The organism is Nonomuraea sp. NPDC003201 (genome assembly GCF_053590415.1).
Genome location: NZ_JBSFTC010000017.1, coordinates 1 through 56,956 on the forward strand (window position 1 = coordinate 1; position 56,956 = coordinate 56,956).

Consider the following 56,956-nt stretch of genomic DNA (forward strand, 5'->3'; position numbering starts at 1 on the left):
GACGGCGAGACGGCCACGCACTCGCGCCCGCGGTACGCCCACCGCGACACCGGCCCCTCCAGGAACCGGCCGAGCGCGGCCAGCCACCACGGCAGGTGCACGTCGAACTGCCGGTCGTGCACGTGGTGCACCACGCACAACACCCTGGTACGCCGCCCCACGACCAGCGGCGTGAAGAACGGGATGCCGTTCTGGCAGTCGAGGACCACGTCGAAGCGGTTGCGCCGGACCGACATCCAGAGCAGCACCAGGGGGTAGACCGTGAACGGCCCGCCCATGCGGACCAGCCGCACTCCTTCGACGGTCTCCTCGCGGGCCTGCCCGGGGGCTCGGGCCGTGACGAACCACACCCGGTCCCCGTCGGCCGCGAAGCGCCGGGCCAGCTCCCAGGCGTAGACCTCGGCGCCCCCCGCGGCGGGATGCCACGGGTCGCGCCAGTTGACGATGGCGATGTTCACGGATATCCGAGGGAGTCCAGCGGTTGCTTCACCCTGAGCGCGCCGCGCGACTCCGCGCGCAGCCGCGCCCAGATCCGGCAGAGCTCCAGCACTATGCCCAGGCTGTGCCGGGCCGGGGAGAACCGCGAGCCCGGCACGTCATGCCACGTCACCGGGATCTCCAGGACCGAGGCGCCGTCCGCGACGCAGCGCGCGAGCAGCTCGACGTCGAAGGCGAAGCCGTCGGTACGCAGCCGGGCCGCCATCTCGCGGGCGAGCAGCCCGTCGAAGAACTTGAACCCGCACTGGGTGTCGCTCACCCCGGGCACGAGCACTCTGGCCAGCGCGCGGAATCCGAACGCGCCCAGCTCGCGGATCGGGCTGTGCCGGTGCTCCACCTCGGCCAGGGGATGCGCGCGCGAGCCGATGACGATGCGCTCGCCGGAGAGCAGCAGCCCGAAGGCGCGCTCGACGGCCCGCAGGTCGGTGGCCATGTCGGCGTCACAGAAGCCGACGAAGGGCGCGGTGGTCTCCAGCAGCCCGGCGCGCACCGCCGCGCCCTTGCCGGGCGTGGGGCACTGCGCGAGGCGTACCGGGACCGGCTCCTGCGGCCAGGTACTGACGATCTCCGCGGTGCGGTCGGTGCTGGCGTTGTCCACGACGATGACGGCTGTCGGGAACGGAAGGCGGGCAAGCTTCGCGCACAGCTGCAGGAGCCCCCCAGGAAGTCGCCGTTCCTCGTTGTACGCGGGAACGATGATCTCAAGCAGTGTCGGTCGGCTCGTCCTCTCGTTCCCTTGACGGGAGGGCGGCATGGCCCGTGTTACCGGTCGCCGTAGTTGTAGAGCGGCCGGTTGACCGGTGTCGCCGTGGCACCGGTGAGTGACACGGTCGTGACGGTCGCCACCAGTGCGGCCAGGGCGACGCCAATGATCGCTGCTAAGAGGATCTTTATCACCGGGAATTCCTCCTTTGAGGCGGCAATGACCCGGGCGCACCCAACTTAGAACCAATTCTCCTTACTCGCTAGTAGCCAGACTGAATTTTCACAAAGTCGCCGATCAAGTAGGGTGATCGTTCCCGGCAGGCGCTTGAATTCTGTACAACCGCAGCTCAGGCCGATCGACGACCAGGGTGGCCCCCTCGGCCCACCGGGCGAACCCGGCACGCTCCTCGACCGTCCCCGCATCCACCACGACGTACCGGAAGCCCGCTGCGGCCAGGTCCGGTGAAGATCCATCTAGTACGCGTTCCACCTCGCGCACCCGGCGGTCCTCGGCCGCGACGACCATGCTGCCGACCCGCACGGAGTCGTTGGCCACCACGTCGCGCCCCGGCGCGGCGAAGAAGCGCTGGGCCGGGTCGAGCACCGCCCGCCCGCCGTTCCAGGGGAACCGGCGATAAGACTCGAACGGTAGCACCAGGACGTCCCCCCGTGCTCCGTCCGCCAGGATCGCCGCCCTGGCCTCGTACCAGCCGCGCGGATACTCCACCGCCTCCAGCCGGCCGAACGCCCCCCAGGCCAGCGTCGGCAGCACCGCCACCGGCGCCAGCACCAGGAGCGACACCGCGTACGGCACCAGGCGCCCGCCCTCGGCGGCGGCCCGCGCGGCGAGCAGGCCGAGCCCCACGGCGGCCAGCAGCGCGAGCGGCGCCAGGAACTGCTGCGCGTCACGCAGCACCCCGAACCCGCCCCACAGCTCCACCAGCCACCTGAGCGCCGCCCGGCCGGCGGCGGTGACGCCGAGGCAGGCGATCGCGAACCCGGCGGCCGACGCCACGGCGAGCCCCGCCCGGCCGGGCAGGTCCCGGACGCGCGCCACCGCCGCGATCCCGGCGACCACCAGCACGAGCCTGGCCAGGGCGGCGACCGGTGCGTCGTACCCGGCGGGCACCGCGCCGGCGTTCCAGATCCCGCCGAGCGACAGCAGGCTCACCACCGCGCCGAAGGGGCCGTCCGCCCGGGCGGCGAACGCGTCCACGCCCACGCCGTCCCCGTTCAGCGCCTCCGGCCGGGCCAGCGCCGGCACCAGCCAGGGCAGGCTGAACGCCAGGACGAGGCTCGCCGCGAGCACGGTGTCCGCCACCCGGCGTCTGTGCTCGGCGGTCGCGCTCCGGGCGTACCAGGCCGAGGGGATGACGGTGATCGCGGTGACGGCCATCGCGGCGAACCCGCCCACCGCGGCCGGCACCATCGCCACGGCCACGCGGCGGCGCGCGCACGCCGCCCGCACCACCCACGGCAGGCCGGCGTACCCCAGCAGCAGCGCCCACTGCCCCATCAGCAGCCGCTCGGCGACGTACGGGTTCCAGACGTAGAACGCTCCCGCGACCAGCCGGGGCCCCAGCACGGCCGACGGGACGAGCAGCCCCGCCCCCGCGCAGCCCAGCGTGAACACCCCCAGCAGGACCGCCTTCTGCACCAGCTCCGCGGGAACCACCGAGGCCACCGCGGTCACGACGGCGTCGCTCGGCACGACCCGAGGCGCCCCGCCGGTCAGCCCGAAGGTGAAGCGCGAGAAACGCGGCTCCGGCACGAACACCATGTCCTGGACGAGGACGAACCCCCACCCCAGCCCGGGCCCCAGTGCGAGAGCTCCCAGGACGAGTCCGAGCAGCGCGCAGGCTGCTCCGGCCCTCCTGGTCTGCGGCATCCCGCTATGACATCACAACCCAGCCACAGACATTCCCGGCATGTCCCCCGATTGTTAGTCTTTCCGCAGATCCAGGTGCTCTCTCGGTGACACGACGCCGCGCAAGGGAGCGGCGCGGGACCGATCCACGCGAGCGACGGGGCCAGAGGGACCGGTGACGACGAGCGAGACGACGGCCGAGAGCCGCCCGCGGACGCGTGGCGCCGAAGGTCGCCCGTGGACGCGCGGCGACGCCGTGCTGGCCGCCGGGCTGGTCATGGTGGCCGTCCAGCTGGTCTGGAAGTTCGACCTGGTACGGCGCTCCTACTTCAGGCAGGACGACTTCACCTTCATCGCCCGCGGCCTGGAGCACGGCCTGACCTGGGACTACCTCATGCGGGTGGACTACGGCCACCTCGTGCCGGGGCCGTTCGCGATCCAGTGGGCGCTGGGCCGGCTGGGGGTCTACAACGACGTGCTGGCCCACGCCGTGGCGATGACGTTGCTCGGCGCCGCGGGGCTGGCGCTCCTCCGGCTGCTGCGGCTGCTGTTCGGGCCGCGCCCGGCCATCCTGGTGCCGCTCGCGTTCTACCTGCTGACCCCGATGACGATCTCGTCGCTGTCGTGGTGGGCGGTGCTGATCGAGACGCTGCCGTTCCAGATCGCGCTGCCGATGGCGCTGAGCTCGCACGTCCACTATGCGCGGACCGGCCGCTTCAGGCACGCGCTGGCCGCCGCGGCGTGGACGGCGGCCGGCATGGCCTTCTTCGTGAAGGCGCCGTTCATCCTGGTGCTCGCGCTCGCGCTGAGCGTGGGGTGGCTGCGCCGCCCCCGGCAGTGGCCCGCCTGGGTGCTGTACGCCGGGGTGGTCGCGGTCTACGCGGTGATCTTCTTCCGGCAGCTCTTCACCTCCGTGCAGCTCACGGACGACACCGTGCGGCCGAGCCTGCCGAGCCTGTCGGTCGCGGCCAGGTTCGCCTGGACGCTGCTGTGGGGCTCGCTGGCGCCCGGCGCGTTCGGCGGGCCGTGGAAGTGGCTGCCCATCGGGGACGACTACGCCATCGCCGCCACGCCGCCCGCTCTGGCCTGGGCCGCGCTCGGGCTGGCGGTCGTGGCCGTGGCGGTGTCGATCCGCTACCGCAGGCGGGCCTGGCTGGCCTGGCTGGTCCTGCTCGGCTACGTGCTGCTCGCCGACGTGGTGCCGGTGCTGATCGGCCGCATCGAGCAGCTCGGCCCCGACCTGGGCGGCTACGAGCTGCGCTACGTCTCCTCCACGTCCATGGTGCTGGCCCTGGTGATCGGCCTGGCGTTCATCCCGCTGCGGGACGAGGAGCGACCCTGGCTCCGCCCCGCGCCCCGGCTGAGGCTGGTGTGGGTGCCGCTGGCCGCCGTCGTCGCGGCGGGCTCGATCTGGTCGGTGACGGCCTACGGCCGCCTGCCCCTCGGGCAGCACGTCAAGAGCTACGTGGAGACGGCACGGGTGGCGCTCAAGCGCACGCCGCCCGGCGCCGTCATCGTGGACGCGTACGTGCCGCCGAAGGTGGTCGTGGCCACGTTCTTCTACCGGTACGCGCTGACGTCCAAGGTGCTCGGCCCCGTCGCCGCGCACCCGGTCACCTGGACCGGCCGGCTGAACGGGCCGGTCAGCGGCCCGCTCATGTTCGACGACCAGGGCCGCCTGCGCCCGGTGTCCATCGAGGGCGCCGTCGTCCCCGGGCGGTCCCCCTGCACGCGGGTGGGTCCCGCGGGGGTCCGCTTCCGCCTTCCCCTGTCCCTGCCCAAGGGCGCGTGGACGGCCCAGATCGGCTACCTGAACCCGGTGGAGACCACGCTGTCCGTGCGGCTCGGCGGGGCCGAGACGCGGGTGCCCGCGGGCAAGGACCTGGGCTCGACGTACGCGGCCGTCGAGGGCGGCGGGACCGACCTGGTCCTGCGCACCCTGGACGGCCGGTCCGCCTGCGTCGGCGAGATCAGGGTCGGCATCCCCAGACCGGCCGCGAACGCCACCGCCGTCCCCCCGCAGCCCGTGGGGGGTTGACGCTCACTTGCCGGGCTCGGGGTCCCTGGGCAGGCCCAGCATGCGCTCGCCGATGATGTTGAGCTGCACCTCCGTGGTGCCGCCGTAGATGGTCATCGCCCTGGTGGCGAGCACCGCGCGGTTCCAGTAGCCCGCGTCGCCGAGCTTCATGTCGGCCCCCACGACCGCCGCCGCACCCAGCAGGTCCACCGCCGTCTCTGAGACGTGCTGGGCGTGGGAGGTGGACAGCAGCTTGCGTACGGACGCGTCCGCGCCCGGCTCGGCCCCGGCGAGCTGCTTGAGCGTGACCCGCAGCGACAGCGCGTTGATCGAGTGGCCCTCGCAGACCACCGCGGCCACCTGCTGCGCCTCGGCCGGCGTCAGCTCGCGGCCGAGGCGGCCGATCAGGCCCAGCAGGTCGGGTACGGACGCGCCGGTGCCGCCGGAGCCGGACGACAGCGAGACGCGCTCGTTCGAGAGCGTGTTGCGGGCGACCTTCCAGCCGTCGCCGACCTCGCCCACGACCAGGTCGTCGGGGACGAAGACGTCGTCGAGGAAGACCTCGTTGAACAGGTTCTCGCCGGTCATCTCGGTCAGCGGCCGGACCGTGACCCCCGGGGCCTTCATGTCCACCAGGAAGTACGTGATCCCCTGGTGCTTGGAGCCCTCGCTGGAGTTGCGGGCGATGCAGATGCCCCACTCGGCCACGTGGGCGACGGAGGTCCAGATCTTCTGCCCGTTCAGCTTCCAGCCGCCCTCGACCTGCTCCGCCTTCATCTGCAGCGAGGCCAGGTCGGACCCGGCGCCGGGCTCGGAGAACAGCTGGCACCAGATCGTCTCGCCGCTGAGCGTCCTGGGCAGGAAGCGCTCCTGCTGCTCCCGGGTGCCGTACGCGGCGACGGACGGCACCACCCACGCGCCGATGATCATCGCGGGCAGCTTGACCTTGGCGGCCCTGAGCTCCTGGGCGATCAGCACCTGCTCCAGCGGCTTGGCGTCGCGGCCCCACGGCCGGGCCAGGTGCGGCATGACGAAGCCGCGGTCGGCCAGGGCCCGCTTCTGCTCCTTGCCCTCCAGCTGGGCGATCTCCGCGATCTCGGCCCGGATCGACTCGCGCAGCTCCTCGGCGTCCTCGGGCAGGTCGATCTGCATCTCGCGGGCGACGCCCTCCAGGGCCAGCCCGGTCACCTTGGCCGCCCACTCCGACGAGGAGCCGAGCAGGGCGCGCAGGGTGAGCGCGCGGCGGTAGTAGAGGTGGGCGTCGTGCTCGAAGGTGTAGCCGATGCCGCCGAAGGTCTGGATGGCGTCCTTGGCGCACTGGACGGCGGCGTCGGGGGCCATCACGCCCGCGATGGCGGCGGCGTACTCCAACTCCTTGCCGCCCGCCCTGGTCGCGTCCCAAACGGTCGCACGGGCCTGCTCCAGCGCGACCAGCATGCGGGAGAGCTTGTGCTTGATGCCCTGGAACTGGCCGATCGGGCGGCCGAACTGCACGCGTACCTTGGCGTATTCGGCGGCGGCGGTGACGCACCACGAGGCCAGGCCCGCGGCCTCGGCGCCGAGCAGGATCGCGGCGAGGTTCAGCACGTCGGGACGCTGGACGCCGCCCAGGATGCCCTCGGCGGGGACCACCAGCTCCGACAGCTCCACCTTGGCCACCGGCCTGGTCAGGTCCAGCGACTTGACCTCGGTGACGGTGACGGCGGAGGCGTCGACGAGGATCCACTCCTCGCCGTCGTCCGTGGCGACCGGCAGCACGAGCGCGTCGGCCAGCGAGCCGCCGAGCACGGGGTCGGCCGTGCCGGAGACGACCAGGGAGCCGTCCTCGGTGCGGGTGCCGGTCAGCGAGCCGCTCAGGGCGACGGCGCCGGTGAGGGTGCCGTCGGCGAACGACTCGAGGTGCTCGGGGCGCTTGGAGGCGTTGACTACGGCACTGGCCAGCACGGTCGGCAGGTAGGGCCCCGGGGCCATGCGCTCGGCCAGCGCCTCGACGGCCACGGCCGTCTCCAGCAGCCCGTAGCCGGAGCCGCCGTACTCCTCGGGCACGTGCAGGCCGAGCAGCCCCTGCTCGGCGAGGCCCGCCCAGAACGGCGGACGCCCCTCCGTCCCGGCACGCAGCAGCTCGGACGGGATGCTCCGCTCGGCCCAGCCGCTCACCGACTCACGGAGCGCCTCGTGCTCCTCGCTCAACCCGATCGCCATGCTCATCCTCCATGCCAGGTCCGACCCATACCTAGAACCATATTCTAGAGGATGCTTCTGGCCTAGAGCGGTCGAACCCGTTGGACGAGGGTGTTGATGTCCGCCCAGCGCTTCTTGTTCGGCTCGGGGATGGAGGCCAGGAGCATCGCGGGCTTGGTCTTGCCCACCTCGACGATCGTCACCATGGCCTGGGCGACCTGCTGCTTGCCGTTGAAGGTGTAGGTGACCTGGTAGCCGAGCGTCCAGCCCTTGCCGACCGGGACCTTCTGGGAGGCGGTCCAGGCGAGCGTGGCGCCCGCGGGGTACTGCGTGCGGAGCGACCAGCGGGCGGCCTGGGTGGCCAGCTCGCGGTAGTCGGCGTCCTTGGAGGGCTTCGTCGTGGGCGAGTCACCCGGGAACATGGCCGAGGCGACCACCGTGTGCGGGACGGCCACCTTGCCGATGCGCTGCGCGATGGAGAACGGCGGGAACGACTTGGCCTTCCACGGCGTGGCCAGCCTGGGGTAGCTGATCCCGGCGTTCTTGTCGCTGATGATGCCGGTGACCACGGCCGCGGTGCCCGCCAGGGTCGGGTACGCCTTGCTCTTCGGCACCGGCGGCAGCACGATCGGGCTCTCGGTGGCGGTCGGGGCGGCCGACGCCGAAGGGGCGCCGGAGCTCGGCACGGGGGCGACGGAGGCCACCGGCTCGGCCGACTTGTTGGTGGGCACGTCGCCGGAGAAGACCACGAAGATCAGGAACACGGCGAGGACGGTGACAAGGATCGCACCGAGGAGATAGACGACCTTGATCGGAATGTCGCCGATGCCGCGCCTCGGCGGCTTGGGGATGGGCAGGGGCGGGGACGGGGGCGGATACAGCGACTGCTGCTGCACCGGAGGCTGCGGGAGCGGGCCTGGGAGCGGGCCGGGACCGCCTCGCTGGGCAGGAGGCTGCGGGGGAGGCGCCTGCTGGGGAGGGGTCTGCTGCACCGGCGGGCCGCCCGCCGGGGGCCTGAGAGGGACGGACGGACCCGCCGCCGGCGGGCGGGGGATCTGGACCGTCTCCTCGGCAGGCAGGACGACCTTGCGGAACGGAGTGGTGGGTGAATCGTATGAAGGTCTCTTGTCGCCGACGTCCGCCATGGCCATGAGGTTACGTCACAAGAGAGCTGGATAATTCCTCCAATACCCCTGCAGAATCTAATTCTGTAAGGTCTGCGAACATGAGGGGTTTTTACGAGATCGCAGCCCATGACCCTGAACGTCCCGCGCTCCTCGGTGACACCGGCGCCACCTACGGTGAACTTCTCGCCCGGGTGAACCAGGTCTCCAACGGTCTGACGGCGCATGGAGTCGCCGCCGGCGACCGCGTCGTCACCGTGCTGAAGAACGGGCTCGACGCCCTCACCATGATGCTCGCGACGTACCAGACCGGCGCCTATCTCGTGCCCGTCAACTGGCATTTCACCGCCGAGGAGATCGACTACATCGTGGCCGACTGCGGAGCCGGGATGGTGATCTCGCCGGATGCCCGCACGGTCGCCGAGCTCGCCGACGGGCAGCCCGCCACCGCACCGCCGCACCGGCGGGCCGGGTCCATGATGCTCTACACTTCCGGGACGACGGGACGCCCCAAAGGGGTACGTCGGCGGCTGCTGGACCTGACGCCGGAGGAGCTGTACCCGATCCTCGTGCGCAAGAGCTGGCGCCACTTCGGGCTGCCGTCCGGCGGGGTGCACCTGGTGTGCTCGCAGCTCTACCACTCGGCGCCGTACGGGCAGGCCATGATGGCGCTGCAGTTCGGGCACGCGATCGTGGCGCCGGAGCGGTTCGAGGCCGTCGAGGCGCTGCGGCTGATCGAGCGGCATCGGGTGACGAACGCGTTCATGGTGCCGACGATGTTCCACCGGCTGCTGGGGGTGCCGGATCGGGAGTCGTACGACCTGTCGTCCCTCACCCACCTGTACCACGGGGCGGCCCCCTGCCCGCCGGCCACCAAGCAGGCGATGATCGACTGGCTCGGGCCCGTCCTGTGGGAGTACTACGGGTCCACCGAGGCGGCCGTGGCGACCATGGTGTCCTCGCAGGAGTGGCTGGCCAGGCCGGGCACGGTCGGCAGGGCGCTGGACGGGATGTCGTTCACGATCGTCGGGGAGGACGGCCAGGAGGTGGGGCCGGGCTCGCCGGGGCTGGTCTACATCGGCGGGATCAACCGGTTCGAGTACCACCGCGACCCGGACAAGACGGCGGCGGCGATGCGCGGCCAGGCGTACACGCCCGGGGACATCGGCTACCTCGACGACGACGGTTACCTGTTCCTGCTGGACCGGCGGACCGACCTGATCATCTCCGGCGGGGTCAACATCTACCCGGCCGAGATCGAGGCGGCGCTGCTCGAACATCCCGCCGTGGCGGACGTGGCCGTGATCGGCGTACCGGACCCGGAGTGGGGACACAAGGTCGTCGCGCTCGTGCAGCCGGCGGCCGGCGCGGTGGCCGGGGACGAGCTCACGGCGGAGCTGCTGCGGCACTGCGCGCCCCGGCTGGCCCGGCTCAAGCATCCCCGGCTGATCGAGTACCGGGAGTCGCTGCCGCGCACGCCGACCGGCAAGCTGAGCAGGCACAACGTGCGGGAAGCGTATCTTTCGGGCTGAGCTGGGAACAGTCCTCCCATGAGGAGGATCGCCGCGGGACTGGCCACCGCTTTCGTGCTGCTGCTCGCGGGCTGCGCTCCTCCCCCCACGTCCAGCGCCACGCCGGCGACCGCGACCCCGCACAGCTCGCCGACGGCCTCTCCCTCGCCGCCGTCACTGCACTCGCTGGAGTCGGCGTACGAGGACGTCATCGCCGACGTCCTGCCGTCCATCGTCCAGATCACCACCAAGGTCGGGCTCGGGTCCGGCATCGTGCTCGACACCGCGGGACACATCATCACCAACGCTCACGTCGTCGGCCAGGCCGGCAAGATGGAGGTCACGATCGCCACCGGCGGCCCGCCGCGCTCGGCCAAGCTGGTCAGGTCCTTCAACGCGGGCGACCTGGCGGTGATCAAGGTGGACAACCCGAACGGGCTGCGGCCCGCGCGGTTCGGGGACTCGTCCAAGCTGCGGGTCGGGCAGATCGTGCTCGCCATGGGCAACCCGCTGGGCCTGTCGGGCAGCGTGACGAACGGGATCGTCTCGGCTCTCGGCCGTACCGTCTCCGAACCTCAGGAGGCGGGCTCCCCCGGGGCCACGATCGCCGGCGCCATCCAGACCTCGGCCGCCATCAACCCGGGCAACAGCGGCGGAGCGCTCGTGGACCTGTCGGGCAACGTGATCGGCATCCCCACGCTCGCGGCCACCGACCCCGAACTCGGCGGGGGCGCCGCGCCGGGCATCGGGTTCGCGATCCCGAGCAACACCGCCAGGGACATCGCCACCCAGATCGTCAGGTACGGCAAGGTCACCAACAGCCACCGGGCCGCGCTCGGCATCCAGGGCAGCACGGTGATCAGCACGGACGGGCAGGAGATCGGGGTGGGCGTCATCCGGGTCGAGCCGGGCAGCGGGGCGGACAAGGCGGGGATCGCGGCCGGTGACGTGATCGTCTCGATCAACGGCAGGAACACTCCGACGATGGCGTCCCTCGCGGAGGTCCTCGCCACCCTCAGGCCCGGTGACCAGGCCAAGGTCGGGGTGCAACACTCCGACGGCACCACGAGCACGGTCACCGTCACTCTGGGCCAACTCCGAACCGACTGACTTCCCACGGCACCCCGCCTGCGGCCCGCACCGTCGCCCTTCCTGGGGCCGTCAGCCCTTGAGCGCTCCCAAGGGACCGCATGCCGGGAGCACCGTCGCCCTTACCGGGGCCCTCAGCGCACCGCGGCTCCGAGGGACCTCGGGGGTCACTGCTTGGCGGTGAAGACGATCTCGACCCGCCGATTCTGCGCCCGGTTCTTCTCGACCGGCTTCCCGCCCACCACGTTGGGCCGCCGCGGCCGGCTCTCGCCGTACCCCCGCGCCTCCAGATTCACCCCCGCACCCGTGAGCAGCCCGCGCATGGCCGTCTCCACCGCCTGCGCCCGCCGCCGCGACAGCGCGAGGTTGTACGAGTCGCTCGCCTGATCGTCCGTGTGCCCCTCGATCCTGACCGCCCCGCCCGCCCCGTCGGCGTTCACCTTCGCGGCCACCTCCCGCAGCCGCTGCCTCGCCTTCGCGGTCAGCTGCCACTTGTCCAGCGCGAACAGCACGTCGCTGGTGAGCGAGACCGTCACCTGGCGCCCCTGCTTGGTCTCGGTCTCGGTGCCGTCCAGCGACTCGACCTCGCCGATGATGTCCTCGACGGGCAGCACCAGGTCCTCCACCGCCCCCACGGCGTCGGACGGCGCGCTGGGCGCCGGGGTGGGCGACAGGACGAGGGCCAGGGCGACGCTAAGAGATCGGAACATCGGTGAGCACGCCGATCATGGGCATCTCGATGTTGATCTTCGTGACGTCCGCCGGAGGCGCCGCGAAGACCGCGTACAGCGTGGACGTCTGTCCCTTCTCCAGGAACTGGCCCTGGGTGCCGGAGCAGACGCACTTCGCGTCCTGGCCGGTGCCGTTGCGGGCCACGCGGTAGCGCTTGGCGTTCACCGGGTCGATGAGGGAGACGGCCGACACCGTGAAGTCGAGCGTGGCCGTACCCATGCCGTTGTGGACGTTGACCTTGCCGTCGAGCGCGGTGATCGACCAGTTGAGGCTGACCGTCCTGCCCTGGCGCTTGAGCCCGAGGATGTCGGCGCGGGCCTTGCCGTGCTGCCCGCCGGCGGACACGTCGGCCTCGCGGCTGGCGATCGCCCTGGTCTCCTGCGGGGGCGCCTCTGTCGCTTCGGCGGTGGCCGGGGGTTCGGTGGTGGTTTCCGCGACGGTCTGGGGCTGCTTCTCCTCGCCGCCACCGCCGGCCTGCCGTCCCGGGAGCGCACCGCAACCGGCCAGCGCGACGGCCGCGACAGCCAACGCGATCGTCTTTCGCATTCTGAGATCACCTTCGTTGTCGGGGATGTGGCCCTCACCGTAGGGAGGCGGCGTTCAGGATCCGCATAGTCCGCTATATCCGCGGGCCACGCCGTCTACGGGCCTCCTGCGCGAGCCGGTCGGCCTCGGCTCTGCCCTGCTCGTCACTGAGGCGGTCAAACTCTCCCATAGCACGCGTAAGCGCCTCAACCGCTCCGTCAATGTCGTCGAGGTCCAGCGCGGCCCGGGCGAGCGCCATCAGGGCCTGCGCGGCGCCCCGCCGGTCCCCGTATGCGACGAACGTCTCCAGCGCTTCCCTCGCGGAGCCGGCCGCGGCCCCCGGCGCGCCTTCCGCCCTGGCGATCTCGGCCAGGACGAGCAGCGCCCCCGCCTCGGGCAGCCGATCGCCCAGGCGGCGGTTGATCCGCAGCCGCCGCTCCACGCACCCGCGGGCCTCGGCGAGCCTGCCCCCGCCCAGGTGCAGCCTGCCCAGGTCCAGCAGCGCCTCCGCCTCACCTCGCGGGTCACCGAGGTCCTGGTACGCGCTCAGGCTCTCGTCGAGCCGGCCCTCGTCCCGGCGCAACGCGCCCAGCGCCCGTAAGGCATCGGCCCTCCCGCGCCGGTCGCCCGCCTCCTCGAAGACCCGCAGGGCCCGTACGAACGCCTGCTCGGCCTCCGCCGGGCGGCCCTGGACCAGCCCGAGCCGGAGCGTGATCCTGGCCAGCTCCAGCCCTTCCACCAGCGGCTGGGCCGCCCGCAGCGCCGCGGCCGCCGACTCCGTGCGCCCTTCGGCCCGGTGCAGGTCGGCCAGGCCGCGCAGCAGGAGCGCCTCGCCGTGCCGGTGGCCCGCCGCCCTGGCCGCGTCCAGCCCGGTCGCCGTGGTGGCGTGCCAGTCGTCGTGGTGCGCGCCCAGCTCGAACAGCGGAGTGAGGTAGAAGGCCAGCCGCCAGGCGGCCTCGTGCAGGCCCACGCGGGAGAAGTCCCCGACGGTCGCCACCAGGAAGCGGCGCTCGGCGCTCAGCCAGCGCGCCTCGTGCCGCAGCCACCCGGTCTCCAGCCGCTCCGTGCCGGGCAGGTGGACCTCGGTGCGGCCGGTGCCGGGCTCGGCGGGCAGGAGGGAGGCCCTGGCCTGCCGGGTCCGTTCGAGGATCGGGCCGGCGATGACGGCCAGCACGCGTTCCGGGCCGCCTTCCTCCCCGGCGAGGCGTTCGGCGGCGTAGAGCCTGGTCAGGTCGTGCCAGCCGTACCGCTCCTGACCGGCCTCGTCCAGGCCGCGCGACTGCAGCAACCCGGCCTCCGCCAGCGGCTCCAGGTCCGTGCCGAACACCCACGACGCGAAGTCGGGCGCCGACAGCGCGCCGAGCCCGCGCAGCAGCCGCCGTTCCGGGTCCGCCAGGCCCCGGTAGCCGAGCGCGAGGCTGCCCCGAACGGCGAGGTCTCCCGCGCTGAGCTCGTCGAGCCTGCGCCGCTCGTCCCCCAGGCGGCCCGCCAGGTGGTCGAGCGTCCAGCCCGGCTTCCTGGCCAGCCGGGAGCCGGCGATGCGCAGGGCCAGGGGCAGGTGGCCGCAGAGCCGTACGATGCGCAGGGCGGCCCCGGGCTCGGCCCGCACCCGCTCGTGCCCGGCCACCTCGCCGAGCATCGCCACCGCCTCGTCCCCGTCGAGCACCCCCATCTCGTACGCCCGCGCCGCCTCCAGCCCGGCCAGCGGCGACCGGCTCGTCACCAGGGTGAGGCTGCCGGGCCCGGTCGGCAGCAACGGCCGCACCTGGGCCTCGTCGGCGGCGTCGTCCAGCACGACGAGCAGCCGCTTGCGGGCCGTCATGCTCCGGTAGAGCCGCACCCGCTCGTCCGGCGCCGGCGGGACCGCGCCGTCCGGGCAGCCCAGCGAACGCAGCAGGTCCTCCAGCACGGCACCGGACGGCCGGGCGCCCAGCGAGGCGTAGAGCCGGCCGTCCGGGCGTTCGAGGCCGGTGGCGGCGTGCACCGCGACGGCCGACTTCCCGCAGCCGGGCGGGCCGTGCAGGATGAGGTGCACGGGGGCCGCAGTGTGCTCGCGGGCCGTCCGGACGATCCAGTCGAGTACCGGCGATCGGCCGACAAAATCGGAAATGTCGGGTGGCAGCTCGTCGACCGGGCCGCGGTCGGCACCGGCCGGTGCCGCGGGGCGGTCCTCGCCGGCCAGGACCCGCTGGTGAGCGTCGGCCAGCTCGGCGCCCGGCTCCAGGCCCAGCTCATCCACCAGCGTCCGGCGCGCGTCCTGGTAGGCCCCGAGCGCCTCCGACCGGCGTCCCGCCTGGTGGAGGGCTTCGATGAGACGCACCCAGGCGCGTTCGCGCAGCGGATGCGCCCCGACCAGCGCCCGCAGCTCCCCGATCACCTCCGCACCCCGGCCCAGCCGCAGGTCCAGCTCCACCCGCTCCTCCAGCGCGGTCAGGCGCAGCTCCTCCAGCGGTACGGCGTGCGTCCGGCGCAACAGGGACGACTCGACGTCGGCCAGCGCCTGACCCCGCCACAGTCCCAAGGCCGCCCTGAAGCCGTCGGCCGCCTCCGCCACCCGGCCCGCCGCCCGGGCCTGCCGCGAGGCGCCGACCAGCCGCTCGAACCGGTGGCAGTCGACGTCGTCCCGCTCGACGTCGATCAGGTAGCCCCCCGGCACCGTACGGATGCCGTCCACGAGCTTGCGCAGCGCGCTGACGTACACCCGGAGCACCGACCCCGCCGAGGCCGGCGGCCGGTCGTCCCACACCACGGACATCAGCCGCTCGACCGGCACCGTCTCGCGGGCCGACAGCAGCAGCGCGGCCAGCAACGTGCGGTGCTTGGCCGGTCCCGGCACCTGACCGGACTCGATCCGCAGCGGACCGAGCACGCCGAAGCGCACGCTCACGCACCTCTCAGCATCACGTGCCCGCCGGCCTGAGCGCGAAGGAGTCGAAGCGGACGCGCGCGGACCCGGTGGCGCCGGAGGCGGCGTGGACGCCGGACTCGCCGGGGCCGTAGGGCGCGTCGGAGTCGGTCGCCTGCGCGACCAGGCGTTCGTTCAGCCACATGCGCAGCGTCACCTTGCCCCCGCTCTCGCCGCACTCCGCAACGACGCGGTTGACGGCCGCGCCCTGTGCGTCCGCCGGGCCGTACAGGGTCGTGCCCCGGGTGCCCGTGCGGCGCTTGACGATCGTGACCTTGCCCGAGCCGCTCACCCCGAACTCGTAACGATCGCCGGAGCGCGCCGAGCCGTGGCACCACACACCGTACTCCCCGTTTCCCTCCTCAAGGGTGGCCTTCGCGCTGACGACCACGCCGCCTTCCGGCTCCTGCCTGGGGGCCGACTTCCACAACCGCCAGCCCGGCTTGACGGTCAGCTCGTAGCCGGAGCCCGCCTGCCGCGCGTTCCCGCCCTCCGACGCGCCGAGCGCCCAGGAGTCGCCGAAATCGGCCTCGTACGGCCAGCTCTCCTGCGACAGCGCGGGCACGGCCACGGCGGCGACAGCGACGGCGAGCACGAGCCCGGCGGCCCCCGCGACCCACGGCCACCGCCTCCGCCTCGGCTTCGCCCCAGACGCAGGCACAGACACAGACACAGAGGCAGGCACAGACGCAGGCGGAGCGGGCGGCATCGCGGGCGGGGGCGGCATACCGGACGCGGGCCGCAGGTCGGGTCCGGGTCGCACGTCGGGTCCAGGCCGCACGTCGGGTCCGGGGCGCACGTCGGCCGTCGTGGTGCCCGTCCAGGTGCGCTCGACCCTTTCGGTGGCCGTGGCCAGGCGGGTGCCGCCGACCAGGTCGGCCAGCAGCCGCTGGGCCGTCGGCCGCAGGCGGGGATCCTTGGCCAGCGCCCGCTCCACGACCTGCCTGATCCCCTCGTCGAGCCCGTCCAGCCTGGGCCCGTCCTGCGTGATCCGGTACAGCACCTCCGCGGGCGCCCCGCCCCCGAACGGCAGCCGCCCCGTCCCCGCGAACGCGATCACCCCGCCCCACGCGAACACGTCGGCCGCGGGCGTCAGCGGCTCCCCGCGCACCTGTTCGGGCGCCATGAACGCGGGCGTCCCGAGTATCGCCTGGCTGACCAAGCTGTCGTGCTCCACGAGCTGGGCGATGCCGAAGTCGATCACGCGGGGCCCGAGCGGCGAGAGGAGCACGTTGGACGGCTTGAGGTCGCGGTGGATCACCCCGGCCCCGTGGATGGCGCTCAGCGCGGTGGCGATGCCCACCGCGAGCGCCTCCAGGTTCCCGCCCGACAGCGGCCCCTGCTCGTTCACGGCCTGCGCCAGGTCGGGCCCCTTGACGTATTCGGTGACGAGGTAGGCGATATCGCCGTCGATCCCCGCGTCCAGCACGGGCGCGGTGCAGAACCTGGCCACCCGGCGGGCCGCCGCGACCTCCCGCTCGAAGCGCCGCCTGAACGCCGGATCCCGGGCCAGCGCCGGATGGATGACCTTGAGCGCCGCCAGGCCACCGGTGGGTGTCGAGGCGAGATGCACCTCGCCCATGCCGCCGCGCCCGAGCAGGCGCCGCAGCGTGTACCCGCCAATGACCTCGTTCATCGCAGACAGACTAGCCAGCTCCCGACATTTCCCCGGATCGGGTCATCCGGCCGCCTGGGTCAGCCGGTAGCGCGACGGCGGGATCCCGTACCGGTCGACGAACGCCTGCCGCAGCGTCTCCGCCGTCCCGAACCCGCACCGCACGGCCACGGACGCCATCGGCAGCGACGTGGACGCCAGCAGGTGCGCGGCGGCCTCGGTGCGGGCCTGCCGGACATATCGCCCGGGCGTCAGCTGCAGGTGCTGGAGGAAGAGCCGGGTGAGGTGCCGCTCGCTCACCCCCGCCTCGTTCGCCAGCGCGGCCGTGGTGAGGTCGTCGCGCAGGTGCGCGGCGATGTACTCGATGGTGCGCCTGACCAGGTTGTTCGCGGGGACGGGAGCGCTGACGAACATGCTCATCTGCGCCTGGTCGCCGGGCCGCTGCAGGTAGGTGACCAGGTTGCGGGCCACCGTGCGGGCCAGCTCGGGGCCGTTGTCCTCCGCCACGAAGGCGAGCGTGAGGTCGAGGGCCGCGGTGACGCCGGCGGACGTGGCGACGTTGCCGTCGCGGATGAAGATCGGGTCGGCGTCCACGGCCACCGCGGGATGCCGGGCCGCCAGGTCGTGCGCCAGCTGCCAGTGCGTGGTGGCGCGCCGCCCGTCGAGCAGCCCCGCGGCGGCGAGCACGTACGCGCCCGTGCAGACGGAGGCGACGCGGCGGCTCTCGCGGGCCAGCCTGCGGACGTGGCCGACGATCAGCGGGCTGGCCGCGGCGTCGTCATGGCCGACCCCGCCGGACACCACCAGCGTGTCGAGCGGCCCGTGGATCCGCTCCAGCGCCAGCTGGGCCTGGACGGTCAGCCCGGTGCCGCAGGTGACGGGGTGCCCGCCCGGCGTGGCCACGCGCACCTCGTAGCAGGGCGCCGCGCCGTGCCAGTTGGCCTCCTCCAGCGTCGAGGTGACGCAGGCGACGTCGAGTAACCCCACCGCCTCGTACGCCACGACGACGACCCGTCGTACCTCCATGGCCATGACTGTAGGGCCGAAGGACAGAGAGCCCAAGTTTCCGGACCTCCTCGGCCCACCTCCCTTGGCACGCGGCGGCCCTCCCGGAACAGTCGAGGCATGACAACGACAAACACCGGCACCGGCCGCCGCTGGGGCAGGTTCGCCCTTCATTACGTCGAGATGATCGTCGCCATGTTCGTCGGCATGTTCGCGCTCGGCATGCTGCAGTCCGCCCTGGGGATCGGCTTCTCCCACGAGCAGCAGCCCGAGCTCGCGTACCTGCTCATGGCGGTCGACATGTCGATCGGCATGGCCGCGTGGATGCGGATCCGCGGGCACGGCTGGGCCTCGACGCTGGAGATGTGCGCCGCGATGTTCGTCCCGGTGGTGCCGCTCTTCCCCTTGCTCTGGCTGGGCGCCATCGACGCCGGGACCATGATGACGGCGGCGCACGTGGCGATGCTCCCGCTCATGCTGGCGGCGATGCTGCGCCGCCTCGACGAGTACGCCGGCTGCGCTCACTGAGCGCCTTGCGGTAGCCGTCCAGGACGTCCTGCCGCAGCAGGTGCCCGAACCCGGCCCGCTCCAGCCGCAGCCCCAGCTCGGCGGCGCTCACCCGCAGGCTCTCCGCGGCGGCGGGCAGGCTCCAGTCGTGCTCGGCCAGCGTGCTCAGCAGGTGACCGCGCCTGACCTGCGCCTCCGACAGCCTGAACGTCTTCAGGTAGGCCGTCCGCCCGTCCCCGTCGGTGATCATCTCGCCGATGTGGTTCTCGCTCTTCCGCTCGAACGCGGGCAGGAACCGGCTCAGCGTGAACCCGCCCATCCGGTAGACCTCCTCCACCCGCGCGGGGGCGCGGAGGAGGCCCGCGGCCATCACCGAGTCGTGGAAGCCGGCCCAGTCCCGCTCGGCGCGTACGGCCTCGGCCCGCAGGTCGGACAGCGAGGCGACCGCGCTCTCGTCGATCACCGCGGGAAAGTCCCTGGCGGGGTAGAACAGGGCATAGTCGTGGATCAGCTCGCCGTACATGTCGCGGACCAGCGTCGGGTGCAGCGCCCGGTAGTCCTCCGGGTGCGGCACCACGAAAGCACTGGCCAGCGTGTCACCGGCGTACAGCAGCAGCCCGCACTGCCCGGGGTAGATCTCGAAGATCTTGAGCGCGTCCTCCAGCCCGCGCACCTCCGCCCCGGCGTAGGCCTCCTCGGAGCGGGGGGACAGCCCGTGGACGAGCGCCTGCCGCGACCACTCCTCCCACGCGACCACGGGGCCGCCGAAGTGCAGCGCGAGGTATCCCTCCACGGCCAGGTGCAGCGGCAGGAACCGGAGCCGGTTCTTGTCCACCCGCCGGGCCATCCTGCGCCTGGTCCTGATGCACATGTGGCGCAGCGGCTGCCCGAGCTGCGTGCCGTAGGCCGCCGCCGGGGTCCCGTCGCCGGTCCACGACGCGACGAAGGCGTGCGGGACGTACGCCGTGTAGAGGGTCTTGTCCGGCAGGTGGACCATGGACAGCTCGTCGCCGTACACCTTGGCGTGCAGCCGCAGGTCCTCGATGGGCTCGCGGCGCACGAGCGGCACCAGCCGCAGCCCTCCCCAGGTCTGCGCGGGCCGGGTGTCCAGCCCCGTGAGGTCCGTCATCGCCGTGCCGCCCGATCTTCCAGGTACGTCCTCAGCTCCCCGAGCCCGGTGCGCCCCTCCGCGAACCTGGCCAGCTCCACCAGCGCGGGCAGGTCCTCGGCGTCGCGGATGCCGGCCGTCGGCACCATGGGCGACAGCCGCCGCACGTCGAACCGGTCGGCGTCGTAGACCGGGTTGACGTGCACGATGCCCACCTCGCCTCCGGGATCGAGCTTGCGCCGCCAGACGCGCAGCACCTCGCCCGCCAGCCCCGGCGGCGCGTTGTCCCAGCCGTCGGAGACGATGACGAGCAGGCCGGGCCGGTGTTCGAGCGCGTCGAGGATCCGCTGCCCCAGCGGCGTCGGCCCGTACGGCCGCACCTGGAGCGGGTCGGTCCGGCGCGACAGCCACAGGCCGCGGTAGTCGCCGGCCAGGGCCTCCAGCAGGTAGTGGCAGGCGAGCGCGACCGCCAGCGGCCGGCGGCGCTTCACCGGCGAGCCGAACGAGGAGAAGCTGTCGTCCAGCACCGCCGCGACGCTCCCCCACGTGCCCGCCCGCGCCCCGGCCACGCGGGCCGCCGCCGCCCGCAGCGCGCCCACCAGCTCGGCACGACGGCTCGCGCGCGCGTCAGCACGCAGCGACAGAATGTACGAGGCCAGCCTGACCAGCGGCATCGCGGCCAGATCCGCCTCGGTGTCCACCTTGTCCCGGCTCGCGGACTCCGTCAGCCGCAGGCGCTCCAGCCTGGTCAGCCGGGGCGCGATGCGCTCCAGGAAGATCTCCCTGCCGATGCCGTGGCGGGCGGCGAACCCCTCGGCGACGGTGTACGGGAGGTCGTACAGGGCGCTCTTGTCGAAGTGCGCGCGGCGCCACGCCTCCAGGACGGGCGTCTCGTAGCGGGCCCGGCTGAACGGCGCGAACAGGAAGTCGCCCAGCTCTCCCGGCAGTCGCAGGTGGGCGTGGCGCACCGCCGACTTCACCTGCGCGCGGTACTTGACCGCGTCGAAGGCCAGGTCGGGGCGGCCGGTGAGCCAGTCGCGGACGACGGCCCTGGTGCGCCGGTTGTTGACGCCGTCGCGGCGCAGACGCCGGAAGAGCCGGTAGACCCTCGGCGGGCTCATCCGCTCCAGCCGCCAGGCGATCAGCCGGCCGTCGCCCGCGCGCCCGCTCAGCAGGTTGGCGATGATCAGGGCGGCGTTGTGGTCGTTGATGTCGAGCGCCAGCGCGGCGGCGTACAGGTCGGGATAGTTGCCCTGGACGTAGCGGTGCAGGAAGTCGAGGGAGAGCCGCTGCTCGCCGGCCGTGCCGTGGAACTCGCGCTGGCCGGTGGAGGTGATGGCCGCGTTCGCGAAGATCAGGACGTCCTCGCACCCGATCAGGTCGGCGTAGGTCTCCATGGGCTCCCCCGGGGGTCGGCGGACTGGCCGGGGAATGGGGGCACGAGCTGCGAAGCATCGCTGTACAGGCGGGTTCCGGAAGTCGTACCTGAGTCCCGCGGCCAGTCTGGTCCGGACCTTACCGGGCCTTTCGCACCGATGCGACGGTATTTACCGGGCTTCGGTGCGCGCCGAGCGGGCCTTGATCTCGCCGAGCGTGGTGTGGTTCTCCCGGATGACGGAGATCAGCACGTACGAGACCAGCATCAGCCCGAGACAGAGCGCGTCGGCGGCCCACCAGGGGATCTCGGCGAGCAGCAGATAGCCGTCGCCGTCGCTCAGCGACCTGATCACCGCCGTGACCACGGCCACCACCAGGGTGACGAGCAGCCAGCTTCGCAGGCGCGGCAGGTTCCCCTTGTTCCACAGCCGGATCCGCCAGCCCATGAAGACGGCGAGCACGCCGAGCAGGGCGCAGAACCCGATCAGCCACCAGGGCAGCGCGAAGGCGGTCTGGTCGGCGATCTGCCGCTGCGTGGTAGCCAGCTCCGTCTCGGCCTTCCGCTTGGCCTCCACGGCCGCGTCGAGCTGCTTCTTCAGCTGGGCGACGCTCCTCTCCTGGCGCGGAGGAGTCGCGGGGGTGTCCGTCGGGAGCATCCGCGCCACGACGGTCAGCATGATCGCGACGAACGACAGCGCCAGGACGATGGCCATGAACAGGTCGATGAAGCGCAGATCGAGCGGCGGGGCGAACGATCGGGCGGGCCGCCGCCTCACGGCTCCCTCACCAGCGTGTACTTCTGCGGGCGGCTCTCGGCCGCGCTCAGCCGCTCCACCGCCGTACGCAGCGCGTCCAGGCCCTTGACGAGCTCCTCGGTCCGGCCCCTGGACTGGGCCAGCTCCTGGGTGAGCCCGTGCATCGCGGGGGCCGCCTGCTTGGCGGGCAGCCGCGCGATGTAGATCAGGAACACCTCGTCGGCGGCCACCACGTTGGCCCGCTCGCCCCGCTCGACCAGGGCCATCGCGCTGAACGCCAGCACGCTCAGGAACAGCGCGATCAGCGTGACGCCGAACGCGGAGGCCAGCTCGGGCAGCACGTGCTGCTTGAGCGCGGCGATCAGCACTCCGGGGTCACCCTCGCGGTCCAGGGCGTTCGAGAAAGAGTTGACCATCGCGCCCATCGTCAGCGCGGTGCCGATGAACCCGAAGACCGGCAGCGCCCAGATGAGCGCGTGGTCGAGATGGTGCTTGTTGGCCATCTCGCTCTCGTCCAGCGCGGACCGCGCGCTCAGCACCGCCTCGCAGTCGTTCCCTGCCTCGGCCGCCTCCCTGAACAGCTTGAGCCGCCGCGCCACCAGCGTGTCGTCCGTCGGCTTCACCGCCTGGACGTTCGACACGGCCCGAGCAGTCGCGGCGTTCTCACGCCGGATGTCCGGAACGGCCCTGACGATCCTGAGCACCGCGGTCAGGAACACCGCGATGATCAGCGTGACCACAAGCTCCGCTGCCACGGGGGCCGTGGTCGCGCCCACGGACACCAGCAGAGCCTCCACCATTCCGGCCGCCATCAGCAGCGCGGAGAACACCACACCCACCACAGGCGCGAACACCGAGTGACGCCAGCCGTACCTTGACACCCTTTACCCTCACTCCGGCCCGCAAAATGTCAGAGACCCACCTAAGCACATGTAAAACACGCGTTGGTTACGGTCTGCGGTGTCAGCGGTACCAAATGTTGTCAGCGAGGGTGAGCGCCGGCGCTCCGCGGGCGCCTTCTCACAGCCAGAACCACCGGACCTCCGACGTGCGCCGCCGCTCGTCCAGCCACGCCTGGAACGCCGCGTCCCGCGCCGCCTCCAGCACCTCGGGAGCCTCGGGATCGGGCGGGACGACCTCGTGGACGACCCCCGCCAGATGGCCGCCGTCGTACGGGACGGGCCCGGCCGCTGCCTGTTCGGGCAGCGCCCGCAGGGGCTCGGGCAGCTCCGGGGTGAGCGCGACGGTGGCCTGCAACCGCATCCCGCGCCGTCCGGATGCCGGACTCCCGGGAAGCGCGGCCATCGCCCGCGCGTGGAAACCCGGCACCGGCCCGTCCAGCAGGGTGCCCAGCTCATCGGCGTCCGGCCCGATCACCCACACCGCATGCCGCACCGTGAACTCCTCCGGGTGCTCGGCCAGACGGCGACGCGCCGGCTCGCCGGCGAAGCGCTCGCGGACGCGGGCGAAGCGCTCGCGGACGCGGGCGATCAGGCCCTGCGTTCTGACAACGCCCTTGCCGCCTTGAGGACCTTGAGGCGCCTGAGGACGTTGGGGGCCCCTGAACGCAAAAAACCGCCCCTGCCTGCCGGGGTCTCGGCAGATCAGAGGCGGTCTGATGGTGTGGAGGTGGCGGGAATCGAACCCGCGTCCTTCAACCCCAAGTCAGGGCTTCTCCGGGCGCAGCCTGCTGTGCTTTTCTCAGCCCCGGCGATCACGCAGGCGAGTCGCCGACGGGCTCAGCCACTGTTAGATTTCCCGCTCTCCCCCGTGGCCGGGTCGAGCGGTTGAGCCTTCTAACGATGCCAGACACCGGGCCGAAGGCACTCCCGGGCTGACAGTGGTTTCGCTACTTAGGCAGCGAGGCCCAGGGAATCCTGGGCAGCCACAGTGCGCTTAGAATTGGCACTTGTTGTTTGCGGTCACAGGATTAACGAGGTTATGTCCGCAGTCCTCGGCCCGCTTCACCTGGCTTGCAAAGTCGAAGTCGAAGCCAGTCACCCCCTGTGCAGTTGTCAACACACCTCCGAAGAGGTGAGCAACAAGAATCTACAGGGAACAACGCCCCCAACGCCAACTTGATTCCCCATGACGAAACCCCCGGGAGCGCGGCTCAGCGGCTCGCGCTCCCGGGGGCCGACCGGCAGGGTCGAGCCGGTCCGGACGGCAGGACTTCCCCCGAGATGAAGTCCTGATCTCATCACGGCGACTGGATCCGCAACCCCCCGAGCGGGTCCAGTCACTCAGTAAGACGCAGCCGGACCCTCGAATGGTTGCTCAGCGTGACAACAATTTCACGGAGAGTTCCGGAGGGCCGAGAAGAAGCCGCCCGCGACCGCTCCGGCGTCGTGGTTGCGCGCCAGCACGGCGACCGCCACGTCCCCCTGCCAGCCCACGAACCACTTCAGCTGGTTGCCTGCCGTGGCCGTCACGCCGTAGACCCTGCCCTTGCCCGCCTGGGCGGGCGTGCCGGTGGCCCCGGCCGCCATCATCCGCTTCAGCGTCGCGAGGACCTTGGGGTCGACGGGTACGGGGGCGGGCTGCGGGGCCTGCGCGGCCTCCACCGTCGGGTCGGGCGACCTGGGGTCGGTGACCAGCACCGGCGGGCGCCAGGTGCCCGAGGCGACCGCCGCGGCCACCAGCGCCATGCCGAGCGGGCTGACCTCGACGTTCTGGCCCGCGATGGCCTTGGCCTTGTCGGCGTCGCCGGCCAGCTGCGGCACCGCGCCGCTGAACGACTTGAGCGGCAGCCGCCACGGCTGGCCCACGCCGAACGCCTTGGCGCTCCCGGACAGGTCGTCGGCCGTGACGCGGCGGGCCAGCGAGGCCAGCGCGGTGACGCAGCCCTTGGCGAAGTTTTCCTGGAAGGTGGCCGAGGGTGTGACCCCGGTGGGCTCCGCGGCCTGCACGAACTTGGCGCCGCCGACCGTGCGCTCGTCCGGGCAGGCCAGCCGCAGCTGCGGGCTGACGTCCTTCTTGAGCAGCGCGTTCGCGGCCACGATCGAGAACGCCGTGCCCGCGGGGAACCGGCCGGCCAGCGCGCCCATCTCCTGGTTCAGGTCCTTCTGCCGGGTCAGCTCACCCTGGGACCCGACCGCGAGGATCTGACCGGTGTCGCGCTGCACCGCCACCAGCAGGCTCGCCTCCGTGTCGCCCAGCGCCTGCTCGGCCGCCGCCTGGACGGACCGGTCGATGGTGGTCTTCACCGAGACGTTCTCCCGGCCCCGCCACTCCTTCAGCAGGGCGACCTGCTTGCCGGTCTTCAGGTCGAGCGTGATCACCTTGGTCTGCGTCGAACCGGTCAGGTAGTCCTGGTAGGCCTGCTGGAGGCCGCTCCTGCCGACCGAGTCACCGGCGCGCTCGGGCCCGCCGAGCTTCTGCTCGGTCTCGGGGGTGAGCGCGCTGACGCTGCCGACGATCTGCTGCGGCGGCTCGGGGTTGACCGGCTGGTCCTGCTGCACGGTCTCGATCCCGTCGATGGCGTCGAGCTTCGACTGCATCGTCTGGTAGCGCGAGCGGCCGAACGTGACCAGCGGCACGAACTTGTCGGGCGGCGACGACCTGATGCGGCTCAGCAGGCGGTCCTGCGCGTAGTCGGTGATCTTGGACAGCTTGGCGGCGACCTCTTCCGCCTTGTCGCCGAGCTTGGCCGGGTAGACGCCCGCGCTGTAGAACACGGTGTTGCCCTGCAGCGGCTCGCCCGTGCGGTCGACGATCGGCTTGCGCGGCCTCGGGTCGGTGTCGACGGCGAACCGCTGCCCCTCCTTGAGCTGCGGATGCAGCACCGAAGGCGACCAGCGCACCTTCCAGGTGCCGTCCACGAGGTGGAGCGGGAGCAGCCCGTCGTACTCCCAGAGGGGGTTGTTCTCCCCCAGGTCGACCTCGGCGCGGAAGTCGGCCTTCGCCTCCTCGCCCGTCATGCTGAGGCTCTTGATCTTGAAGCGGAAGGAGGCCGCGTCGAGCTCCAGCTTGGCGTCGGACAGCGTCTTGCGCACGGTGGCCTGATCGCCGTCGGTGCGGCCGGCGGCGAGCTCGTAGTCGCCCGACTGCCAGCCCACGAGGAAGTCCCGCACCGCGTCGTGCGGTGAGGGCTCCTCGAAGCAGCCGGTCAGGGTCGTGCTCGCGACCGCCAGGGTGGCGGCCGCGGAGAGGATGCGGCGAGCGCGTGTCATGGGGTGCGGTGCCGCCGTCTCATCGGTTGCGGTGCCGCAGGGCCCGGGCCATCTCCCGCTTCGCCTGCTGCTCCGCCAGCGACTGCCGCTTGTCCCAGTCTTTCTTGCCCCGGGCGAGCGCGATCTCGACCTTGGCCCTGCCGTCCTTGAAGTAGAGCGTCAGCGGCACGATCGTGAGCCCGCCCTCCTTCGTCTTGGCGGCGAGCTTGTCGATCTCCTTGCGGTGCAGCAGCAGCTTGCGCTTGCGGCGGGCGGCGTGGTTGGTCCACGTCCCCTGGGAGTATTCGGGGATGTGGACGTTGAGCAGCCACGCTTCGTCGCCGTCGATGCTGGCGTAGCCGTCGACGAGCGAGGCGCGGCCCTCACGCAGCGACTTCACCTCGGTGCCCTGGAGCACGAGACCCGCCTCGAACGTATCCTCGAGGAGGTAGTCGTGCCTGGCACGCTTGTTCTGGGCGATGACCTTACGCCCGGTCTCACGTGGCATGCTTCGACTTTACCGGCGATCCCTAGACCCTCAGGTAGCGGCGGAGCGTCACGAACGACGCCAGCACACAGATGACCACACCGATGACCATGGTGATGGTGATGGTCTGGGCCACATCGTTCCAGCCCAGCTGCGCGGTGGCGTCGCCCAGGTAGCGCCCGAGCTCCTCGAAGAGGAAGACCTTCGTGACGATCAGGATGACCGCCGCGAACACCCCGCCGATCAGGCCGGCGATGACGCCTTCCATGACGAACGGGAGCTGGATGTAGAGATTGGACGCGCCGACCAGGCGCATGATGCCCGTCTCTCTACGCCGGTTGAAGGCCGAGAGCCGTACCGTGTTGCCGATCAGCAGCGCCGCCGCCAGCACGAGGATGATGGCCACCGCGAGCGCGTAGAACGCCAGCTTGTCGAGCATCTCGAAGAACGGACCGACCAACTGGGCCTGGTCCAGCACCTGCGACACGCCCGGCTGCCCCTGAAGGGCCTGCACGACGGCCTTGTAGTTGTTGGGGTCTGCCACCTTGATGCGGAACGACTGCGGCATGTCCTCGACCTTGGCGGTGCTCACCAGGGCCTTGTTGGTCGCGTACAGCTTCTGGAAGTTCTGGTACGCCGCCGACTGGTCCTCGAAGAACACCTCCTTGACCCCGGGGGTGCCCTTGATCAGGGTGTTGAGGGCCTCCTTCTGGGCGTTGGAGACCTCCTTGCCCTTGCAGGACTCCATGGCCGAGCCCTTGGTGCACAAGAAGACCGAGACCTCGACCTTGTCGTCCCAGTAGCCCTTCATCATGCCGACCTGGGCGTTGATCATCAAGCCGACGCCCAGCATCGCCATGCCGACCGCCACGGTGATCACCACCGCGATCGTCATGGTCAGGTTGCGACGGAGGCCGATCCAGACCTCGGAGAAGATGAAATTCGCCCGCATGTTCTGTCTGCAGCTCCCTGTCAGTACGCCTGGCCGTACACGCCACGCGACTGGTCACGGACGATCTTGCCGTCCTCCAGCTCCACCACGCGCTTACGCATGGAGTCGACGATGGCCGCGTCGTGCGTGGCCATGACGACCGTGGTGCCAGTCCTGTTGATGCGGTCGAGCACCTTCATGATGCCGATGCTCGTCGCGGGGTCGATGTTGCCCGTGGGCTCGTCGGCCAGCAGGATCATCGGCCGGTTGACGAACGCGCGGGCCATGGCGACGCGCTGCTGCTCGCCGCCGGACAGCTCGTCGGGCATGCGGTGGGCCTTGCCTTCCAGGCCGACCAGCTCGATGACCTCGGGCACCACCTTGCGGATGAACCGCCGGGGCTTTCCGATGACCTCGAGGGCGAACGCCACGTTTTCGTAGACGTTCTTGTTCGGGAGCAGCCTGAAGTCCTGGAACACGCAGCCGATGCGGCGGCGCAGGTGCGGCACCTTGAAGTTGGAGAGGCGGGCCAGGTCCTTGCCGGCGACATGGATCGCACCGGAGTTGGGCCGCTCCTCCTTGAGGACCAGACGCAGGAACGTGGACTTGCCTGATCCCGAGGGACCGACGAGGAACACGAACTCGCCCTTGTCCACGTCTACGGACACGTGGTCGAGGGCGGGCCGGTTCTGGTTCGCGTAGACCTTGGTGACATTATCGAAATGGATCACGAGAGCATCACGGCATGCCAGTCTAGGGGTCAGGACGGAAGCGAGGGTGGCACATGCCCACTTCCCGCCACCGGCCGATCGGGTTACGCGGTCTTTACTGATGATCGACGTTCCGATTGGCCAGACGACAGTCTAGGGGGAAGACTGGCATGGAAAGTCCATAACGGAAACAAAACGATTGTGCGGCTAGACTTGGGGCTGTCATGAGTTGTGAACACCTCGTATGCGCGCAGTGCGCCCACCCTGTGATCGAGGGACGCTGCCCCACCTGCCGAGCCAGCAGGGAGCGGATGCACCAGCACGGCTTCGCCGGGCTGTCACCCGCTCTGATCGCCCTGCTGCTGCTCGTCCTGCTCTTCGTGAGCCTGGTGCTCAAGCACCTGAGCGGGCTCTAGTCGGCGGTCCCCGACTCCTGGCGGCGCATCCAGCGGATCTCGGACTCGATGAACTCATCGAGGTCGCCGTCGAGCACTGCCGTCGGGTTGCCCGCCTCGGTGGCCGTGCGTAGATCCTTCACGATCTGGTACGGGTGCAGCACGTAGTTGCGGATCTGCGTGCCCCAGGACGTTGTGGTGGCGCCGCGCAGCTCCGACATCTTCTCCGCCTCCTCCTGCCGCTTACGCTCCAGCAGCTTGGCCTGGAGGACGTTCATGGCGGTGGCGCGGTTCTGGAGCTGCGAGCGCTCGTTCTGGCAGGAGACGACGATGCCGCTCGGGAGGTGCGTGATGCGCACCGCCGAGTCGGTCGTGTTGACCCCCTGGCCGCCCGGGCCGCTCGACCGGTAGACGTCGACGCGGATCTCGTCCTCGTTGATGTCGATGTGGTCGGTCTGCTCGACGACCGGCACGACGTCGACCCCGGCGAACGAGGTCTGCCTGCGGCCCTGGTTGTCGAACGGGCTGATGCGGACCAGCCGGTGGGTGCCGTGCTCGCCACGGAGCGTGCCGTACGCGTAGGGCGCCTTGATCGTGAACGTGGCCGACTTGATGCCGGCCTCCTCCGCGTAGGAGGTGTCGTAGACCTCGGTCGAGTAGCCCTTGCGCTCGGCCCAGCGCAGGTACATGCGCAGCAGCATCTCGGCCCAGTCGGCGGCGTCGACCCCGCCCGCCTGGGAGTTGATCGTGACGAGCGCCTCGCGGGCGTCGTACTCGCCCGAGAGCAGCGTGCGCACCTCTAGAGCCCCGATGTCGGACTTGAGCGTCTCAAGCTCCTTGTCGGCCTCGGCGCGCGTGTCGTCGTCGCCCTCCTCGGCCGCCAGCTCGTAGAGCACGTTGAGATCGTCGAGGCGGCGCGCGACGCCCTCGACACGGTTGAGCTCACCCTGGAGGTGCGAGAGCTTGCTGGTGACCTTCTGCGCCTGGTCGGGGTCGTCCCACAGGTCCGGTGCGGCAACCTGCTGCTCCAGCTCCTCGATCTGCTTGCGCATCGCGTCGAGGTCGAGCACGTCCTGGATGCTGCGGAGCGTGCCCGCGAGCTCGTTGATCTCTTCTGCCGGATCGATGCCTGCCACGTCTCCCAAGCCTACTTCCCCCGGAGGGCTGTGCCCCCCATCCCGCCCACGTCGTCAAAAGGCGGCTTCTGTTCGGGCACCGGAGGGCCCGTCGCCCCGCGGTCGCGAATAACATGGCGAGGTGCGTGCATACGGTCGGCGGAAGGTGCTGGCGCTCGCCGCCGGCGTACTGGCCGCGGCGACCGCCTGCACGGGCAATGCTCCGGCCGAGCCGTCCAAGGCGGCCGCGACCTCGTCGGCGTCCCCGTCCCCCTCTCCCTCCGCGCGCGCGACGGCCGTCACGCAGGCCGAGGCCGCGGAGGAGTTCTCCAAGTTCACGGCCACCGACGACACGCTGCGGGCTCCGAGCGAGTTCCAGGGACGCCTGGACATGGAGCTGAAGGACGTCGTGACGGGCGGGCAGTTGCCGATCACCGCGGCGGCGTTCCTGTCTCATGACTTCGCGCCGCCCCGCTACAGGTGGGGGCCACCGAAGCTGTTCGTGCCGAGGTTCGCGCCGACGGAGCAGGCGCCCTGGTTCAGCGTGCTGGCGACCCGCGACGGCAGCCCGACCCTGCTGACGTTCGCCAAGTCCCCCGACCGGTGGCGGCTCAGCTCCGCGGCCGAGCTCCTGCCCAGGCAGGAGGTGCCGGAGATCCAGCTCGACGCCGACGGCTACGCGACCGCGGTGGCGCCCGACGACAAGTCGGTCACGATCAGCCCGCAGTTCATGGGTCCGGTGCACGCCAGCGTGGCCGAGACCGGGTCCGCGGGGGTCACGGCGGGGCTGCTGGCGGCGGGCCCGTACACGACGGACGTGGCCGAGCAGATCGCCAGCCTCCGGGAGAAGTCGAAGAACGACGGGTTCAGCTACGACTCGATCTTCAGCGCCGACAACTATCCGGTCTACGCGCTGCGCACCAAGGACGGCGGGGCGTTGATCCAATACTCACTCACCCGCACGACGTCCACGACGACGAAGACGGCCGAGGACGACTACATCCCCGTGCCGGAGCAGGCGCAGTGGGCCATCACCACGCCGGTGCTGCGGCGCTCGCTCAAGCTGATCGAGACGCACCAGTACGCCACCGTGGTGCCTCCGCTGAAGGCCCCTGCCGCCGCCGACGTCATCGCCCACGACGGAACCCTGACACGCGCCTCGGGCCAGTAGCAACTTAGGTTGACTAATTCGCAGGTAGGCAACTATGGTTGCTTGCATGCCGGCCGACATTCCCGAACCCCAGGAGCCCGCTGACGCGCTGGCGGCCGTGGTCGCACTGCGGCGCCTGGCCGATCAGCTGGAGGACGCCGCCGTCGAGCAGGCGATGCGGGCCGGCTGGAGCTGGCCGCAGGTCGCCGAGGCGCTCGGAGTCACCCGTCAAGCGGTGCACAAGAAGCACGTCAAGCGGCTCATCGCCGCCGGCGTCACGCTGAGGAGACGACAGTGAGCGCGATCGACCACTACATCCAGGCCGTCATCCTGCACGGCCAGACCGAGGCCAGGCAGGACGGGTCCGCCGCGATAGAGGCGCACCACCTGCTCCTCGGCATCGCCGCCCAGGAGGGCACCGCCGCCCGCGAGGTCCTGACCTCGGCGGGGCTGGACCGCCAGGCGATCCGCGACGCGCTGGACCGGGAGTTCGAGCACAGCCTGGGCACGGCCGGGGTGTCGGCCGCCTCGTTCGGCCTCCCGGCGCCGACCCCCGACCCGGACCGCCGCCTGGACCTGGGGGCCTCGGGGCGGCTCTGCCTCGAACGCGGCTTCGCCTCCGCCACGGGCAAGAAGGACCTCAGACCCGGCCACCTGGTGCTCGGGATCCTGGAGGCCGAGGTCGGCACCGTGCCCCGAGCGCTCACCCTGGCAGGGGTGGACCGGGCCGCGCTGGCGACCCGCCTGCGGGAGGTACTGGCGGACGGGAGCTGGTGACCCCCTGGAGCGCCCTGGAAGGCGCCCCACGCCACGCGGCGCTCCGGCCGCACCACCGGGGCACGGCCAGGCGCGGGCCGCCGTAGGCACAGCGGCCGGGCCGCCGTAGGCACAGCGGCCGGGCCGCCGTACGCACGGCGGCCGGGCCGGGCTGTTGTAAGACAGCGGCCGGGCTACGCCTCCGTGTGCGGGAGGTTGCTGGCCGCCACCAGGGTGCGGATCGCCCGCAGCGCGACCGACAGGGTGGCCAGGTCGAAGTGGTCGCTCTCCCAGATCTCCGAGAGCGTCTGCCGCGCCCTGGAGACCGCCGCCGAGTTGGCCTCCGTCCACCGGGCCAGCCGCTCCTCCGGCGGCAGCCCCGGCGTGCTGTGGGCCAGCACGTCGCGGGTCAGCGAGGCGTGCGCGGCGTAGAGGTCGTCGCGCAGGGCGGAGCGGGCCATCGAGTTCCAGCGGTTGTCCCGGGGCAGTGCGATGATGCGCTCCCGGAGGCGGGCCAGCTGGAGCCGGTCCGCCAGGTCGAAGTAGACCTCCGCCACCTCGGCGACCGGGCGGCCCGTCAGCGACGCCACCTCCACCAGGTCCAGCATGGAGTACGCGGGCACCATGGCGGCCGCCCGCTCGGCCAGCTCCAGCGGCACCCCCCTGGCCACGAACGAGTCGCGGCGCTCCTCGTAGGCGGCCAGGTCGGGCCCGGTCAGCAGCTTGGGGATGTGGGTCAGCAGGCCGTTGACGCCCTTCACGAAGAAGGCGACCGAGCCTGCCAGGTCCAGCGGCGGGCGGCGGTTGACCAGCAGCCAGCGGGTGCCGCGCTCGGCCAGCTTGCGGGCCTCCAGCAGCATGGCGATCTGGGTGGCCGTGTCGACCTTGTTGTCCAGCGCCTCCACGGCCCGGTGGAAGCTGGGCAGGTCGAACACCTCGCGCGCCACGAGGTAGGCACGCACGATGTCGGGGGTCGAGGCCCCGGTCTCCTCCCCGAAGCGGTACATGAACGTGGTGCCCATGGAGTTGACCAGCTCGTTCACCACGCAGGTGGTGATGATCTCGCGCCGCAGCGGGTGGGCGTCCATGTAGGGGCGGAAGCGCTCGCGCAGCGCGGACGGGAAGTACGACACCAGCCACGAGGCCAGGTAGGGGTCGTCGGGCAGGTCGGAGCCCAGCAGCTCGGCGTCGGCGACCAGCTTGGTGTAGGCCAGCAGGACGGAGAACTCGGGCGCGGTCAGGCCGAGCCTGGCCTGGCGGCGCTCGGCCAGCGTCTTGTCCGAGGGCAGGAACTCCAGCTCCCGGTTGACCAGGCCGTCCCGTTCCAGGCGGCGCAGGTAGCGGGAGTGGATGTGGAGCATCTCGACGGCCTGGGTGCGGGCCGCGGCGAGGACCACGTTCTGCGCGTAGTTGTCACGCAGCACCAGGTCGGCGACCTCGTCGGTCATCGAGGTGAAGACCTGGTTGCGCTGCTTGTCGGTCAGCTCGCCGTCGCGGACGACCTGGTCGAGCAGGATCTTGATGTTCACCTCGTGGTCGGAGGTGTCGACCCCGGCCGAGTTGTCGATGAAGTCGGTGTTGACCAGCCCGCCGTTCAGCGCGAACTCGATGCGGGCGAGCTGGGTGAACCCCAGGTTGCCGCCCTCGCCGATGACCTTGCAGCGCAGGTCCGCGGCGTTGACCCGCAGCCCGTCGTTGGCCTTGTCGCCCACGTCCGCGTTGGACTCGGAGCCGGCCTTGACGTAGGTGCCGATGCCGCCGTTCCACAGCAGGTCGACGGGGGCCCGCAGGATGGCGCTGATCAGGTCGTTGGGGGCCAGGGAGGTGACCCCGGCGGGGATGCCGAGCGCCTCGCGCATCTGCGGCGTGATGTGGATGGACTTGGCCGTACGGGGGAAGATGCCGCCGCCGGCCGAGATCAGCTTGGCGTCGTAGTCCTCCCAGGAGCTGCGCGGCAGCTCGAAGAGGCGCTGCCGCTCCGCGTACGAGGCGGCCGCGTCGGGCGAGGGGTCGACGAAGATGTGCCGGTGGTCGAAGGCGGCCACCAGCCGGATGTGGCGGGACAGCAGCATGCCGTTGCCGAACACGTCGCCGGACATGTCGCCGATGCCGGCCACCGTGAAGTCGGTGCTCTGCACGTCCAGGCCCGTGGTCCGGAAGTGGTACTTGACCGACTCCCAGGCGCCGCGGGCGGTGATGCCCATGGCCTTGTGGTCGTAGCCGATCGAGCCGCCGGAGGCGAACGCGTCGCCCAGCCAGAAGCCGTACTCCTTGGCCACGCTGTTGGCGATGTCGGAGAAGGTCGCGGTGCCCTTGTCGGCGGCGACCACGAGGTAGGTGTCGTCGCCGTCGTGCCTGACCACGTCGGGCGGCGGCACGACCTTGCCGTCCACGAGGTTGTCGGTCACGTCGAGCAGGCCGGAGATGAACGTCCGGTAGCAGGCGACGCCTTCGACGAGCATCTCCTCCCGCGTTCCGGACACAGGCGGCTGTTTAACGACAAATCCACCTTTAGACCCAGTGGGGACGATGACGGTGTTTTTCACCATCTGCGCCTTTACCAGGCCGAGAATCTCCGTACGGAAGTCCTCCATCCGGTCCGACCACCGCAGCCCGCCCCGCGCCACTTTCCCGAAGCGCAGATGCACGCCCTCGACCCGCGGCGAATAGATGAATATTTCGTACTTCGGCCGCGGCAGCGGCAGCACGCTGATCGCCTGCGGGTCGAACTTGAGAGATATGTACGGTTTGCGGTGTCCATCGACCGTTTGGAAGTAATTCGTGCGCAATGTCGCCTGAATCATCTCCAGGTACGCCCGCAGGATCCGGTCCTCGTCCAGCGAGGCCACCTCGTCGAGCGCGCCCAGGATCTCCTCGTTGAGCGCGTCGGCGAGATCGAGCCGCACGTCCTCGCCGCGCCGCGGATCGAGCTTGGCCTCGAAGAAGCTCACCAGCAGCCGCGCCAGCCGCACGTTCCCGGCCAGCACCCGCTCCATGTAGGTCTGCGAGAACGTGCCCCCGGCCTGGCGCAGGTACTTGGCGTACACCCGGAGGATCTCGACCTGCTCCCAGGTCAGCCCGGCGCTCAGGATGAGCGAGTTGAGGTCGTCGGCCTCGACCTGCCCCTTCCAGAGGGCGCTTAGCCCGTCCTGGAACAGCCGCTTGAAGTCGTCCCTGCCGACCTCCTCCGTCGGCGTGTACCGCAGGCCGAAGTCGTAGATCCAGGCGTTCTTGGTGTTGGGGTCGTTGTCGCGGTCGATCTCGTACGGCCGCTCGTCCACGACCTCGACGCCGAGCCGCTGGATCAGCGGCAGCGCCTCGGAGAGCGAGATGGGCGAGCCGACCTTGTAGATCTTGAGCCGCCGCTCCCCCTCGGCCGCGTCGTACGGCTCGTAGAGGTTGATGTCCACCTCCGCGCCGTCGCCCACGGCCACGAGGTCCTCCAGGCGGCGCAGGTCCACGACGGCCACCTTGGGCGGGAAGTCCGCCTTGTAACCCTCGGGGAACGCGGAGGCGTACCGCCTGATGAGCGCGGGCGCCTCGTCCTCGGCGGTCCTCCGCCCCAGCTCGGTGGCCAGGTCGTCCTCCCAGGAGCGGGTCAGGGCGGCCAGCCGCGCCTCCAGCTCCTCCACGTCCACGCTCGGCGGCGGGAGCTGCTTGCCCCGCTCGCCCCGCACGACCACGTGCAGCCGGGCCAGCACCGACTCGCCGATCATCGCGCTGTAGTCGAGCGACTTGCCGCCCAGAGCCTTCAGCAGCACCTCCTGCATCTTCAGCCGCACCTTGGTGGTGTAGCGGTCGCGCGGCAGGTAGATCAGGCAGGAGATGTAGCGGCCGTAGTCGTCGCGGCGCAGGAAGAGCTTGACCTGCTTGCGCTCGCGCAGCCGCAGCACGCCCAGCGCGATCGGCAGGAGCTGGTCGATCGAGGTCTGGAAGAGCTCGTCGCGGGGGAACGTCTCGAGGATCTCGATCAGGTCCTTGCCGTCGTGGCTGTCGGGCGCCAGCCCGGCCCTGTCCAGCACCTCCGCCAGCTTCCGGCGGAGCACGGGGATCCTGGAGATCGACTCGTTGTAGGCCACGTGCGTGAACAGGCCCAGGAAGCGCCGCTCGCCGATCACCTCGCCCTCGGACGAGAAGATCTTGACGCCGATGTAGTCGAGGTAGGTCGCCCGGTGGACCGTGGCCCTCGAGTTGGCCTTGGTGGTGATCACGAGCTGCTTATCGCGCGCCTTGGCGCGCACCTCGGCGGGCAGCGCCGAGAAGCTCTCCGAGCCGACCTTGTCGTCGCGCAGGATGCCCAGCGCCGCGCCCGGCAGCGCCCGCAGCGTCTCGCCCTCGTCGGTGTGCTCGAGCCGGTACTCGCGGTAGCCCAGGAAGGTGAAGTGCCCGTCGGCGAGCCAGCGCAGCAGGTCGATACTGTCCTCGACCTCCGCGGGCTCCAGCGGCGGCGGGCTCATGCCCAGGTCCTCGGCGGTCTGTACGGCCAGCGCCCGCATCTTCCTGAAGTCCTCGACCGCGTGGCGCACGTCGGTGAGCACCCGCTGCAGGTCGGCCTCGAGCTCCTTGAGCGCCTCGGGGTCGGCCTGCCGGTCGACCTCGATGTGCATCCACGACTCGACCAGCATCTGGCCGGTGACGTCCTCCTGGCCGCGGCCGAGCATCCGGCCCGTCATGTCGCGACGCACCCGCATCTGGGGGTGGACCAGCAGGTGGATGCCCAGGTCGTGGCGGTCGAGCTCCATCGTCACGGAGTCGACGAGGAACGGCATGTCGTCCGTGACCACCTCGACGACCGAGTGGCCCGGGTCCCAGCCGTGCTCGTCCAGCGTGGGGGTGTAGGCGCGGACGACCGCCCGGCCCTGGGGGCGGACCTCGGCCAGCTGCCGCTGCGACATCGCGGGGCCGTACACGTCAACGGGGTTGCGGTCGAGCAGGTCCTCCGGCGCGACGTGCCGGTAGTAGAACCGGAGGAAGGACAGGGCCTCCTCGGGGCCCACATGTTCGCTGCTCGCCGCGCAACTTTCCGCGGCTCGCTGGAGCAGCTCGTCCTTGGCCTCGTCGAGGGGCATTTCGGTCTCACTCCTTTGTGAGGGTTTGCCAAAGCTGTTCATAGCCAGGCCCTTAGCTCCCACAGCAGCGGGAAGTAGTGCAAACGCGTTCTGCCGCGTAGATAGGGGGCGCCTGTCGAGCCGCCGGTGCCCGACTTGGTGCCGATTTGGCGTTCGACCATCTGGACATGACGCGTCCGCCACTGCGCGGCGGTCGCGTCGTGCGTCAGCAGGTCTTCGGCCAGTTGCCACAGGTCGTCGTACGACCCGCGGTCCCTCGCCACGGCCAGCAGCGAGCCCATGATCTCGTCGTCGGAGACCGGCAGGCCACGCTGGGAGAGGGCGGTGAGGTAAGCATCCCACAGCGTGGGCTCCTCCAGCCTGCGGCGCAGCCGTGCGAGCTCCGTGTCGCTGGCGTGCCTGAAGCTGCCGAGATAGCGCTCGTCCTTCAGCCCGGACAGGAACTCCAGCTCCCGGAACTGCACCGACTGGAAGCCGCTGGCGGGCGCCAGCTTCTCCCGGAACATGAGGAAGTCCTGGGGCGTCATCGTCTCCAGCACGTCCACCTGCTCGATCAGCACCTTCTCGACCGCGTGCACCCGTCGGAACAGGTGCCTGGCCCGCCAGAGCTCGCCGGCGAACATGGCCTCGCGGGCGTTCTCCAGCTCGTGGAGCAGCAGCTTGAACCACAGCTCGTAGACCTGGTGGATGGTGATGAAGAGCAGCTCGTCGGGCGCTTCCGACTGCGGCCGTTGCTGTGCGAGAAGCGCGGGCAGGCGAAGATAGCCGCCGTACGACAGCCGGCCGCCTTCCTCGCCGAACCGCCGATGCGGGGGAACGGGCGCATCTCCGTCGATGCCCACCGAACACCTCCCCCTGACCGTCCGGTCACGCTACACCGGACGCAACGCCTCGCCGTACCGATACCACCCGAAAAGGGCACAGACGTCAACGTACAGACGTCAGCGTGACATCGACCTCGGGGGGTCGTCTTCGGAGGCTGCGGGAGCGTTCTTGAGCTCGTCGAGCTCTTCCGGAAGCTCGGCAAGCTCAATCAGCTCCGCCTGGCATCTCTCACACGTATCGAGGTGGCGTTCGAAGGCCTCGTGCTCGTCCTCATCGAGGACTCCGAGGACATAGGCAGCCACCTCGTCATGCATCAGCCGGCTACCCCCTTGTCCCGCAGCAGTTCGCGGAGAGCCCGGATCCCGTAATAGAGCCGGGACTTCACCGTGCCCGGAGGTATCCCCAGTATCTCCGCCGCTTCACTAATCGTACGGTCTCGGAGGTAGGTCTGCTCTATGACTTCGCGGTGTTCTTCAGAGAGGCTGCGAAGGGCGTCGGCGACGACCATCCGCGACAGAGCTCGCTCCGAGCCGTCGGGTACGGCCATCATGTCGACTTCGGGCGGCTCGACCTCTTGAGGCCGGACGCTCTTCCGTCGACGTCCATCGATAACGATGCGGCGGGCTACCGTCAGTAGCCACGCCCATATAAGGCTTGGTTCCCACTGCAGTCTTGCCGAGTTTTTCCAGGCTCGGACGAGCGTCTCCTGCACCACGTCTTCGGCCCATTGAAGGTCGTTACCTGTCGATTTGCGTACGTGGCGCAGCAGAGGGCCGCCGAACTCCTGGTAAAGCACCGCGATGCGATGCTCCGCCTCGGCATCCGCACTCTCGAACCTGCCGTCGAGGTGACCTAGCACGGGGCACATCTTTACACCTTCGTTATCTCAGCGGTAGCCACTCCGATAACTCCAGTCATTTCTAACTATCTCCGGCCATGTGCTGAACCAAGCCCGAGAGACCCGCGTACCTCCGACCATGCACAGGCTTTTGCGCGGTGGCGAGCTGTTCATGCTCGGTGGCTTCGTCGTGGCGGCCGCGGTGACGATCGTGCTGGTCATGCCACCTTCGATCGATCCCGCCGCCACTGCGGCGACCCAGACATCATCGGGGCCCGTCACGGCCGCCGACCGTGACCTGCTCATCAAAGTGCGGCAGGCCGGTCTCTGGGAGATGCCCGCGGGCGACTATGCCCAGACCCGCGCCGAGTCCCAGCGCGTCAAGGAAGTCGGCAGGCTGATCATGCAGGACCACCAGAGGCTGGACCTGCTGACCCGGCAAACCGCCAAGAAGCTCGGTGTGGCACTGCCCAGCGAGCCCAACGCCGATCAGCAGAGCTGGATGGCCCAGCTCGCTGCGGAGCGCGGACCCGCCTTCGACCAGGACTTCGCGAACCTGTTGCGTGCCGCGCACGGCAAGGTCTTCACCGTCGTGGCGGCTGTACGGGCCGGTACGCGCAACGCGGAGATCAGGAAGTTCGCCCAGGAAGGCATCAACTTCGTCATGCGCCACATGACGCTCCTGGAGTCCACCGGCCTGGTCGATCACACGCAGTTGCCCGAGCCTCCGACGCCCTCACCAGCTCCACCCGTCGCGATGGCGGTTGAAAAGAGGAGAGACGCATGACGAGATCTAGACGCATGGCCTCGGCCGTGTCCGCATTGGCCGTGGTGGCCGGCGGATTGGTGTCCGCGGCCGTCATCGGCGTCGGCCCCGCGCGCGCCGACCACTGCGACCCGGCAAAGGCCTCCCAGGAGCAGCAGCAGGGTCAGCGGAACCGGAACAACAACCAGAACCAGAACCAGGACCAGCAACAAGATCAAGATCAGCAGGGACAGGATCAGAACCAGCAGGACCAGAACCAGAACCAGGATCAGAACGGGCAGAACCAAGACCAGAACAACAACCAGCAGGATCAGAACAACAACCAGCAGAACGGCCAGCAGCAGAACAACCAGCAGCAGGGCCAGCAGCAGGACCAGAACGGCGACCAGCAGCAGAACGCCGACCAGCAGGGCCAGGGCGGCGGGCGCGCCGTGCTCGACCCGGCCCAGAACCCCGACGCCCAGAACCCCGACGCCCAGAACCCTGACGCCCAGAACCCCGACCCGGAGCAGACCGCCGAGACGTTCGGCCGCCGCAACCGGCCGACCAGGAACCCCGGCCAGGGCAACAACGGCAACAACGGTAATAACGGGAACAATGGCAACAACGGGAACAACGGCAACGGAAGCGCCTCCCCCAGCCCGTCCCCCACGGCGTCCGAGGAGCACAACGAGAACGAATGCGCCGACCTGGGCCCGTTCGTCCAGGACTTCGTCGACATCCGCCAGGTAGCGCCGCGTCAGCTTGACGCCCGCATCGGCAGGGGCGGCTCGCGCGGCACCTTCGTCTCCGCCTGCGGGACGAACCGCAACGGCCACAACAACCCGGACAACTTCATCGTCGCCCCCGGCGTGAGCAACGGAGCCCACCACCTCCACGACTACGTGGGCAACCTGTCAACGGACGGCTTCTCCACGGACGAGAGCCTCGCCGCCGCGGGCACCACGTGCCGGTTGGGCGATAAATCCACCTACTTCTGGCCGGTCCTCAGAGACCGCAAGGTGGACGTGAACACTCAGGACGCGGACGGCAACGTCGGCCAGGTGCTGCGTGCACGCTCCGTGACGCTCCAGTTCCGCGGCAACGCCAGCTCCCAGGTCGTCGCGATGCCGAGGTTCCTCAGGCTGATCACCGGTGACGCCAAGGCCGCCACCAACGGCGCCGGCAACGCCAGGGCCGCCTGGAGCTGCACGGGATTCCAAAACCGCATAAGTCCCGACAAATATCCGCTTTGCCCGCGCGGCAGCCAAGTCGTTCGTATTCTGGACTTCCCTAGCTGCTGGGACGGCCAGAACACTGACAGCGCCAATCACCGAACGCACGTGGTCTTCCCTGGACAGGGTGGCGCCTGCCCGCAAGGAACCAAGGCGGTGCCGGCTTTGCGCATGACCCTCACGTACACCGTGCCGCAAGGCCCGTCATTCGCCGTGGACGCCTTCCCTGAACAGAAGCACAACCCCATCACCGACCACGCTGACTTCGCGAACGTGATGCCCGACCGGCTGATGCAGTTCGTCGTCTCTTGCATCAACCGGGGCCGCCGATGCTGATCTGAAAGCCCTCGCGGGCTACCCAGCCTTCCGAGTCGCACCCTCACCCGACCTTGGAGGGAACCTTAGATGCTCCACAGACGACACCCCCGGCACACTCCCACCAAGTTAGACACCCGCAGTGTCCGACTGGGAGCCAGCGCCATGGTCATGGCCGTCGTGCTGTCGGCGTTCGCGCTGACCAGGACAGACCGTGGCATAGCGATCCTCGGCCGGGTGGTCGGCTTCCTCGAGTTCTACGTGGGCGTGATGGCCCTGGTGACCTTCACCGCGACCGTCGCGCTTGGCATCGTCACCACCGAGCGGGTCTTCCTGTCCCCGGTCAACCGGGTCAGGTCGCAGCTCGCCCACAAGGCCTTCGGCCTTCTCGGGATGATCTTCCTGATCACGCACATCTCCCTCATGATCAGCCTGGGCCACGTGCCACCGGGCGCGGCGGTCGTCCCGATCGCCGGAATCAACAAGGGTCTCGGCATCCTGGCCTTCGACATGATGATCGTGGCCGTGGCCACGGGACTGCTCAGGAGGCGCTGGGCGGCGAAGGCCAGGCCATGGATGTGGCGGGTGATGCACTCGGTCGCGTACCTGGGCTGGCCCGTCGCCATCATGCACGGCCTGACGGCCGGCCGTCCGCCGGCCGGCTGGGTGGCCTGGTCCTACGTGGCCAGCATCGCGGCGGTCGGCGGAGCGCTGGTCATCCGCGTGCTGGCCACGGCCTTCCGTCCGCCGGTCACGCTCGAGAAGATCCAGGGGCCGGCGGTGACCAACCCCGCCGCCATGGGCGTACCCGCCGAGCAGCCGCAGAAGGTCGCAGCGGGGAACGCCGCCGCCGCGGCAGCCGCGGCAGCGGCCGCGGGCCCTGGCCCGGCCCAGAGAAGGAACGCACCGGTAAGCCTCGCCGACGCGCGGCGCAGGTATCGGGAGGCCGGATGAGACCGCCTCAGGAGACCCGGTTGACCCCAGCAACCCGACAGGAGCGATCGTGATTCCGGCCCGAGTGCCGCGGGTCTTACGGATGGGTCCGGCCCGGCTGACCGCCGGGCTGGACCAGACCCGCCGACTGGACCTGCCCGCCCACCGCACCCTCCACGGTTCCCCCAAGCCGCGCGACCTGGACCAGCTCATCTCGATGGCCAACGAGGTGGACATGCGCGGCCGGGGCGGCGCGGCGTTCCCGTTCGCGCGCAAGCTGCGGGCCGTCGCCGACGCGGTGGGCTCGAGCGGCGAGTGCGTCGTCCTCATCAACGGCGCCGAGGGCGAGCCGGCCAGCTCCAAGGACGCCATGCTGCTCACCCGCAACCCCCACCTGGTCCTCGACGGCGCCGTGCTGGCCGCCGAGGCGCTCGGGGCCCGCGAGGTGGTTCTCGCCACGGCCGGCGGCGAGGTCGCCGAGGCGTCCGTCAACGCCGCCGTGGACGAGCGCCGGGCAGCGAACGTCGCCGGCGGCGCGGAGAGCCGCATCCCGATCCGGGTGGTCGGGATCAAGGAGCGGTTCATCTCCGGCGAGGGCGGCGCGCTCGTCAACGCCGTCAACGGCGAGATAGGCATCCCGCCCGGCCGCAAGAGGCGCGCCGCGATCAGCGGCGTGGACGGGCTGCCGACCCTGCTGTCCAACACGGAGACGTACGCGCAGCTGGCCCTGCTGGCCGAGCTCGGCCCGGAGAGGTACGCCGAGGTCGGCACCCCCAAGGAGCCCGGCACCATCCTGCTCACCGTCAGCGGCGGCGCGGCCAACGGCGCGGTCATCGAGGCGCCGACCGGAACGTACCTGGCCGACGTGCTCGCGCTCACCGAGGCCGAGATCGGCGACGGGGTGCTCATCGGGGGCTACCACGGCGCCTGGCTGTCGGCCGAGGTGGCGCAGACGGCCGTGATCTCGCGCGAGGGCATGAAGCTCGCCGGCGCGACCCTGGGAGCCGGGATCATCGTCCCGCTCGGCGAGTCGACGTGCTCGCTGGGCGAGGCCGCCCGAGTCACCTCCTACCTGGCGGGCGAGTCGGCCGGCCAGTGCGGCCCGTGCCGGCTCGGCCTGCCGGACCTGGCCTGGGCCATGAACGCGCTGGTCGAGGGCAGCGGCTCCGTGGACGCCGTACGGCGCTGCGTGCGCGGCGTCGAGCGGCGGGGAGCGTGCTTCCACCCGGACGGCACGGCCAAGTTCGTGCTGTCGGCGCTGGACGCGTTCGAGAGCGAGATCGCACTCCACCTGGAGCACGGTTCGTGCGGCCGGCCGGTCCGCGGCGCGCTGCCGATGCCCGAGCCCGAGAAGGACTACGTGGAGTACCGGCTGGAGGTCGACTGGTCCCGCTGCGCGGGACACGGACTCTGCGCCCATCTGCTGCCGGAGTTCGTGGAACTGGACGACTACGGGTTCCCGTCGTTCAGGACCGTCCCGGGCTGGATGGCCAAGGAGGCGCGGCGCACGGTCGAGATGTGCCCCGCGCTGGCCCTGCGGATGGTCCAGACCACGGGAGACGGTCACGGTGGTCCGGCTCCGAAGCCGGCCGCCTCCCCGCTGCGGCTGGTCAAGGACGGAGCCCTCAAGAAGTCCGAGAAGAGCGGCCCGCCGCGGCTCACCCGGGTGGGGGGCGCCACCCCCAGGAGCGCGTTCGGAGGGAGCGCCGGCTGAGCCCTGAAGTGATGGAGATGTGACCAAACCTGGCGGGTCATCCGGACGTCTCACCGAGCGGCTCAACACCGATCACACGGAGGCGTCCATGGACCGCCGGGACTTTCTGCATGTCGCCGCGCTCGCCCCGCTGGCCGCCGCTGGGCGGTCTACCGGCACGTCCGTGCTCTCCGCCCCGCCGCCCAACTGGGCGAGGCTGCGGGGACAGCTGAAGGGCACGCTCGTGCTGCCGGGCGACGCCGGGTACGACACCGCGCGCCGCCTGTACAACCCCGCCTACGACCGGATCCGGCCGGGCGGGGTCGCTTATTGCGCGAGCGCGGCCGACGTGTCGGCGTGCCTGACGTTCGCGCGCACCGGCGGCGTGCCGGTCACCACCCGTTCGGGAGGTCACTCCTACGCGGGCTGGTCCACGGGCCCCGGGCTGGTGATCGACGTGTCCAGGATGAGCTCGGTCGCTTATGCGGGCGGCCGGGCCACGATCGGCGCGGGCGCCAAGCTGATCGACGTCTACGACAAGCTCGCCCGCCACGGCGTCAGCATCCCCGCGGGCTCCTGCCCCACGGTCGGGGTCGGCGGTCTCACACTCGGCGGGGGCATCGGCGTGGTGTCCCGGAAGTACGGGCTCACCTGCGACAACCTCCAGTCGGTACGCGTCGTCACGGCCGACGGCCGGACGCTGGACTGCGACGCCGCGCGCAACGCCGGCCTCTACTGGGCCAGCAGGGGCGGTGGCGGCGGGAACTTCGGCGTGGCGGTGTCCTTCACGTTCAGGACGTTCGCGGCGCGCGACGTCACGGTGTTCTTCCTGCACTGGCCGTGGGCCAAGGCGGGGGCCGCGGTCAAGGCGTGGCAGTCGTGGGGGCCTTCGGCGCCGGACGAGCTGTGGTCGTCGCTGCACCTGGGGCGCTCGGGCGGCGGCCTGGACGTCGCGATCGTCGGCACGTACGTGGGCGGCAGGCCCGCGCTCGACCGGCTGCTGGCCCCGCTCGTCGGCAAGATCGGGCAACCCTCCTCCCGCTCGGCCCGGACGGTCCCCTATCTGGACGGCATGAAGATCATGGGCGGCTGCGCGGCCATGTCGATCGCCGAGTGCCGGCGGATGCCGCGGGAGGCGTTCGCGGCCAAGTCGCACATGGCGTACCGGAAGCTGCCGGCGGACGGCGTGCGGGCGCTGGTGGACGGGGTGGCGCGCGGCGGGCGGCACTCGGTGCTGCTGGACGCCATGGGCGGGGCCATCGGGCGGGTCGGTCCGGCGGACACGGCGTTCCCGCATCGGGCGGCGCTTTACAGCGTGCAGTATTACGCGGAGGGGACGGATCGGCGGTGGCTGCGCGGGCTACATTCCGACATGTCCCCATTTTTCGGGGATCATGCTTACGTTAATTACATCGACCCTGATTTGAGTAATTGGCGGAATGCGTACTACGGGCCCAATGCGGCCCGGCTGGCCGAGGTGAAATCCACGTACGACCCCGGCCGGCTGTTCCGGCTGCCCCAGGGCATCTAGATCTGTCCGCGTACGTACACCGGCTCCCCCTCCTTCACCATGTTGAACACGCGCACGGACGTCGACAGCGGCATGCGTACGCAGCCGTGCGAGGCGGGCCTGAGCGGCACCTCCGTCGAGCCGTGCATGGCGATGCCGCCGACGAAGTAGAGCGAGTTGAACATCGAGCCCAGCAGGCCCGTCGTCCAGCCGGGCGCCTTCCTGGTCACCCGGAAGTCGCCCACCGGCGTGACCGCGTTGCCGCAGTGGCCCTTCTCGCAGTACTGCACCTCGGCGCCGGTGGAGACGTGCGTGACCAGCACCGGGCGGTTGTCGCGATAGATGGTGAGCAACTGGCGGGTCAGGCTGATCTCGATCCGGTCCGCGCCGCCCTGCGGCACCAGCGGGCGCAGGCCCTTGCTCCGTCTGAGCGCCGCCCACGTCTTCGGCCCCACCTCGCCCCTCGGCACCATCCCCCTGCTCTTGTGCAACCCCCAGACCGCGTACCTCGTCTGCTCGTCGTAGACGCCGTGCGCCTGGCCGAAGTAGAAGCCGCCGTCGTGCAGGCGCCGCTGGAGCTGCCTGACCATCTCGCCCCGGTCGCCCGGCCGCAGCACACCGATCTTCCCGGCGCGGGCGCCCTTGACGCCCTTGACGCCCTTGACCACCCGGACCTGCTTCACCGGCTCCGGCACCGTCTCCACCGCCGGGTCCGGCATCACGTCCGGCACCGCTTCCACCGCCGGGACGCCCGTGTCGGTCTGGACGCCCGGGTCCCCCTGCGGGAGCTCGTCCGCCAGAGCGGGCGCCGCGGCCAGCAGCGGCAGAAAACATCCCGCGGCCAGCGCCGCCATTCCCCTTATCCTCATAAATCGACGCGTACCCAGATCGCCGATAATTCACATCCAACGGGAGGTTTTGTCAAGCAAAGTCCGCGAGAATATCAATTCCGGTAAATACCGGCATTTCCGCTTTATTCGCTATTCGATCACGCGTCGCGGTACCGGAGGAGCAGACCGCCCCCCACGAGGGAGGCGGCGGACCACGCGGCGAGGACGCCGAGGCCCTCCCACGGTCCGATGGGGAGGGACACGAGATCCACGGTCGTCTGGACGGCCAGCCCGGCGTTCGTCGGGGACAGCGTCCACAGGAGCCGCCGCACCTCGGGGTCCGCGACCATGAGGATCGCGACCGGGAACACGTACAGGAGCCCGATCACGACCCCGGAGGCCGCGGCCGAGTCGCGGACGGCGGTGGCCAGGCCGAGGCTGAGCAGCGCGATCAGCACCAGGTAGAGGACCGAGCCCACGGCGGCGCGCAGGGTCGGCCCGTCGGCCAGGGACAGCGGCGGGTAGCCGTGCGCGGCCGTGAAGCCGCTGCCCGGCAGCAGGAGCCGCCCCGCCAGCACGGACCCGAGCACCGCGAGGATCCCCGCGCCCAGCGTGAGCCCGCCGACCACCACCGCCTTGGCGGCCAGGGCGGTGGCCCGGCGCGGCATCGCGGTGAGGCTGGTGCGGATCATGCCGGTGCTGTACTCGCCGCACACCGCCACCACGGCCAGCAGCGCCACCATCGCCTGGCCCAGCTGGACCCCGACGAGGCTGATCCTGGCCGCGTCCTGCCCGCAGCCCGCCGTCGCGCAGGACACGACGGCCGCCGCGAGGGCGCTCAGGGCCACGGTCAGCACGACCGCCCCGGCCAGCAGCCACCCGGGCCCCGCCACCGTCCGCAGCTTGGTCCACTCGGCGTGTATCTCGCGTCTCATACGTCCCTCCGGCGCAGCCGGTGGGCCGCCAGGGCCAGGGCGAGCGCGGCGTACGCGCACAGGACCGCGAACCCCGCCCAGGGCGGCAGCGGGAAGAAGCCCTCCGCCGGGGCGAACCGGGCGGTCATCTGCTCGTACGTGACCGTGCTCTGCTGGATCGCGAAGCCCGCCGCCGGAGTGAGCCGCAGCAGCCACCGCGCCACCTCGTCGGGCAGCAGCGACGCGGTCGCCAGCAGGTACGGGACGACGATCGCCACGATGGCCGCGATGACGGCCACCGCGCTGCGCCGGAACAGCGACCCGAGAGCGAGCGCGAAGACCGCCACCACGGCGAGCAGCGCGGGGGTCCCGGCGATCATCCGCAGCCCGGTGAGCGGCGCCAGCGGCGCGAGGATGTTGCCGTTGCCCGCCAGGAGAGCCCGTCCGACCGGCACCGTGACGGCGGCGGCGACCAGCCCGAAGACGAAGACCGCCACGGAGATCACGACGGCCTTGGCCGCCAGCGCCCGGCCGCGCCGCGGGGCGGCCAGCAGGGTGGTGCGGATGAGCCCGCGCCGGTACTCCGCGGTGACGAACGACACCGCGACCACGATGGCGACGACCAGCCCCGCCAGCACCCCCGTCAGGACGCGCTCGGCGGGCATGCCCTCCAGGGCCGGCGCGATGTCGCCGACTCCCGTGACCCTGAACGTGTCACCGGAGCGCGTGAGCCCGCCCGGGTGGTGCGGGGTGCCGTCGACCTCGAGCGTGACGCCGATGTCGTCGCGGGTCCACGTGCCCCCGGCCGCCACACCCCGCACGCTGACCTGGTCCATGTCGGCGGTGACCTCGGCGAAACGGGAGGCCGTCGCGGCCCCGCCGATCACGTTGGAGGTCACGGTCAGGTCGCCCGGAGAGGCCGCGAACAGCCCGACGCGGACCCTCCCGGTCGCCATCCGGGCGGTGCCCACCCTGGTCCACCGCGAGCCGTCGGCCGACTCCTCGCCGACGATCGTCTCGCCGGTACGGGTCAGCCGCAGCCACCGCGGAGCCCCGCCGGGCCGCCCCGCCACGTCCTCGGTGAAGTCGTGCTGCATCCGCACCCCGTGGCTCCCGGTGACCATCACCGCCGCGTACGCGGCTCCCTGGCGGACGCTCTGCTTGATCATGACCCCCGCCTTGGCCCACGGCGTGACGCCGGGGACGACGTTCCGGACGCCGGGGGTCACGTCGGGCTTGCGGAGCTGCCCGGTCAGCTTGTTCACGCGTACGGTGATGCTGCCGTCGCCGTCGAGCTGCTGGTGCACGAAGTAGAACCGGTCCTCCACGGCCTCGCCGCCGGGCCCGGTCGGCGGCGCGGGACAGGGCACCTCGATCGGCCCGTTCATGCAGGAGGAGCGGCTGCCCGTCGCGAAGAGCACCCCGAGCAGGACGATGAGCAGCGTCGTCAGCGTCAGGCCCGCCATCCAGCCGCGTACCGTGCGGAGTTTGGTCCACTCGGCCCGCAGCAGCTGCGCGAAGCCGTCGCGCCCGGCCCGCAGGCCCGAGCGGTAGGGGGTCACGGCGGTCATCGCGCCGCCCCCTTGAACTCGACCGCGTCCCTGGTGAGGTCCAGGTACGCCTCCTCCAGCGACGCCCGGTGGGCCGCCACCTCGGAGAACGGCACCGCCCGCGAGGCGAGCAGCCGCACGATGTGCTCGGACGCCAGCCCGGAGACGACCAGCGTGTCGCGATCGATGACGGTCACGGTGCCTCCGGCCGCGGCCAGCACCGACATCGCCTCCGGACGCGCCTGCGTACGCAGCGTGACCCGGTCCCGTGAGGCGGTCGCGATCAGGTCGGCCACGCTGGTGTCCGCGACGACCCGGCCCCTGCCCACCACCACGAGATGGCCGGCGGTGTCCTGGAGCTCGCTCATCAGGTGACTGGACACCAGCACGGCACGCCCCTCCGCGGCCAGCGACCGCAGGAAGCCCCGGATCCACACGATGCCCTCGGGGTCGAGGCCGTTGAACGGCTCGTCCAGCATGAGCACCGGCGGGTCGCCGAGCAGCGCGCCGGCGATGCCGAGGCGCTGGCGCATGCCCAGCGAGTAGCCGCCCGCCCGGCGCCGGGCCGCCGGCGTCAGCCCGACCTGCTCGATCACCTCGTCCACCCGCCCGGCGCCCAGCCCCTGGGAGTGGGCCAGCCACAGGAGGTGGTTGCGCGCGGTGCGGCCCGGCTGCAGCGCGGCCGCGTCCAGCAACGCGCCGACGTGGCTCAGCGGGCTGCGCAGGCTCGCGTACGGGCGCCCGCCGACCAGGGCGTGGCCCTCGTCGGCCGCGTCCAGGCCGAGCACCACCCGCATGGTGGTGGACTTGCCCGCGCCGTTCGGCCCGACGAACCCGGTGACCTGGCCGGGCAGCACGGTGAACGTCATCCCGTCCAGCGCCCGGGTCTGGCCGAACCGCTTGCGCAGGCCGCTGACTTCGATGGTTGCTTCCACGGCAGGCAGACTAGGCAGCGGGCCGGGCCCGGGTCGTCACGCGGCGGAGCGATCTGCGGCGTCACTGGCGCCAGCTACGCCTCGTCCCTCTTACGAGGGATGCCACAATTGCCCGCGCCCGGGACAATGACCTGGTGGAACGAGTGCAGGACCGGAGGTGGAGCCGTATCGTCGCGGTGCCTCTCGCGTGGGCGCGCCGGATCGGGGCGGCCGTGCCGTACGGTCCCGCCGCGGCCCGGCAGCTGCCGATCGTGCTCGGGGTGGCCCTGGCGGTGCTCGCGGTGGCCGAGTCGGTCGTGCAGTCCGGGAGCGCGCCCGCGCTCTCGGAGACCGTGAGCGCGCCGGTGGGCGGTCAGCCCGTGAGCCCCGACGCGCTGCCATCGGCCGGTGACGGCGCGGCTCCGCTGCTCCTCATGGTGTTCCCCCTGCTCGCGCTGGCCACCACGCTGCCGCTGCCCCTCCTGTGGGCCCAGCCGTCCTTGGCGGCGCTCCTGGCGACCGGGGCGGGCGCGCTGTCGGTCCTGGCCTTCCACACGCTGACCGTGGCGGGCGCGGCGGCGCAGCTGATCGCCGGTTACCGGGCCGGCCGCCTCGGTGCGCCGGCGGCGGCCGTGCTCCTCGCGGTGCCGTACCCGGTGCTGGCGGTGGTGATCGGGCCCGGCGAGCGCGTGCGGGCGCTCACGCTGCTGCTCGCCTGCCTGGCCCCGGCGCTGGCGCTGGCCGGGATCGCCGTACGGGCCCGGCGCCGGGCCCGGGCCGACACCGCCGCCCGGCAGGTCATGGCCGACAGCCTGGTCGAGCACACCGCCCGCGGTGAGCGCGCCCGCATCGCCCGCGAGCTGCACGACGTGGTCGCCCACCACATCTCCATGGTCGCCGTCCAGGCGGAGACCGCCCGGCTGGCCGTCCCGGGCATGCCGGAGGCGGGCGCGGAGCGGCTGCTGGCCATCGGCGACACCGCGCGGGCGGCGCTGACCGAGATGCGGCGGCTGCTCGGCGTGCTGCGCGAGGACGCCGAGGCCGATTCGGCCCGGCACCCCCAGCCCGGGCTGCGCCTGCACGAGCTCAACGAGCTGCTCGACGGGTCGCGCGAGGCGTCGGGGACGACCACCCGGCTCGTCCTGCGGGGCTCGCCGGTGGAGCTCGATCCCGGCGTGGAGCTGGCCGCGTACCGGATCATCCAGGAGGCGCTCACCAACGCGCGCCGCCACGCGCCCGGGGCCGCCGTGGACGTGGAGCTCGACTACACCGGCCCCGACCTGCGCCTGCTCGTCCGCGACAACGGCCCGGGGCCGTCGGACACGGAAAAGGGAGGACACGGCCTGTCCGGGATGCGGGAGCGGGCCGCGGCCGTCGGCGGCGAGCTCCGCACGGGCCCCGCCCAGGGCGGCGGGTTCCTCGTCGAGGCCCGCCTGCCCGGACGGGACGAGGAGGGCGGATGAGCGGGCCCGGCAGGCTCAGGATCGTGATCGCCGACGACCATCTGGTGGTGCGGACGGGGTTCGCCGAGTTGCTCGACACCCAGCCGGACTTCGAGGTCGCGGGCACCGCCGCCGACGGGGCCGAGGCGGTGCGGGTCTGCCGCGAGCTGTCCCCCGACGTGGTGCTCATGGACGTGCGCATGCCGGTCATGGACGGCATCGAGGCCACCAGGCGCCTCAGCGGCGGGCCGAGGGTGCTCATCCTGACCACGTTCGACCTGGACGAGTACGTCTACGACGCCCTGCGCGCCGGAGCCAGCGGCTTCCTGCTCAAGGACGTCACGGCCGAGCGCCTCTTCGACGCCGTACGCGTGATCGCCGCCGGCGAGGCGCTGCTGGCCCCGGCCGTCACCCGCCGCCTCATCAGCGAGTTCGCCCGCATGGGCGGCCCGGGGCCGGCGGCGGAGGCGCTGTCCGCGCTGACCCCGCGCGAGACGCAGGTCCTGCGCCTGGTCGCCGAGGGCCTGTCCAACCCCGAGATCGCGGCCAGGCTGGTGGTCACCGAGGAGACGGTCAAGACCCACGTGAGCCGGGTGCTGAACAAGCTCGGCCTGCGCGACAGGACCCAGGCCGTCGTCATGGCGTACGAGACGGGCCTGGTCGTGCCGCGCGGCCGGACGTGAGCGTCAGAAGTCGAACTTGTCGATGTTGTCCTTGTTGAACACGGTCGGCTTGCCCAGCAGCACCTCGCCCTTGGCCCCGATCGTGTACTCGCCGAGCTTGCCGGCCTTGAACTTCTCCCCTTCGGCCCCGGTGATCTGCCCCGACGCCAGCGCCGCCGCCGCGTACGAGGCCAGGTAGCCGAGGTCGGCCGGGTTCCACAGCTCGAACGCCTCGATGGTGCCGTCCTTGACGAACTTCCTGAGCTGGTTGGGGGTGCCGAGCCCGGTCAGCTTGACCTTGCCCTTGGACGGCGAGTCCGACAGGTAGCGGGCCGCCGCGGCGATGCCCACGGTCGTGGGCGAGATGATGCCCGCCAGGTCCGGGTACGAGCGCAGCAGCCCCTGCGTCTCGGTGAACGACTTCTGGTCGTCGTCGTTGCCGTAGGCGACCTTGACCAGCTCCATGTCCTTGTACTCGGGCTTCTTGAGCTCGTCCTTCATGAAGTCGATCCAGGTGTTCTGGTTCGTCGCGTTGGGGGTGGCGGAGAGCACGGCGATCTTGCCCTTGTGCCCGATCTGCTCGGCCAGCAACTGCACCTCGGTCCGGCCCAGGTCCTCGGGGCTGGCCTGGTTGACGAACACGTCGCGGCCCTCGGGAGCGGTGTCGGAGTCATAGCTGACGACCTTCACCCCGGCGGCCCTGGCCTGCTTGAGCGCGGGCACGACGGCGTTGGGGTCGTTCGCGGAGATGACGATGGCGTCCTGCTTCTGCTGCATCAGCGTGTTGATGTAGGAGACCTGCGAGGACGCGCTGGCGTCGGACGGCCCGACCTCCTTGCCCTCGCCGCCGAACTCCTTGGCGGCCGCGATCCCGCCGCCGTCAGCGATCGTGAAGTAGGGGTTGTTGACCTGCTTGGGCAGGAACGCGATCTTCAGTCCCTGCTTGAGCGGGGCGTTGGGATCCACGGCCGGGGCCGAGGACGCGGCGGCCGTGGCGGAGGCGGAGGACTGTTGTGCCACGTCGCTCTTGGTGGTTCCGCCGCAGGCGGCCGTCAGCAGGACGAGTCCGGCGAGGAGCGCCGTCGGCCGCCAAGGGGTGCGCGTTGTCATGAAACGGACTTCCCTTCCACTTGTGGTGAGGTGCGCCGCCGCCATACCGCCCCCAGGTTCGGCGCCAGCACGGATGCGACGAGCAGCAGGCCCGTCACGAAGTTCAGGACCTCGTTGGCCACGTCGGCGAGGATGAGCGCGTTGCGCACGACGCCGAGCAGCAGCACCGCCATGAGGACTCCGGGCAGCGTGCCGCGACCGCCGAAGATCGACACGCCGCCGAGCAGCACGGCGGCCACCACGGCCAGTTCGAGCCCGACGCCGTTGTCCGCCCTGGCGCTGGCGTAGCGGAACGTGTAGACGAGCGAGGCCAGCGACGCCATCACCCCGGAGGCCACGAACAGCCAGAACTTGATCCGCTTGACCCGGACGCCCGCGAAGTAGGCGGCCTCCACGTTCGAGCCGAGCGCGACGATCGAGCGGCCCAGCCCGGTCGCGTGCAGCAGCGTGGCCGCCACCACCGCCAGCACCCCGACCAGCACGGACGCCAGCGGGATCGGGCCGATGGACGCGGTGGCCAGGCTCGTGTACGCGGGCGGCAGGTCGGCCACCGCCTGGTCGCCCAGCATGACGTACGCCAGGCCGCGGAACAGCGCGAACGTCCCGATGGTGACCGCCAGCGAGGGCAGGCCGAGGCGGGTGACGAGCAGCCCGTTGAACGCGCCGCACAGGGCGCCCACCAGCAGGCAGATGGGCATGATCGCCTCGATCGGCAGCCCCGCGTTCCAGAGCCAGCCGAGCACCGCGCACGACAGGCCCAGCGTGGAGGCCACCGACAGGTCGATCTCGGCCGCCACGATGACCAGCGTCATGGTCAGGGCCATGAGGGCGATCTCGGTGGTGTCGAGGAGCAGGAAGGAGACGTTGGACCCGTTCGCGAACCCGTCCACGCCGAGCGAGGCCCAGACGCTCACGCCGACGAGCAGCACGAGGATGAGCCCCTCCCAGCGGCGCGCCATCCGAGCGAGATCAGCTGCCATCGGCGGTCCTCCCGGGAGCGGGATCGGCGGGATCCACAGGATCGGCGGGGTCTGGGCGGTCGTCCGGTTCGGCGGGGTCGTGGAATCTGCGGCGGCGCAGGGCCGCGGCGACGCGGAGCGCGAGCACGCGGTCGAGGACGATGGCGGCCAGCAGCAGGGCGCCGTTGATGGCGGTCTGGGCGAGCGCGTCCACCCGGAGCACGGCCAGCGCGCTGGTGATGCCGGTCAGCAGGAGTGCCCCGAGCGCCGCCCCGTACACCGTGCCGCTGCCGCCGAAGATGGCCACCCCGCCCACCACGACGGCGGCGATCACGTCGAGCTCCTTGCCGGTCGCCACGGTGGCGTCCACGGTGCCGAAGCGGGCCGCCCACATGACCCCGGCCAGCCCCGCCAGCGCCCCGTTGGCCACGAACGCCGCGACGATCCTGCTTCGCACCCGGATCCCGGCCAGCACGGCCGCCTCGGGGTTGGAGCCGATGGCGTACAGCTCGCGGCCGGCGCGCAGGTTGCCCAGCATCCACCCGACCGCCAGCAGCACGACCAGGGCGACCAGCGCGAGCAGCGGCACGCCGAGCACCGAGCGCGTCCCCAGGGACAGGAAGCCGTCGGGCATGTCGGCCGCGTTCACCTGGCGTCCGCCGGCCCAGGCGAAGTCGATGCCGCGGAAGGCGTACAGGGTGCCGAGGGTGGCCACCAGCGCGGGCACCTTGGCCGCCCCGACGAGCAGCCCGTTGACCGCCCCGCACAGGGCGCCGAGCACCACGCAGCCCGCGATCACGACCGGGATCGGCACGCCCGGGTGGTCGGCCAGGATCAGCGCGCCACCGAACGCCGACAGCCCCACCACGGAGCTGACGGACAGGTCCACGTTCCTGGTGATGACCACGAGCGTCTGGCCGACGGCGAGCATGGCGACGATGGCGGAGTTCAGCAGGATGTCGCGCAGGCCGGCATAGGTGAGGAAGGACGGGTTGACGGCGCCGGTGACGCCGAAGAGGAGGCCCAGCGCGACGACGATGCCGAGCTCGCGCACCCGCGCGACGCGGTCCACGAGCCGCCGCCCGCCGTTGCGCCGCACGGGCTCGGTCCTGGTGGCGGTGGCGGTCACGCGCGGCTCCTTCCGGTGGCGGTCACGCCGGGCTCCTTCCGGTGGCGGTCACGCGCGGCTCCTTCCGGTGGCGGCGGCCATCACGCTCTCCTCGGTGGCGTCCGCGCGCGGGATCTCCGCGGCCAGCCGCCCCTCGTGCATGACCAGCACCCTGTCGGCCATCCCCAGCACCTCGGGCAGCTCGGACGAGATCATCAGCACCGCCACCCCGCTCGCCGCCAGCTCCGACAGCAGCCGGTGCACCTCGGCCTTGGTGGCCACGTCGATCCCGCGGGTCGGCTCGTCCACGATGAGCACCGACGGCCGGCGCGCCAGCCACTTGGCCAGCACGACCTTCTGCTGGTTGCCGCCGGACAGCACGTTCACGGCGTCCGTCAGCCGCGCGAACTTCAGCCGCAGCCGCACCGCCCAGTCCCTGGCCCGCTCCCGCTCGGCCGCCCGGGAGACCAACGGCCCCCGGCGCACGTCGGCCAGGCCGGCGAGCCCGATGTTGCGCTCGATGGACAGGTCCATGACGAGGCCCTGCTGCCGCCGGTCCTCGGGCACCAGAGCCAGCCCCGCCGCCATGGCCGCCGTGGGGCTGGCGGGCCGCAGCCGCCTGCCGTCCACCTCGACGCTCCCCGCGTCCCACCGGTCGATGCCGAACACGGCCCTGGCCACCTCGCTGCGCCCGGCCCCGACGAGCCCGGCCAGCGCGACGATCTCGCCCCGCCGCACCTCGAAGGACACGTCGGTGAAGACGCCCTCGCGGGTGAGCCGGCGCACCTTGAGCGCGACCTCGCCGGCCTCCGTCTCCCGCTTGGGGAACAGGGCCTCCAGCTCCCTGCCGACCATGCGGCGTACCAGGTCGTCGGGGGTGATGTCGGCGACCAGGTCCTCGGCCACGTACGCGCCGTCACGCAGGGTGGTGACCCGCCGGCACAGCTCGAAGATCTCCTCCAGCCGGTGCGAGATGAACAGCAGCGCGCAGCCCTGCGCGCGCAGCGTGCGGGCCACGCCGAACAGCCGGGCGACCTCCGTGCCGGACAGGGCGGCGGTGGGCTCGTCCATGACGAGCACCCGCGCCTGCCGTGAGAGCGCCTTGGCGATCTCCACGAGCTGCTGGTCGGCGATCGACAGGCCGCGGGCCGGCTGGTCGGGGTCGAGGGGCACGCCGAGCCGCTCGAACAGCTCGGCGGCGCCGGCGCGCATGGCCCGCCGGTCGATGCCGAGGCGGCCGCGGGGCTGGCGGCCCATGAAGATGTTCTCCATGACCGACAGGTCGGGAAAGAGGGTCGGCTCCTGGTAGATGACGGCGACCCCGGCCCGCTGCGCGTCCGCGGGCCCGCCGAACTCCACCGGCTCGCCGTCCAGCAGGATCCGGCCCGAGTCCGGCCGGTGCACGCCGGACAGGATTTTCACGATCGTCGACTTGCCCGCGCCGTTCTCCCCCGCGAGCGCGTGCACCTCGCCGGGGAAGAGGTCGAGAGAGACCTCGCGTACGGCGCGCACCGCACCGAACGCCTTGCTGACCTGCGAAAGGGATAGAACGGGAGTCTCATTCATTGCCGCACTCCCGGCAAAATCGTTTTAAGCGGTGGGAGGACGGTAAATCAGCGAGTGGCGAAGCGTCAATGCCTGGCTATTACAAGATTCCCAAGCACCCTAAGTCGTTCGGAAATTGTTACGTTTTAACCTATTTATGCGGGGGCAAGAAGTCAGGCCGGGCAGATCTCGCGGCGATATCTGCCGGGCGCCACGCCGTACTCCCGTTTGAAGGCGTTGGCGAAGGCGAACTCCGAGGTGTAGCCGACCTTGGCGGCGATCTGGCCCAGCGGGGCGTCGGACGCGCGCATGAGGTGGGCCGCCGTGGCCAGGCGCCACCAGGTGAGGTACGCCAGCGGCGGCCGGCCGATCAGCTCGCCGAAGCGGCGCGAGAAGGCCGACCTCGACAGCCCCGCCCGTGCGCCCAGCTCCTGGACCGTCCACGGGTGGGCGGGATCCCGGTGGACGGCGTCCAGCGCGGCGCTGATGCCGGGATCCGCCAGCGCCTGCGCCCACCCGCCGACCGAGCACTGGCCGTGCTCCCCCTCGAACCAGGCCCGCAGGATGTAGAGCAGCAGCAGGTCCAGGAGGGACGACACCACCGTGTCGGCGCCCAGCCGCGGGCGCTGGATCTCCGCGCCCAGGGCCTCGACGGCGGCGCGCAGCTCGGTGTGGAGGCCGACGCCGGCCGGGAGGTGGATCAGGTCGGGCAGATCGCGCAGGATCGGGTGAGCCCGGCCCGGATCGAGACGGTAGCCGCCGCACAGCAGCACCGTCGCCGCGGGCCCGTCAACGAGCCCATCGACAGTGGCGGAGGCGAACAGGCCGGGACCGTCGTCCAGCGGGTCGCAGTCGGGCTCGGCGAGCGGGGTGGACGGCGAGTCCGCCATGGCGTAGCCGTGGCCGTGCGGGAAGAAGACCACGTCACCCACCGACAGCGCGATCGGGTCGCCGTCCGGCCGGATCAACCAGCCCGACCCCCGCAGGACGACCTGGAACCCCGCGGAGCCGGGAACCGTCGGGAATCGCTGGCCCCAGGGGGCACGCCATTCGACGCGGGCCGATCGGGGGCTGCCGGTGCGCATGAGGGCGATCACGTCGCTGAGCACGTCCACGGAGGAAGCTTACGAGAGGACGATCGCGTATGAAATCCGGCTCGATGGCGCATTGGTTGTCTCGCGACCGGCCCATACGGTGGCCTGCATGAGAACAGTGTTGGTGACGGGCGCGACCGGCACGGTCGGCAGGCTGGTGGCGGCGCGGGTGACGGAGGCGGGGGCCGAGGTCAGGCCCTTCGGCAGGGCACAGGGCGACCTGGCGGACCCCGGGTCGCTGCCGCTCGACGGGGTGGAGTCGGTGTTCCTGGTGTGGCCGTTCGCCACGGCGGAAGGGGCGCGGGCGGTGATCGACGCGATCGCGCACCGGGCGCGGCGGGTGGTCTACCTCTCCTCCGCCGCGGTACGCGACCACGAACGCGAGGTCGAGCGGCTGATCGAGAAGTCGGGCCTGGAGTGGACGGTCCTGCGCCCGCATGCCTTCGCGG

General features: G+C 71.3%; 49 protein-coding genes and 1 other RNA gene (1 of these 50 cut by a window edge). 15 read left to right on the top strand and 35 right to left on the bottom strand.

Translation table 11 applies throughout. The annotated features are described in order from the left end of the window. From ACWDX9_RS09790 to ACWDX9_RS09805, 4 genes are all read right to left on the bottom strand, one after another. Nucleotides 1-458, bottom strand: a 458-nt coding sequence (locus tag ACWDX9_RS09790; protein ID WP_449951192.1) for a glycosyltransferase family 4 protein, incomplete at its 3' end; no start/stop codon positions are given. After that, nucleotides 455-1,252, bottom strand: a complete 798-nt coding sequence (locus tag ACWDX9_RS09795; protein ID WP_449951194.1) for a glycosyltransferase — start codon at nt 1,250-1,252, stop codon at nt 455-457. The genes ACWDX9_RS09790 and ACWDX9_RS09795, both read right to left, overlap by 4 nt. An 8-nt stretch (nt 1,253-1,260) precedes the next feature. Continuing rightward, nucleotides 1,261-1,395, bottom strand: a complete 135-nt coding sequence (locus ACWDX9_RS09800; RefSeq protein ID WP_318787313.1) for a hypothetical protein — start codon at nt 1,393-1,395, stop codon at nt 1,261-1,263. A 103-nt stretch (nt 1,396-1,498) separates the two neighbouring features. After that, nucleotides 1,499-3,091 carry a hypothetical protein gene (locus tag ACWDX9_RS09805; RefSeq protein ID WP_449951197.1) on the bottom strand — a complete coding sequence of 531 codons (1,593 nt, stop codon included), beginning with the start codon at nt 3,089-3,091 and terminating at the stop codon, nt 1,499-1,501. Between the two features lie 154 nt (nt 3,092-3,245). Between ACWDX9_RS09805 and ACWDX9_RS09810 the strand changes: the two genes are divergently transcribed. After that, a complete protein-coding gene (locus ACWDX9_RS09810) occupies nt 3,246-5,108 on the top strand; it encodes a hypothetical protein (protein ID WP_449951199.1) in 1,863 nt (620 codons plus the stop codon). A gap of 3 nt (nt 5,109-5,111) precedes the next feature. Here ACWDX9_RS09810 and ACWDX9_RS09815 read toward each other — a convergent pair whose 3' ends face one another. Both ACWDX9_RS09815 and ACWDX9_RS09820 read right to left on the bottom strand, forming a co-directional pair. Next, complete coding sequence (locus ACWDX9_RS09815) at nt 5,112-7,289, bottom strand: acyl-CoA dehydrogenase (protein ID WP_449951201.1); 2,178 nt, start codon at nt 7,287-7,289, stop codon at nt 5,112-5,114. 62 nt (nt 7,290-7,351) lie between these two features. After that, entirely contained in the window at nt 7,352-8,413 is a 1,062-nt protein-coding gene (locus ACWDX9_RS09820; protein WP_449951204.1) for a hypothetical protein, read from the bottom strand. Between the two features lie 80 nt (nt 8,414-8,493). Between ACWDX9_RS09820 and ACWDX9_RS09825 the strand changes: the two genes are divergently transcribed. Further along, the gene (locus ACWDX9_RS09825) at nt 8,494-9,924 is read left to right on the top strand and encodes an AMP-binding protein (RefSeq protein WP_449951207.1); all 1,431 of its coding nucleotides are present in this window, start codon (nt 8,494-8,496) and stop codon (nt 9,922-9,924) included. An 18-nt stretch (nt 9,925-9,942) separates the two neighbouring features. After that, nucleotides 9,943-11,013, top strand: coding sequence for a S1C family serine protease (locus ACWDX9_RS09830; protein WP_449951210.1), 1,071 nt, complete (start codon nt 9,943-9,945; stop codon nt 11,011-11,013). A gap of 146 nt (nt 11,014-11,159) precedes the next feature. On the opposite strand, the gene ACWDX9_RS09835 is transcribed toward ACWDX9_RS09830, so the two are convergent. The 5 genes from ACWDX9_RS09835 to ACWDX9_RS09855 form a co-directional block, all read right to left on the bottom strand. Then, nucleotides 11,160-11,702, bottom strand: a complete 543-nt coding sequence (locus tag ACWDX9_RS09835; RefSeq protein WP_449951213.1) for an OmpA family protein — start codon at nt 11,700-11,702, stop codon at nt 11,160-11,162. Beyond that, a complete protein-coding gene (locus tag ACWDX9_RS09840) occupies nt 11,686-12,270 on the bottom strand; it encodes a hypothetical protein (RefSeq protein WP_449951215.1) in 585 nt (194 codons plus the stop codon). Before ACWDX9_RS09840 ends, ACWDX9_RS09835 begins: the two co-directional genes overlap by 17 nt. Before the next feature lie 73 nt (nt 12,271-12,343). Beyond that, complete coding sequence (locus ACWDX9_RS09845) at nt 12,344-15,136, bottom strand: BTAD domain-containing putative transcriptional regulator (RefSeq protein ID WP_449951218.1); 2,793 nt, start codon at nt 15,134-15,136, stop codon at nt 12,344-12,346. A gap of 13 nt (nt 15,137-15,149) precedes the next feature. Next, on the bottom strand, nt 15,150-16,790 hold the full coding sequence (locus ACWDX9_RS09850; RefSeq protein ID WP_449951221.1) for a serine/threonine-protein kinase: 1,641 nt from the start codon (nt 16,788-16,790) through the stop codon (nt 15,150-15,152). 42 nt (nt 16,791-16,832) lie between these two features. Next, entirely contained in the window at nt 16,833-17,795 is a 963-nt protein-coding gene (locus ACWDX9_RS09855; RefSeq protein ID WP_355190880.1) for a GlxA family transcriptional regulator, read from the bottom strand. A 99-nt stretch (nt 17,796-17,894) separates the two neighbouring features. On the opposite strand from ACWDX9_RS09855, the gene ACWDX9_RS09860 reads away from it, so the two are divergent. Then, entirely contained in the window at nt 17,895-18,302 is a 408-nt protein-coding gene (locus ACWDX9_RS09860) for a hypothetical protein (RefSeq protein ID WP_449951223.1), read from the top strand. On the opposite strand, the gene ACWDX9_RS09865 is transcribed toward ACWDX9_RS09860, so the two are convergent. The 11 genes from ACWDX9_RS09865 to prfB form a co-directional block, all read right to left on the bottom strand. Beyond that, nucleotides 18,247-19,410, bottom strand: coding sequence for an ARPP-2 domain-containing protein (locus tag ACWDX9_RS09865; protein ID WP_449951226.1), 1,164 nt, complete (start codon nt 19,408-19,410; stop codon nt 18,247-18,249). The two genes, ACWDX9_RS09860 and ACWDX9_RS09865, sit on opposite strands and share 56 nt — an antisense overlap. Then, nucleotides 19,407-20,786: a hypothetical protein gene (locus ACWDX9_RS09870; protein WP_449951229.1), complete on the bottom strand. Its 1,380-nt coding sequence runs from the start codon at nt 20,784-20,786 to the stop codon at nt 19,407-19,409. The genes ACWDX9_RS09865 and ACWDX9_RS09870 overlap by 4 nt, the downstream gene beginning before the upstream one ends. Before the next feature lie 150 nt (nt 20,787-20,936). Further along, on the bottom strand, nt 20,937-21,542 hold the full coding sequence (locus ACWDX9_RS09875) for a hypothetical protein (protein ID WP_350728460.1): 606 nt from the start codon (nt 21,540-21,542) through the stop codon (nt 20,937-20,939). Continuing rightward, nucleotides 21,539-22,375, bottom strand: coding sequence for a hypothetical protein (locus ACWDX9_RS09880; RefSeq protein ID WP_449893926.1), 837 nt, complete (start codon nt 22,373-22,375; stop codon nt 21,539-21,541). Before ACWDX9_RS09880 ends, ACWDX9_RS09875 begins: the two co-directional genes overlap by 4 nt. A gap of 166 nt (nt 22,376-22,541) precedes the next feature. Then, nucleotides 22,542-22,916, bottom strand: a complete 375-nt coding sequence (locus tag ACWDX9_RS09885) for a hypothetical protein (RefSeq protein WP_449951232.1) — start codon at nt 22,914-22,916, stop codon at nt 22,542-22,544. 226 nt (nt 22,917-23,142) lie between these two features. Further along, nucleotides 23,143-23,526: a transfer-messenger RNA gene (gene ssrA, locus ACWDX9_RS09890) on the bottom strand. 289 nt (nt 23,527-23,815) lie between these two features. Beyond that, nucleotides 23,816-25,693 carry a penicillin-binding transpeptidase domain-containing protein gene (locus ACWDX9_RS09895; RefSeq protein ID WP_449951235.1) on the bottom strand — a complete coding sequence of 626 codons (1,878 nt, stop codon included), beginning with the start codon at nt 25,691-25,693 and terminating at the stop codon, nt 23,816-23,818. A gap of 19 nt (nt 25,694-25,712) precedes the next feature. Continuing rightward, nucleotides 25,713-26,180, bottom strand: coding sequence for an SsrA-binding protein SmpB (gene smpB / locus ACWDX9_RS09900; RefSeq protein ID WP_350728456.1), 468 nt, complete (start codon nt 26,178-26,180; stop codon nt 25,713-25,715). Nucleotides 26,181-26,202: 22 nt separating this feature from the next. Then, entirely contained in the window at nt 26,203-27,111 is a 909-nt protein-coding gene (gene ftsX, locus ACWDX9_RS09905) for a permease-like cell division protein FtsX (protein WP_355190861.1), read from the bottom strand. Nucleotides 27,112-27,131: 20 nt separating this feature from the next. Next, on the bottom strand, nt 27,132-27,821 hold the full coding sequence (gene ftsE / locus ACWDX9_RS09910) for a cell division ATP-binding protein FtsE (RefSeq protein WP_020541427.1): 690 nt from the start codon (nt 27,819-27,821) through the stop codon (nt 27,132-27,134). 391 nt (nt 27,822-28,212) lie between these two features. Further along, on the bottom strand, nt 28,213-29,331 hold the full coding sequence (gene prfB, locus ACWDX9_RS09915; protein ID WP_449951238.1) for a peptide chain release factor 2: 1,119 nt from the start codon (nt 29,329-29,331) through the stop codon (nt 28,213-28,215). A 121-nt stretch (nt 29,332-29,452) separates the two neighbouring features. On the opposite strand from prfB, the gene ACWDX9_RS09920 reads away from it, so the two are divergent. Genes ACWDX9_RS09920 through ACWDX9_RS09930 form a run of 3 tightly spaced genes read left to right on the top strand, consistent with a single transcriptional unit; the run spans nt 29,453 to nt 31,237 of the window. Continuing rightward, complete coding sequence (locus ACWDX9_RS09920) at nt 29,453-30,481, top strand: hypothetical protein (RefSeq protein ID WP_449951240.1); 1,029 nt, start codon at nt 29,453-29,455, stop codon at nt 30,479-30,481. Nucleotides 30,482-30,527: 46 nt separating this feature from the next. Beyond that, entirely contained in the window at nt 30,528-30,758 is a 231-nt protein-coding gene (locus ACWDX9_RS09925) for a hypothetical protein (protein WP_350728452.1), read from the top strand. Further along, nucleotides 30,755-31,237 (top strand): Clp protease N-terminal domain-containing protein, encoded by a 483-nt coding sequence (locus tag ACWDX9_RS09930; RefSeq protein ID WP_449951242.1) that lies wholly within the window; start codon nt 30,755-30,757, stop codon nt 31,235-31,237. The genes ACWDX9_RS09925 and ACWDX9_RS09930 overlap by 4 nt, the downstream gene beginning before the upstream one ends. 173 nt (nt 31,238-31,410) lie before the next feature. On the opposite strand, the gene ACWDX9_RS09935 is transcribed toward ACWDX9_RS09930, so the two are convergent. From ACWDX9_RS09935 to ACWDX9_RS09950, 4 genes are all read right to left on the bottom strand, one after another. Next, nucleotides 31,411-36,285: an NAD-glutamate dehydrogenase gene (locus tag ACWDX9_RS09935; protein ID WP_449951245.1), complete on the bottom strand. Its 4,875-nt coding sequence runs from the start codon at nt 36,283-36,285 to the stop codon at nt 31,411-31,413. Between the two features lie 38 nt (nt 36,286-36,323). Then, on the bottom strand, nt 36,324-37,127 hold the full coding sequence (locus tag ACWDX9_RS09940; protein ID WP_449951248.1) for a tryptophan 2,3-dioxygenase: 804 nt from the start codon (nt 37,125-37,127) through the stop codon (nt 36,324-36,326). A gap of 99 nt (nt 37,128-37,226) precedes the next feature. Further along, complete coding sequence (locus ACWDX9_RS09945; protein WP_185071038.1) at nt 37,227-37,424, bottom strand: zf-HC2 domain-containing protein; 198 nt, start codon at nt 37,422-37,424, stop codon at nt 37,227-37,229. Further along, a complete protein-coding gene (locus ACWDX9_RS09950) occupies nt 37,424-37,969 on the bottom strand; it encodes a sigma-70 family RNA polymerase sigma factor (protein ID WP_185071037.1) in 546 nt (181 codons plus the stop codon). The genes ACWDX9_RS09945 and ACWDX9_RS09950 overlap by 1 nt, the downstream gene beginning before the upstream one ends. Nucleotides 37,970-38,087: 118 nt before the next feature. Here ACWDX9_RS09950 and ACWDX9_RS09955 point away from each other — a divergent pair, with 118 nt between their 5' ends. From ACWDX9_RS09955 to ACWDX9_RS09975, 5 genes are all read left to right on the top strand, one after another. Beyond that, the gene (locus ACWDX9_RS09955) at nt 38,088-38,735 is read left to right on the top strand and encodes a DUF4142 domain-containing protein (RefSeq protein ID WP_449951252.1); all 648 of its coding nucleotides are present in this window, start codon (nt 38,088-38,090) and stop codon (nt 38,733-38,735) included. 14 nt (nt 38,736-38,749) lie between these two features. Beyond that, nucleotides 38,750-40,264 (top strand): DUF1996 domain-containing protein, encoded by a 1,515-nt coding sequence (locus ACWDX9_RS09960; RefSeq protein WP_449951255.1) that lies wholly within the window; start codon nt 38,750-38,752, stop codon nt 40,262-40,264. A 144-nt stretch (nt 40,265-40,408) separates the two neighbouring features. Further along, nucleotides 40,409-41,197, top strand: coding sequence for a hypothetical protein (locus tag ACWDX9_RS09965; protein ID WP_449951258.1), 789 nt, complete (start codon nt 40,409-40,411; stop codon nt 41,195-41,197). A gap of 49 nt (nt 41,198-41,246) precedes the next feature. Beyond that, complete coding sequence (locus tag ACWDX9_RS09970) at nt 41,247-42,890, top strand: NADH-ubiquinone oxidoreductase-F iron-sulfur binding region domain-containing protein (protein WP_364243883.1); 1,644 nt, start codon at nt 41,247-41,249, stop codon at nt 42,888-42,890. Between the two features lie 88 nt (nt 42,891-42,978). Next, complete coding sequence (locus ACWDX9_RS09975; protein WP_449951261.1) at nt 42,979-44,400, top strand: FAD-binding oxidoreductase; 1,422 nt, start codon at nt 42,979-42,981, stop codon at nt 44,398-44,400. Here ACWDX9_RS09975 and ACWDX9_RS09980 read toward each other — a convergent pair. From ACWDX9_RS09980 to ACWDX9_RS09995, 4 genes are all read right to left on the bottom strand, one after another. Next, nucleotides 44,397-45,233 carry a L,D-transpeptidase family protein gene (locus tag ACWDX9_RS09980; protein ID WP_449951264.1) on the bottom strand — a complete coding sequence of 279 codons (837 nt, stop codon included), beginning with the start codon at nt 45,231-45,233 and terminating at the stop codon, nt 44,397-44,399. The two genes, ACWDX9_RS09975 and ACWDX9_RS09980, sit on opposite strands and share 4 nt — an antisense overlap. 134 nt (nt 45,234-45,367) lie before the next feature. Further along, nucleotides 45,368-46,144 carry an ABC transporter permease gene (locus tag ACWDX9_RS09985; protein ID WP_449951266.1) on the bottom strand — a complete coding sequence of 259 codons (777 nt, stop codon included), beginning with the start codon at nt 46,142-46,144 and terminating at the stop codon, nt 45,368-45,370. Next, on the bottom strand, nt 46,141-47,694 hold the full coding sequence (locus tag ACWDX9_RS09990; RefSeq protein ID WP_449951269.1) for an ABC transporter permease subunit: 1,554 nt from the start codon (nt 47,692-47,694) through the stop codon (nt 46,141-46,143). Before ACWDX9_RS09990 ends, ACWDX9_RS09985 begins: the two co-directional genes overlap by 4 nt. After that, on the bottom strand, nt 47,691-48,608 hold the full coding sequence (locus tag ACWDX9_RS09995; RefSeq protein ID WP_449951272.1) for an ATP-binding cassette domain-containing protein: 918 nt from the start codon (nt 48,606-48,608) through the stop codon (nt 47,691-47,693). The genes ACWDX9_RS09990 and ACWDX9_RS09995 overlap by 4 nt, the downstream gene beginning before the upstream one ends. 134 nt (nt 48,609-48,742) lie before the next feature. Here ACWDX9_RS09995 and ACWDX9_RS10000 point away from each other — a divergent pair, with 134 nt between their 5' ends. Together ACWDX9_RS10000 and ACWDX9_RS10005 are read left to right on the top strand one after the other, a co-directional pair. Further along, a complete protein-coding gene (locus ACWDX9_RS10000; protein WP_449951275.1) occupies nt 48,743-50,050 on the top strand; it encodes a sensor histidine kinase in 1,308 nt (435 codons plus the stop codon). Further along, entirely contained in the window at nt 50,047-50,712 is a 666-nt protein-coding gene (locus tag ACWDX9_RS10005) for a response regulator (protein ID WP_449951278.1), read from the top strand. The genes ACWDX9_RS10000 and ACWDX9_RS10005 overlap by 4 nt, the downstream gene beginning before the upstream one ends. 3 nt (nt 50,713-50,715) lie before the next feature. Here ACWDX9_RS10005 and rhaS read toward each other — a convergent pair whose 3' ends face one another. From rhaS to ACWDX9_RS10030, 5 genes are all read right to left on the bottom strand, one after another. Then, a complete protein-coding gene (rhaS, locus tag ACWDX9_RS10010; RefSeq protein WP_355190830.1) occupies nt 50,716-51,801 on the bottom strand; it encodes a rhamnose ABC transporter substrate-binding protein in 1,086 nt (361 codons plus the stop codon). Then, nucleotides 51,798-52,781, bottom strand: coding sequence for an ABC transporter permease (locus tag ACWDX9_RS10015; protein WP_449951281.1), 984 nt, complete (start codon nt 52,779-52,781; stop codon nt 51,798-51,800). Before ACWDX9_RS10015 ends, rhaS begins: the two co-directional genes overlap by 4 nt. Further along, entirely contained in the window at nt 52,771-53,889 is a 1,119-nt protein-coding gene (locus ACWDX9_RS10020; protein ID WP_449951283.1) for an ABC transporter permease, read from the bottom strand. Before ACWDX9_RS10020 ends, ACWDX9_RS10015 begins: the two co-directional genes overlap by 11 nt. A gap of 48 nt (nt 53,890-53,937) precedes the next feature. Next, nucleotides 53,938-55,434 carry a sugar ABC transporter ATP-binding protein gene (locus ACWDX9_RS10025; RefSeq protein WP_449951286.1) on the bottom strand — a complete coding sequence of 499 codons (1,497 nt, stop codon included), beginning with the start codon at nt 55,432-55,434 and terminating at the stop codon, nt 53,938-53,940. A gap of 152 nt (nt 55,435-55,586) precedes the next feature. Then, the gene (locus tag ACWDX9_RS10030; protein WP_449951288.1) at nt 55,587-56,528 is read right to left on the bottom strand and encodes an AraC family transcriptional regulator; all 942 of its coding nucleotides are present in this window, start codon (nt 56,526-56,528) and stop codon (nt 55,587-55,589) included. An 88-nt stretch (nt 56,529-56,616) separates the two neighbouring features. Between ACWDX9_RS10030 and ACWDX9_RS10035 the strand changes: the two genes are divergently transcribed. After that, nucleotides 56,617-56,956: the beginning of an alcohol dehydrogenase catalytic domain-containing protein gene (locus ACWDX9_RS10035; protein ID WP_449951291.1), read on the top strand. 1,325 nt of this gene lie beyond the right edge of the window; 340 of the gene's 1,665 nt are visible here — the first part of the coding sequence; it begins with the start codon at nt 56,617-56,619; the stop codon falls past the right edge of the window.

What these genes read in the sequence shown, in the direction of transcription:
- ACWDX9_RS09795 (WP_449951194.1), bottom strand. Translation starts at nt 1,252, where the DNA reads ATGCCGCCCTCCCGTCAAGGGAACGAGAGGACGAGCCGACCGACACTG.
- ACWDX9_RS09805 (WP_449951197.1), bottom strand. Translation starts at nt 3,091, where the DNA reads ATGCCGCAGACCAGGAGGGCCGGAGCAGCCTGCGCGCTGCTCGGACTC.
- ACWDX9_RS09815 (WP_449951201.1), bottom strand. Translation starts at nt 7,289, where the DNA reads ATGGCGATCGGGTTGAGCGAGGAGCACGAGGCGCTCCGTGAGTCGGTG.
- ACWDX9_RS09820 (WP_449951204.1), bottom strand. Translation starts at nt 8,413, where the DNA reads ATGGCGGACGTCGGCGACAAGAGACCTTCATACGATTCACCCACCACT.
- ACWDX9_RS09825 (WP_449951207.1), top strand. Translation starts at nt 8,494, where the DNA reads ATGAGGGGTTTTTACGAGATCGCAGCCCATGACCCTGAACGTCCCGCG.
- ACWDX9_RS09830 (WP_449951210.1), top strand. Translation starts at nt 9,943, where the DNA reads ATGAGGAGGATCGCCGCGGGACTGGCCACCGCTTTCGTGCTGCTGCTC.
- ACWDX9_RS09835 (WP_449951213.1), bottom strand. Translation starts at nt 11,702, where the DNA reads ATGTTCCGATCTCTTAGCGTCGCCCTGGCCCTCGTCCTGTCGCCCACC.
- ACWDX9_RS09840 (WP_449951215.1), bottom strand. Translation starts at nt 12,270, where the DNA reads ATGCGAAAGACGATCGCGTTGGCTGTCGCGGCCGTCGCGCTGGCCGGT.
- ACWDX9_RS09850 (WP_449951221.1), bottom strand. Translation starts at nt 16,790, where the DNA reads ATGAACGAGGTCATTGGCGGGTACACGCTGCGGCGCCTGCTCGGGCGC.
- ACWDX9_RS09855 (WP_355190880.1), bottom strand. Translation starts at nt 17,795, where the DNA reads ATGGAGGTACGACGGGTCGTCGTCGTGGCGTACGAGGCGGTGGGGTTA.
- ACWDX9_RS09860 (WP_449951223.1), top strand. Translation starts at nt 17,895, where the DNA reads ATGACAACGACAAACACCGGCACCGGCCGCCGCTGGGGCAGGTTCGCC.
- ACWDX9_RS09865 (WP_449951226.1), bottom strand. Translation starts at nt 19,410, where the DNA reads ATGACGGACCTCACGGGGCTGGACACCCGGCCCGCGCAGACCTGGGGA.
- ACWDX9_RS09870 (WP_449951229.1), bottom strand. Translation starts at nt 20,786, where the DNA reads ATGGAGACCTACGCCGACCTGATCGGGTGCGAGGACGTCCTGATCTTC.
- ACWDX9_RS09895 (WP_449951235.1), bottom strand. Translation starts at nt 25,693, where the DNA reads ATGACACGCGCTCGCCGCATCCTCTCCGCGGCCGCCACCCTGGCGGTC.
- smpB (WP_350728456.1), bottom strand. Translation starts at nt 26,180, where the DNA reads ATGCCACGTGAGACCGGGCGTAAGGTCATCGCCCAGAACAAGCGTGCC.
- ftsX (WP_355190861.1), bottom strand. Translation starts at nt 27,111, where the DNA reads ATGCGGGCGAATTTCATCTTCTCCGAGGTCTGGATCGGCCTCCGTCGC.
- ACWDX9_RS09925 (WP_350728452.1), top strand. Translation starts at nt 30,528, where the DNA reads ATGCCGGCCGACATTCCCGAACCCCAGGAGCCCGCTGACGCGCTGGCG.
- ACWDX9_RS09935 (WP_449951245.1), bottom strand. Translation starts at nt 36,285, where the DNA reads ATGCCCCTCGACGAGGCCAAGGACGAGCTGCTCCAGCGAGCCGCGGAA.
- ACWDX9_RS09945 (WP_185071038.1), bottom strand. Translation starts at nt 37,424, where the DNA reads ATGCATGACGAGGTGGCTGCCTATGTCCTCGGAGTCCTCGATGAGGAC.
- ACWDX9_RS09955 (WP_449951252.1), top strand. Translation starts at nt 38,088, where the DNA reads ATGCACAGGCTTTTGCGCGGTGGCGAGCTGTTCATGCTCGGTGGCTTC.
- ACWDX9_RS09960 (WP_449951255.1), top strand. Translation starts at nt 38,750, where the DNA reads ATGGCCTCGGCCGTGTCCGCATTGGCCGTGGTGGCCGGCGGATTGGTG.
- ACWDX9_RS09965 (WP_449951258.1), top strand. Translation starts at nt 40,409, where the DNA reads ATGGTCATGGCCGTCGTGCTGTCGGCGTTCGCGCTGACCAGGACAGAC.
- ACWDX9_RS09975 (WP_449951261.1), top strand. Translation starts at nt 42,979, where the DNA reads ATGGACCGCCGGGACTTTCTGCATGTCGCCGCGCTCGCCCCGCTGGCC.
- ACWDX9_RS09980 (WP_449951264.1), bottom strand. Translation starts at nt 45,233, where the DNA reads ATGGCGGCGCTGGCCGCGGGATGTTTTCTGCCGCTGCTGGCCGCGGCG.
- ACWDX9_RS09985 (WP_449951266.1), bottom strand. Translation starts at nt 46,144, where the DNA reads ATGAGACGCGAGATACACGCCGAGTGGACCAAGCTGCGGACGGTGGCG.
- ACWDX9_RS09990 (WP_449951269.1), bottom strand. Translation starts at nt 47,694, where the DNA reads ATGACCGCCGTGACCCCCTACCGCTCGGGCCTGCGGGCCGGGCGCGAC.
- ACWDX9_RS10005 (WP_449951278.1), top strand. Translation starts at nt 50,047, where the DNA reads ATGAGCGGGCCCGGCAGGCTCAGGATCGTGATCGCCGACGACCATCTG.
- rhaS (WP_355190830.1), bottom strand. Translation starts at nt 51,801, where the DNA reads ATGACAACGCGCACCCCTTGGCGGCCGACGGCGCTCCTCGCCGGACTC.
- ACWDX9_RS10015 (WP_449951281.1), bottom strand. Translation starts at nt 52,781, where the DNA reads ATGGCAGCTGATCTCGCTCGGATGGCGCGCCGCTGGGAGGGGCTCATC.
- ACWDX9_RS10025 (WP_449951286.1), bottom strand. Translation starts at nt 55,434, where the DNA reads ATGAATGAGACTCCCGTTCTATCCCTTTCGCAGGTCAGCAAGGCGTTC.